Raw genomic sequence first — 42,848 nt, 5'->3', positions numbered from 1 at the left:
GCCGCTGCCCGACGGGCCAAGCAGCGCCACCACTTCGCCTTTTTGCAGGTGCATGGACACGCCCTTCAGGATCTGGTTGGCGTGCGCGCCGGTGCCGTAGTCCAGGTGCAGGTCGTTGACGGTCAGTTCATTCATGATGATGTCTCGTTTCATAATTTTTTAGTTATGCAGCTTCACGCCAAAGCGCAATGCGACGCCCAGGCCGATGGCCACCAGCGATATGTTGATGAACGATAGCGCCGCCACCAGGTCGGTGGAGCCGGTCCCCCACAACGATACCAGCATCGCGCCGATCACCTCGGTGCCCGGCGACAGCAGATACACGCCGGTCGAATATTCGCGCTCGAAGATCAGGAACACCATCAGCCACGCGCCCAGCAGGCCGTACTTCACCAGCGGCACCGTGACGTCGCGGGTCACCTGGCCGCGCGATGCGCCGACCGCGCGCGCCGCCTCTTCCAGTTCCGGTCCGACCTGCAGCAGCGCGGTCGAGATCAGGCGCATGCCGTAGGCCAGCCACACCACCGAATACGCCAGCCACAGGGCGAAGATGGTCGAGCGCAGCGAACGCAGCACCGGTATCGCATGCTCGCTCAGCCACAGGGCGGCGCCGTTGTCCATGCCCTTCAGCATGCCATCGAGCCAGCTCGGCACGAACAGGAACACCCACAGGAAGGACAGGCCGGCCAGCAGGCCAGGCACGGCGCGCGGCACCAGCACGCTGTAGTCGAGGAAGCGGGTGATGCCGTCCGGCTTGCGGTGCATGGCCAGCGCGATGGCGCAGTAGCAGCACACCGCCAGCGCGCCGCCGATCACGCCGATCAGGATCGTGTTCAGGATGCCGCGCATCAGCGCCGGCTGCTCCATGATTTCGCGGAAGTGCGACAGGGTCAGCACGTCGCGCAGGTTCACGCCCTCGCCCCAGTACTGGACGAAGGAGCGCAGCACGATGCCCGACATCGGCATGATGATGGTGAACATCAGCCAGGCGAAGATCAGCGCGAAGGCCAGCCATTTCCATTTACCCAGCGGCATGGACTTCGAACGCGCGCCCTTGCCCTTGATCGAGACGAACTTGTTGGCGGACTTCAGCAGCCAGCGCTGTATCATCACCAGCGGCATCGTCACCATCACCAGGCAGACGGCGACGGCGGCCATCAGATGGTAGGACGGCGTCCCCAGCTTGTTGGTCAGCTTGTACAGGTAGGTGGCCAGCACCAGGTGGCCTTCCGGATCGCCCAGCACCAGCACCAGGCCGAACACCTCGAAGCCGAGGAAGAACACCAGCACGGCGGCATAGGCCAGCGCCGGCGTGATCATCGGCAGCGAGACGTTGAACATCACCTGCAGCGGCGAGGCGCCGGCCACGCGGGCCGCCTCCTCCACGTCGGAGCCGAGGCTCTTCAGCGCGGACGAGGCGTACAGGTAGACGTGCGGCACGTGCGTCAGGCCGGCGATCACCACGATGCTGGTGAAGGAGTAGATATTCCAGGGGATGAAGCCGAGGATGTCCTTGGCCCACAGCGAATAGAAACCTACTGGTCCCATCGAGACGACGTAGCCGAAGCCCATCACCATCGGCGACACGAAGATAGGCACCAGCAGCATCGGCGCGATGAAGCCGCGGCCCGGCAGGTCGGTGCGTATCATCAGGAAGGCCAGCATGCCGCCCAGCGGCACGGCGATCGCGGTCAGGCCGGCGGCCAGCAGGAAGGCGTTCTTGAACGCCACGGAGAAATCGGGATCGTCGAAGATGAAGCGGTAGGCGTCCAGGCCCAGGTTTTTGACGGGCATGAAGAACGGCGCGTCCAGGAAGCTTTGGTAAAAGATCAGCAGCAGCGGCAGGAAGATGGCGATGGCGGCCAGCGTCACCACCACGCCGCGCGGCCAGTTGATGCTGCGCCGGCCGGAGCCAGGGATAGAGAGAGTTTGCATAGTGATTCCGTAGAAGCGGATGGATGTTGCGGCCGGCGCGCGGCGAACGTCGCGCGCCGGCGATACGGATTACTTCTTGCCTGCGGTTTCTTTCCACTGCTTGAGGAAAGCCATGCGCTTTTGCGGGCCCAGGAACTGCAGCACGATAGGATGGACCGGCACCGGCTTGACGTTGTCCTTGCCGATCTGCTTGATCAGGTCCGCCGAGGTGGTCTCGCCGGTGACGTCGGCGCGGATCGCGAACAACTTCGAGTCGTTGGCGATGATGGTCTGGCCGCGGTGCGACAGCATGTAGTCCAGCCACAGCTTGGCGGCGTTGACGTTCTTGGCGGCCTTGTTGATGAAGAACACGCGCGACAGGATCAGCGTGTAGTCCTTCGGCAGTACCACGCCGATCGACGGATCGGTCTTGGCGCGCACCAGCGCGTAGGAGCCCAGCACGTTGTAGCCGATCAGGTTCTCGCCCGACGAGATACGCTCCATCATCGTGCCGGTGGACGACTGCACGCGCACCTTGGCTTCGCCGAAGGCGTTTTCCAACTCCAGGAACTTCGGATTCTCACGCGCGTCCTGCGTCATGAACATGAAGCCGACGCCGGATTTCTCGATGTCGTAGGTGGTGACCTTGTCCTTGAATTTCGGCTGCAGAATCAGCTTGGCGAAATCGGCGTGCGTCTGCGGCACTTCCTTGGCGTCCACCAGGCGCTTGTTGTAGACGATGGCGGCCGGCTCGAACGTGGTGCCGTAGGCCTGGTCGTCCCATACCGCCCAGCCGGGGATCTTGGCCGCTTCCACCGACTTGTACTTGAGCGCATAGCCGTCCGACGCCAGGCGCATCTGCAGGTCCATCGCGGACGACCACATGCCGTCTGCCGTGTTGCCGCCGGCGGCAACCTCGGAGATGAAGCGGTTGTACACCTCGGTCGAGTTCATGTCGTTGTACTCGACGGTGATGCCCGGGTACAGCGCGTTGAAGTCCTTGATCAGCGGCGCGGTCGCCTTGCTGTCGGTGGCGCCGTAGAGCACCAGCTTGCCCTCTTTCTTGGCGCCGTCGATGATCTTCTGATAGTCGGCCGGATAGCCGGCGGGCACCTGCGCAAAAGCCGGGGCGGCAAGCGTCGCAGCAAACAGGGTGGCGCATGCAGCGGCCAAAGTGGTCTTCATCATCTTCGTCTCCAGTTCTTATATGTTTGTTTGATCAGCGCACCAGACCGAGTTCGGCGGCGCGCCTGCCGTAATCGTCCACGGCCTTTTTTACGTACGCTCCCAGCGCGTCGCCGGTCAGCCCAAACGGGAACAGCCCCGACGCCGCGCGCATTTGCGCGAACTGCGGACTGGCCAGCACCCGGTCGAAGTTCGATACCCAGTGCTGATAATCCGCATCCGACACTTGAGGCCCCATCCACACGCCGCGGATGATGGGCCACACCACATCGATGCCCTGCTCGCGCGCCGTCGGCACATTCGCCAACACGCCCGGCAGCCGGTGTTCGGCCAGTATCGCCAGCACCCGCGTATTGCCGCTGGCCGCATACAAGGTCGCCTCGCTGGCGTCGCCGGACACCACCTGCACCAGATTCGCGTGCATCGCGGCGAAGGCTTCGCCGCCGCCTTCCAGCGCCACGAAACGCAGCACCTTGGGATCGACGCCGGCGGTCTTGACCACCATCGCCATCTTCAGCCAGTCCTGGCTGCCGATGGTGCCGGAGACGCCGATCAGCACCTTCTGCGGATGATCCTTCAGCGCCGCCACCAGCTCACCCAGCGTCTTGTAGGGCGAATCGGCGCGCACCGCGATCATGCCGTAGTCGGCGCCCAGCGCCGCCACCCAGCGCACATCGGCCGCCTTGGCCTTGCCGAACTTGCCCTGCGCCAGATTGAGCAGCGAGCCGCCCGAAAAAGCCACCAGCGTGTTCGGTTCCGCGCGCCGCTGCGACACCAGCGAATGCCAGGCCACCGCTCCAATGCCGCCCGGCAGATAGCTGATGTGCATATCCGACGGCGGCGGGTTCGGCGACCCGCGCAAGCCCTGCAAACCCTTTTGCGCCAGCTTGCAGGTGAGGTCCATCGCCCCGCCCGGCTTGGACGGCACGATGCACTCCAGGCTTGCGGCCTGCGCTGCCGCGCCCAGAAAAAGCGCGGCAATCAAAGCCAGCAAAACTTTAGTCATCTTGTAGGTATCTTAGAACGGTGAAGCTTTCAAAGCGCTTTCAGGACGCGGCGTTTTGAAGAAAAACGCCGCGTCCTTTTCCTTGGCTTAGAAGCGGTGCTGCATGCCGACGGTCACACCGTGCTGGGTGGTGCCGTAGCCGGCGTCGTCGCGCGACAGGCCGGTCAGCTGGCCATTCTTGGCCTTGACGTAGGCGGCCGACACATGCAGGTCGGTGCGCTTGGACAGTGCGTAGCGATAGCGCGCCACGTACATGGTCGGGTCGGCGTCCTTGCCGGCGGCGACGTTCTTGACGTTCATATGATAGATCGCGCCGGTCAGCGTGGTCACGTCGTTGGTCTTGTAGGCGACGCCGGCCCAGGTGGTGGTGGCATCGACATCGGCCGTCAGGGCCTTGCCGGCGACGAGTTTGTAGTCGCGCACCACGCCCCACAGCTTCAACGGGCCGTTCTCGTAGTTGGCGCCCAGGTGCCAGACGGTGTTCTTGTCGCGGTTGCCGGTGGCGGCCACGGTGTTGCCGTTGTTGCGCTCCCAGGTCGCCATCAGGTTGGCGCCGCCGATTTTGTAGACGCCTGCGAAGCCGACCTTGGCGCTGTCCTGCGTGCCGGTGGTCTGCTCACCCGCCGCGTAGTTGGCGGCAAACTTGAAGTCGCCGAAGGTGTTGCTGTACTTGATGATGTTGTCGTAAGCGGTGGTGAAGCCGTACTTGCTAGGGCCGGTGGCCGGACCGGAAGTGGCCCACGAGTAGTACGGTGCGAAGCCCATCGGATCGAAGGAAATCACGGTGTCGTACACGCTGGTGAACGAGCGGCCGAGAACGACGCGGCCGAACGAACCTTCGAGGCCCACGGTGGCCTGACGCTTGAACAGCGGGCCGTCGGCGGCGCCGGTGTCCATCAGGATGCCGCCTTCCAGGTTGAATACTGCTTTCAAACCGCCACCCAGATCTTCGGTGCCACGCAAGCCCCAGCGCGAGGTGTTCATACCGCCGGAAATCACGCTGGTCTGGCTGCCGCCTGTTGGTGTTTTGTTATTGGCGACTTCAACGCCCATGTCCAGCAGGCCGTAGACCTGCACGTTGGTTTGCGCCTGGACGGCGCCACTTGCTGCGGCCAAAGCCATGACTGCGAGGGTCAATGCGGATTTCTTCATGTTGTCTCCAGAGGATATAGTTATTTGTGATGCCTGATTTTTGTGATCAGGCTGTCACTATAGGAGTCGCTTCCTTTCAATTGCCTTTCACTGGCATTTCATTACCACATCGGCGCGGATACCTGTCGTCCATGCACCACAAACCAGGCGAGGGCTTCCCTTTTGCGGCGCCTGAGACCATGATTCTGGCCTTACACTGAACTTATTTCATATTGTTGGCAAGAACTTATGCGCATACTGTTAGTTGAAGACCACACTGAGCTCTCACATTGGCTGTCGAAGGCGCTGCGCGACGCCAACCTGACGGTTGAATGCGCGGACAACGGCGCCGACGCCGACGCCCTGCTGCACACGCAGGATTACGCGCTGGTGATCCTGGACCTGACCCTGCCGCGCATGGACGGACTGGAAGTGCTGAAGCGCCTGCGCGCGCGCGGCGCCCCGCGCGGCCAGACCCCGGTGCTGATACTGACCGCCCGCGGCGGCCTGGAAGACCGGGTGCAGGGCCTGAACCTGGGCGCCGACGACTATCTGGCCAAGCCCTTCGAACTGGCCGAGCTGGAAGCGCGGGTCAAGGCTTTGCTGCGCCGCAGCGTCGGCAACGAGGCGCTGGTGCACAACTGCGGCGCGCTCAGCTTCGACACCGTCACCCGCATGTTCACCTACGCCGGCAACGCGCTGGCGCTGACGCCGCGCGAACACGCGGTGCTTGAAACGCTGATCACCCGCGCCGGCCGCGCCGTCTCCAAGGAGAAGCTGTTCGACGAAGTCTTCGCGCTGGCCGACGACGCCAACCTCGACGCCATCGAACTGTACATCCACCGCGTGCGCAAGAAACTCGACATCGCCGGGCCGGATGCCGCCGTCATCACCACGCTGCGCGGCATCGGCTACCTGCTGCAGCCCCGCCCCGCCTCGGCTACGCCTTCCACCCCAGCCGGTTAAATGGCGCTTTCCGGCACACTCCATCGCCTGATCGGTCCCGGCGCGCCGCTGGGCAGCCTGCGCGGCCAGCTGCTGCGCTGGCTGCTGGGCCCTTTGCTGGTGCTGGTGGCGCTGAACACCGTCTCGGTCTACCGCAACGCGCTCGACGCCGCCGATGTCGCCTACGACCGCTCGCTGCTGGCCTCCACCCGCGCGCTGGCGGAGCGCGTCTCCATCGTCGACGGCAAGGTGGTGGCGGACGTGCCCTACGTGGCGCTGGACAGCTTCGAGACCGACACGCTGGGCCGCATCTACTACAAGGTCACGGGGCTCAACGGCGAGACGGTATCCGGCTACGGCGACCTGCCGGCGGTGCCGGCCAACGTGCCGCGCTCGGAAGCCTATCCGGCGCTGGTGCGCTTCTATCACGCCAGCTACAACGGCCAGCCGGTGCGCATCGCCGCGCTGCTGCAGCCGGTGTACGACGACTCGATGCGCGGCATCGCGCTGATCCAGGTCGGCGAGACGCTGGAGGCGCGGCGCGGCCTGTCGAACCAGATCCTGTTCGACACGCTGGTGTGGCAAGCCTTGCTGCTGCTGGCGGTGGCGCTGCTGGTATGGTTCGCGGTGCGGCTGGTGCTGCAGCCGTTGATGCGGCTGAAAATCGCGGTGGAGACGCGTAGCCTGAACGACTCGTCCGACGTCGATCCGACGCTGGTGCACAAGGAGGTGCGGCCGCTGGTGGCGGCGATGAACAGTTCGCGCTCGCGGCTGCACATCCTGATCAGCAGCCAGCGCCGCTTCATCGCCGACGCCTCGCACCAGCTGCGCACCCCGCTGACGGTGCTGAAGACTCAGGCCGAACTGGCGCTGCGCGAATGCGACCGCGCCGGCGCCCATCCCGACGAGACCAGGGCCGCGCTGCGCGAGATCGTCCACAGCATCGCCGCCACCACCGACTCCACCGTCAACCTGGCCAACCGCCTGCTGACGCTGGCCCGCATCGAACATGGCGGCAACGCCGACGGCGCGGCGGCGCAATCGGAACCGGTGTCGCTGCGCGACATCGCGCGCCAGGTCGGGCTGGAGATGGCGATGGCGGCGGTGGCCAAGCAGATCGACCTGTCGCTGGAGGCCGAGACGGAATGCGTCGTCGACGGCCAGGGTCTGCTGCTGCACGAGATGATCGCCAACCTGGTCGACAACGCCTTGCGCTACACGCCGCAGGGTGGCACGGTGGTGCTGCGGGTGGCCCAACGTGGCGGCGGCGTGACGCTGGAAGTCGAAGACAGCGGCCACGGCATCCCGGCGTCGGAACGCGAGCGCGTGTTCGCGCCGTTCTACCGCGCCGCCGCCACGCTGGAGCGCAATCCCGGCGGCGCCGGCCTGGGCCTGGCCATCGTGCGCGACATCGCCAGCCTGCACGGCGCCGGCATCACGCTGTCCGACGCCGCCGGCGGCCAGGGGCTCAAGGTCGAGATCAGGCTTCCCGCGATGGCTTCAGCGTCGAAATGATGGCTGCGGCGATCAACCTGATTCCCGTCTCGCTGACGACGCTGCGCGCGCTGCTGGCGCCGGTGGTGGTGGTGCTCGCCCTCTACCATCCCAGCGGCGCCGCATTCGGCGCCTGCCTGGTCGCAGCCTTCCTGTCGGACGTATTCGACGGCATCATCGCGCGCCGCCTCGGCATCGCGACACCGAACCTGCGCCGGCTCGACAGCGTCGCCGACTCCATCTTCTACCTCGCCGCCGTATTCGCAGCCTGGCACCTGCACCCCGACGCGATCCTCGACCATGCGGCCGCGCTGGCCGTGCTGGCCACGCTGGAACTGGCCCGCTACGCCTACGACCTGCGCAAGTTCGGACGCGAAGCCAGCTACCACATGTGGTCCTCGAAACTGTGGGGCATCTTCCTGTTCGCCGGCTTCTTCGCGCTGCTGGTGCTGGGCCTGAACGGCACGGCCGTGGCGCTGGCCATCTACATGGGCATCGTCGCCGATGTAGATGGCCTGGCCATCTCCGTCATCCTGCCGCGATGGCAAACCGACGTGCCTTCCTTCGTCCACGCACTGCGCCTGCGGTAAAATAGCGACATCCATCCATCGCCGGAGCCAAACATGAGCGAGCAAGACTTTCAATATGATTTGATCGACGATGGCGAGATATGGATGGGGATGATCAAAAGCCGCAACCAGTCCGCGCATACGTACAACAAAGAAACTGCGGATGAAATCGTCAATTTGATATTGGATCGCTACTTTGCGCTGTTCACGCAGTTCGAGCGGAAGATGACGGAGCTGGCCGATGTCGTCTGAACTTGAACCGCTCGTGTTCGGTCTGAAGGCCAGCGTTGTGCGCAGCATGGGCGCGGTATTTTCCGAGTTTCCGGAAGTCGAGCAAGCGATCCTGTATGGTTCGCGCGCAGCGGGCAATTTCAAGCGGGGTTCCGACATCGACCTATGCCTGATCGGTACAGGCCTGACCACTCCACTGCTGCTCAAGCTGGAAAATCAGCTGGACGACCTGCTGCTGCCGTACAAGATCGATCTGTCGATCCGGGACCACGTCGACAACCCCGAGCTATTGAACCATATCGAACGAGTCGGTACCTCGTTCTACCACCGTAACAAGGAATAAGAAAATGATCACCAAAGAAGAAATGGTCGAGCTGTTTGCCGACATGAAGCAGAACGCGCCGTGGGATATCGCCAAGCCGCTGTTGTGGGGCTACTTTTTTGCCGACCCGACCAAGAGCAAGCTGGAAAGCGCCGCCGCGCTGCTGATGGCCAAGGGCTACAAGACCGTCGGCATCTACGACTCGAAGCCGGAAGCGGATACGCCGGCGCTGTGGTGGCTGCACGTGGAAAAAGTCGAGAAGCACACGGTCGACACGCTGCACGCGCGCAACCAGGAGTTCTACAAATTCGTCGAGGAACAGCAGATCGAAGCCTACGACGGCATGGACGTCGGCCCGCCCGCCTGATTACAACAACTCGGCAAGCGCCGGCAGGTGCTTGGTGGCTTCGAACTCCGTCACGCGATAGCTGGCGATGCCGTTCTTCGCAAACGGATCCTGCGCCAGCAATGCATCCAGCTCCGGCCGCGACACCCGGCCGCCAACCACGATCACGCCACCATCGCGCGGATTCTTGGGGCCGGATGCGATAAAGATCCCGCGCACATAATGCTCATCAAGAAACGCGCGATGCGCTGCCAGATGCGGCTCAATCTCCGCCAGCGGTTTCAAATAAGTCAGGTCAACGATGTACATGGGGCAGAATTCCAATCTAATTTGACGACAAGTCTCGAATGAACGTCCGCACCCGATAACGACCCAGTATAGCTAACTTGTTGAATCGCTCAAAGAGGTCGGCCGGAACCTGACGATCATGCCGCGCCTCCAGCCTGGCGCAGGGCCAGCCGCGCCGCCATGCCGCCGCGCGGTTCGTCTTCCAGCTTGAACACGCTGACCACCTGCGCCAGGTGGGCCGCCTGTTCCTGCAGCGAACCCGCCGCCGCGGCAGCTTGCTCCACCAGCGCGGCGTTCTGCTGCGTGGTGCTGTCGATTTCGGTCACCGCCAGGTTCACCTGCGCGATGCCTTCGCTCTGCTCGTGGCTGGCGGAGACGATCTCGCCCATGATGCTGGTCACCTGCTCCACTGACGATACGATCTTGCTCATCGTGGCACCGGCTTCGTCCACCAGCACGCTGCCGGCGTCGACCTTCACCACCGAATCGCCGATCAACTCCTTGATCTCCTTGGCCGCCGAGGCCGAGCGCTGCGCCAGGTTGCGCACCTCGGAAGCGACCACCGCGAAGCCGCGTCCCTGCTCGCCCGCGCGCGCCGCCTCGACCGCCGCGTTCAGCGCCAGGATATTGGTCTGGAAAGCGATGCCGTCGATGACCGCGATGATGTCGACGATCTTGCGCGACGAATCCTTGATCGACACCATGGTCTGCACCACGCGCCCCACCACCTCGCCGCCCTGGGTGGCGAAGCCGGACGCCGACTGCACCAGCTGATTGGCATGCTTGGCGCTCTCGGCGTTCTGCGTCACGGTCGCCGTCAGCTGCTCCATCGCCGATGCCGTCTCTTCCAGGCTGGAGGCCTGCGCCTCGGTGCGCGACGACAGATCCAGGTTGCCGCTGGCGATCTCGCTCGATGCCGTGGCGATGGTCTCGGTGCTGTCGCGCACCTGGCGTATCGTGCTGTTCAGCGAAGACACGAAACGGTTGAAGCCGTGGGCCAGCGCGCCCACCTCATCCTCGCTCTCGACCGTCATGCGGCGGCTCAAGTCGCCGTTGCCGTCGGCGATTTCGCCCAGCATGTGCGCGGCGCGCGCCACCGGTGCGGCAATCGCCCGGCTCACCAGCAGGATCACCAGCATGCCGACGCCGCCGCCGACCAGGCCGCCCACCAGCGCCGAAATCGTCACCGAGCGGGTGACGGCGCCCAGCACCTCGGCCTCCGGCACTTCGGCGATCACATACATATTCAGCTCCGGCACGAACGACGAGGCCACCAGCCGCTTGCCGTCCGGCGCCTTGTAGCTGGCGTTGGCGTAGCGTTCGCCGGCCAGCAGCTTGGTGCCGAGTTCGGCGTTAAAGCCCGGCAAGTCCTTCATGAAGTGCTGGCCGTCCGCCAGCGCGGCGTCGCGGTGCACGATCAGCATGCCGTTCGGCCGCACCAGGTACACGAAGCCGGAGGCGCCCACCTTGTATGTGCGGATGGTCTCGGCCAGCTTGTCGACCGCCAGCCCCAGGCTGGCCACGCCGATCTTGCCGTCGCCGGCGTCGAAGCGGGTGTTGATGAAGACGTTGTATGCGGTGGCGCCCGGTTCCTTGTCCAGGTTCAGCGAATACGGCTTGCCGCCGGCGAGGAAGCTGAAGAACCACTGGTCGGCCGCCGCGCCCTTGTCCAAGGTGCGGCTGTAGCCCTTCTCGTCGAAGTACTTGCCGGTGCTGCCGGACACCCACGACACGGCGGCCGCCTTCATGGTTTTCTTCATGCTGGCGGCGTAGGCGATCCAGGCCGGCAGGCCGGTGTCCGGCAAGCCGGCTTTTTCCCAATCCAGCAGGAAGGTATTGGCGCCGATCGCCAGCGTGGCCGACAGCGGCTCACCGATCTGGCGCAGGATGTCGTTGCGGATCTCGCCCACCTCCGCCGGCAATTCCGTATTGACCACACGGTCGCGGATACTATTGCCGGTCATCACCACACTCAGCGTCGCCGAGATCGCCAGGAACAGCAACAGGCAGGCGCCCATGCTGACCATCAGTTTTTGCTGTATCGACAGGCGGCGCAGAAGACTAGCCATAACATTCCCCAAAGGTTAAATCGGCGTTACTACATTTGAAATTCAGCGTAATCGAAGTCAGTTGCCATGCGCAACAGAAAATTCCGCTGCTGTGCGGAACTGCAACGCCACCAATCGAACAGGCTGTAGGGGCGCTTTCGCCATATCATTCAGCCAATATAGATACTATTCAACGACGATGCTCTCGAAACTCTCGTTTCGCCAATTGCTGCTGGGCGTCTTCCTGCTGATCGCGGTGCTGCTGAGCGCGGCTTCCCTGCATGCCCTGTGGACGCTGGACCGGCTTGCCGCGCACAGCCGCGACAGCGGCCGCCATGCGCTGGCGCTGACCGAAAACACGCAGCAGCTGGCCGAACGCAGCGTGGCGATGACGCGCAGCGCGCGCCAGTTCCTGGTGCTGGACGACCCGGCCTTCCGCAAGCGCTACGCCGACGCCTGGCGCGAGGCGCGCGCCGCGCTGGACGCGGTGGCGGCGTCCCTGCCCTACACGCCGGCCGCCACCTTCGACCTGTGGCGCCGTTCCGGCGAGCAGGCCTGGGACTTGTTGCAGGCGCCGGCGCGACCGCGCTCGTCCGCGCGCCAGCAGGCGCTGGAAAAAGTGCTGGCGCCGCTGCCCACGGTGAACGCCCGGCTAGCCGACGAGGTCAAGCAGGAAGTCGAGCGCCGCAACAGCGAACTGCTGGGCGAACTGGACCAGCGGCGCGCCGTGCTCAAGGCGCAGGTGCTGGGGTCCATCGTGCTGGCGGCGCTGCTGGCCGGCGGCTTCGGCCTGTGGCTGTCGCGCCCGCTGGCGCAAATCGAAACGGCGATCGACCTGCTCGGCGAAAACCGCTTCGACCACGCCATCGAGGTGCGCGGCCCCAGCGACCTGCAGCGCGTCGGTCAGCAACTGAACTGGCTGCGCCAGCGGCTGGCCGACCTGGAGGCGGACAAGGCGCGCTTCCTGCGCCACATCTCGCACGAGCTGAAGACGCCGCTGGCCGCGCTGCGCGAGGGGGTGGCCCTGCTGGAGGATGGCGTGGCCGGCGCGCTGTCGCCCAACCAGCGCGAGATCGCCGGCATCTTGAACCAGAACACGGCGGCGCTGCAGTCGCAGATCGAAGCGCTGCTGCGTTACAACGCGGCCACCTTCGACGCCCACCACCTGCAGCGCCATCCGGCCGACATGGCGGCCTTGCTGCAGCAGGCGATCGCCGCGCAGCGGCTGCAGTGGCAGGCCGGCGGCCTGACCGTCAGCACCGAAGGCAAGGCGCGCGCGATCGCCGTCGATGCCGACAAGCTCGGCGTGGCGATCGGCAACCTGCTGTCGAACGCGGTGCGCTTCAGCCCGCAAGGCGGACTGATCTCCTTCCGCCTCGGCGAGCGGCACGGCAGGCTGCTGCTCGATTGCGTCGACCAGGGGCCGGGCGTGGCGCCGGACGACGCGGCGCGCATCTTCGAACCGTTTTACCAGGGACAGCGCCAGCCGCCGGGCGCGCGCCGCGGCAACGGCATCGGCCTGTCCATCGTCCACGAATACGTCGCCGCCCACGGCGGCGCCTTGCAACTGTTGCCCGCCGAACGCGGCGCGCATTTCAGAATCGAATTGCCCTATGAAATATGATCATCCTCGCGCCGCCTTGCGGCCCCCGCTGCTGCTGATCCTGTTGCTGCTCAGCCTGTCGCTGGCCGGCTGCAGCCTGAATTCGCCGATGCCGGCGCCGCCTCCGCAGATGGAAGTCAACCTGCCGCCGCCACCACCGGTGCAGGAAGTGGCGCCGCTGGCGCCGCCGGACGAAGTCGGGCCGCTGCTCAGCTACCACCAGCAACTGCGCAAGATGAGCCAGGGCGACATGCTGAAGGAGCTGAGCGGACTGGGCTTGCAGCAGCGCAGCCCGCGCGTGGCGGTGCAGATGGGCATGGTGCTGATGCTGACGCGCGGCAGCGGCGACCTGGCGCGCGCCCAGGCGCTGCTCGACAGCGTGGCCACCGCCACCGACACCGAATCGGCGCCGTTCAAGGCGCTGGCGCAACTGCTGTCCAGCAACTGCGCGGAAACGCGCCGGCTGGCCGACCATGCCGACAAGCTGCTGGTGCAGCAAAAGGACAGCCAGCGCCGCATCGAACAGCTGAACGACATGCTGGAAGGCCTGAAGACCATCGAACGCACGCTGCCGGCGCGGCCTGCGCCCGGCCCGCAGGCGGTGATCAAATGAGCGCCGCGCAAGCTCCTGCCGCCAGCCAGGGCGCCCACCTGCTGCTGGTCGACGACGACGCCGACCTGCTGCGCCTGCTGTCGATGCGGCTGGGCGCCAACGGCTACCGCGTCACGGCGGTCGGCAGCGCCGAGGCGGCGCTGGCGCGCATGGCCATCGAGCTGCCTCGCCTGGTCATCAGCGACATCCGCCTGCCGGACCGCGACGGCATGTCGCTGTTCCAGGAAATCCGCAGCACCTGGCCGGCGCTGCCGGTGATCCTGCTGACCGCCCACGGCACCATCCCCGACGCGGTGGAGGCGACCACGCTGGGCGCCTACGCCTACCTGACCAAGCCGTTCGACGCCAAGCTGCTGCTGGAGCGCGTGGCGCAGGCGCTGAGCCTGTCCGCCCCCGATCCCGGCGCGGCCAGCGGCGACCACGCCTGGCGCGCCGGCCTCATCAGCCGCAGCCAGGTGATGGACGAATTGCTGGCCGAGGCGCGGCTGGTGGCCGCCTCCGACGCCAGCATCCTGATCCGCGGCGAAAGCGGCACCGGCAAGGAGCTGCTGGCCAACGCCATCCACCGCGCCAGCCGCCGCAGCAAGGCGCCGTTCATCGCCGTCAATTGCGGCGCGATACCGGAGCCGCTGCTGGAGTCCGAGCTGTTCGGCCACGTCAAGGGCGCCTACACCGGCGCCGTCGCCGCCCGCGAAGGCCTGCTGCAGGCGGCCGACGGCGGCACGCTGTTCCTCGACGAGATCGGCGACATGCCGCTGCTGCTGCAGGTCAAGCTGCTGCGGGTGCTGCAGGAGCGCGTGGTGCGCCAGCTGGGCTCGGACGTCGCGCGGCCGGTCGACGTGCGCATCCTGTCGGCCACCCACCGCGACCTGGACGCCGCCATGCTCGAAGGCCAGTTCCGCGAGGACTTGTACTACCGCCTCAACGTCATCACGCTGACCCTGCCGCCGCTGTCGCAGCGGCGCGAGGACATCGCGCCGATGGCGACCCAGTTCCTGCTGACGCTGGCCGCCAAGTACGGCAAGACGGTGCGCGGCTACGCTCCCGGCGCGCTGGAGGCGCTGACCACGGCCGCCTGGCCCGGCAACGTGCGCCAGCTGTACAACGTGATCGAACACGTGTGCGCGCTGGCCACGGCGCCGCTGGTGCCGCTGTCGCTGGTGCAGCGGGCCTTGCGGGTGCCGTCGCTGGAGGTGCTCAGCTATACCGAGGCCAAGCAGCGCTTCGAGCGCAACTACCTGGTCCAGCTACTGAAACTGACCGACGGCAACGTCGCCGACGCCGCCCGCCTGGCCGAGCGCAACCGCACGGAGTTCTACCGCCTGCTGCAGAAATACGACCTGGATGCCAGTCTCTTCCGTAGCGATTCCAGCCTTGTCGCCGCCGAGCGACAGGAAGAACCCCTTAAGAATCAATAACTTGGCGATTGGCGACCGGAGCTTGTCGCCAAAACCCGACAAAATCGCGGCAATATGGCCTGAAATGCCATGCCAACCCGCTTTCCAGCAGGAAAATCGCACTTAAGCCATTGAATTAAAAGGGAATATCAGAGCTGGCACGGGGTTTGCTGAGGATAGGGTAACGTCACTGACGTTTCACCCTAACTTGAAAAAGGAAGCAAATCATGATGACTACCAAACTGATCGCCCGCCTGATGGTTGCCGCCACCCTGACCGCCGCTGCCGCCACCGGCACCGCCTTCGCCCAGACCGACGCCGCCATGGCCGGCGCAGCCAAGACCGGCGCCGCCACCAACGACGACGCCATCACCAGCAAAATCAAGGCTTCCCTGGCTGATCAAAAACAAATCGGCGTGACCACCACCGACGGCGTGGTCGTTCTGAGCGGCTCGGTAGCCAGCACCGATGTCGGCACCAAGGCGATCCAGGTCGCCTCGGCAGTGCCAGGCGTGAAAGAAGTGAAAAGCGAACTGACGGTCGCTTCGAAATAATCGCAGGACAGCCGCAGCAGCGATGCCGCGGCGGCAGCACCGAGTTAATAGGAGTAGGACCCTTTGCCGGACAGCGTGCGTAGACGCTGCCCGGCCTTTTTTCGTCCGGCTTGGCTCGGGGGCCTAGCTCAGGTTTTCCAGGCGGATCTTGGTCACGCTGCCGCACACGGTCGGCAAGCCTTCCATCTTGGCGATGGCGGCGGTGACGTTCTTTTCCTGCGTCTGGTGGGTCAGGAAGATGATGTCGGTACGGGTCTCGCCCTCGGCCGGCTCCTTCTGCAGCATGGCATCGATCGAGATCGTGGCGTCGGCCAGGATGCGGGTCAGGTCGGCCAGCACGCCCGGCTGGTCGCTGACGTTCATGCGCAGGTAGTAGCTGGTGGTGATCTCCGACATCGGCAGGATCTCGATATCGGTCATCTCGTTGGGCTGGAACGCCAGGTGCGGCACGCGGTGTTCCGGGTCGGCCGTGGCCAGGCGGGTGATGTCGACCAGGTCGGCGATCACCGCCGAGGCGGTCGGCTCGGCGCCGGCGCCCTTGCCGTAGTAAAGCGTGGCGCCGACGGCGTCGCCATGCACCAGCACCGCGTTCATCGCGCCCTCGACGTTGGCGATCAGGCGCTTGGCCGGGATCAGCGTCGGATGCACGCGCAGCTCCACGCCCTCTGTGCCGTTGACCTTGGCGCGCTTGGCGATGCCCAGCAGCTTGATGCGGTAGCCCAGTTGCTCGGCGTAGCGGATGTCGATCGCGTTGAGCTTGGAGATGCCCTCGACGTGCGCCTTGTCGAACTGCACCGGAATGCCGAAGGCGATGGCCGACATGATGGTGGCCTTGTGCGCCGCGTCCACGCCTTCGATGTCGAAGGTCGGGTCGGCTTCGGCGTAGCCCAGTTCCTGCGCCTGCTTGAGCACGGTGGCGAAGTCCAGGCCCTTGTCGCGCATCTCGGACAGGATGAAGTTGGTGGTGCCGTTGATGATGCCGGCCAGCCATTCGATGCGGTTGGCGGTCAGGCCTTCGCGCAGCGCCTTGATGATGGGGATGCCGCCGGCCACGGCCGCCTCGAACGCCACCATCACGCCCTTGGCCTGGGCCGCGGCGAATATCTCGTTGCCGTGCACGGCCAGCAGCGCCTTGTTGGCGGTGACCACGTGCTTGCCGTTGGCGATGGCCTGCAGCACCAGCGCCTTGGCTTCGTCGTAGCCGCCGATCAGCTCGACGACGATGTCGATCTCGGGATCGTTGACGATGTCGAACGGGCTGGCGACCACTTTGACCTTGCCGCCGGTGCGCGCCTTGGCGCGTTCCAGGTTGCGGGCCGAGACGGCCACCACTTCGATGCCGCGGCCGGCGCGGCGGCGGATTTCTTCCTGGTTGCGCGCGAGCACATCGAACGTACCGCCGCCGACATTGCCGACGCCTAACAAGCCTACTTTGATGGATTTCATATAAACCGTTTCTATAGTTTGAGCCTCGTCATTCCCGCGCAGGCGGGAATCCATGCTGAGCCGGGCTGGACGCGGCCTATGGATTCCCGCTTCCGCGGGAATGACGCGGTTGTTAAAAGCTGGCGCCGTGGCGGTTGCGGTAGCCTTCCATGAACCTGGCGATGCGGCCAAAGGCTTCCGTCATGTCGTCCGAGTTCGGCAGGAACACCACGCGGAAGTGGTCCGGGGCGATCCAGTTGAAGCCGCTGCCCTGGACGATCAGCACTTTCGTTTCGGCCAGCAGCTCGTAGGCGAACTGCTGGTCGTCCGCGATCGGGTAGATCTTCGGATCGAGACGCGGGAACATGTACAGCGCCGCTTTCGGCTTGACGCAGGTGACGCCCGGGATATCGGTCAGCAGCTGGTAGGCGAGGTCGCGTTGCTTCAACAGGCGCCCGCCCGGCCCCACCAGGTCGTGGATCGACTGGTAGCCGCCGAGCGCAGTCTGGATCGCAAACTGGCCCGGTGCGTTGGCGCACAAGCGCATCGAGGCCAGCATGTTGAGGCCCTCGATATAGTCTTTCGCATGGGATTTCTCGCCCGACACCACCATCCAGCCGGAACGGTAGCCGCAGGCGCGGTAGTTCTTCGACAGGCCGTTGAAGGTGACGAACAGCACGTCGTCGGCTAGCGAGGCGATCGACACGTGCTCGGCGCCGTCGTACAGCACCTTGTCGTAGATCTCGTCGGCGTAGATGATCAGCTCGTGCTGGCGCGCCAGTTCGATGATCTGCAGCAGCAGCTCGACCGGATACAGCGCGCCGGTCGGATTGTTGGGGTTGATGACGACGATGGCGCGCGTGTTCGAGTTGATCTTGCGGCGCATGTCCTCGATGTCCGGGTACCACTCCTGCTGCTCGTCGCAGATGTAGTGCACCGGCGTGCCGCCCGACAGCGACACGGCGGCGGTCCACAGCGGATAGTCGGGCGCCGGCACCAGCACCTCGTCGCCGGTGTTGAGCAGCGCGTTCATCGACATGACGATCAGCTCGGAGGCGCCATTGCCCAGGTACACGTCTTCGATGCCGACGCCGGGGATATTCTTGCCCTGCGTGTAATGCACCACCGCCTTGCGCGGCGCGAACATGCCCTTGGAATCGGTGTAGCCGGCCGCGTTGGGCAGGTTGATCTTCATGTCCTGGACGATTTCATCCGGCGGATCGAAGCCGAACACGGCCAAGTTGCCAATATTCAACTTTGTGATCTTATGGCCTTCCTCCTCCATTTGCCGGGCTTTTTCCGGCACCGGACCGCGGATCTCGTAGCAGACTTCGGCCAGTTTGTTCGATTTTTGAATCGGTCGCAAAATAAAATCCTGTCTAGGTGAAGCAAATTGCTCTGACCTGCCAAAAACGCGGCGGCGGCCTTTGCTGCAATGCGAAAAGATCCATTCTGCCGAAAGCCTCCCATTTAATCAACCTTTCAGGCTGGATCACCCCGGAAAAACGCTACAATGACGCTTCTTTTGCCGACTAAAACCGCTATTCCGTCATGAAGCTCCACGCAAGCGATACTCAAAAATACCAGACCGTCACCGGCTACGATGAAACCGGCGTCGAAATCAACGCCGAGCGCTACAACTACAGCCTGATCGTGCTGCCGGAAAGCCCGCCGCGCGCCTGGGATGCCCCGACCTTCGAATCTATTACCGCAGAGCATTTCGACATCATCGGCGCCGACAGCCCGGACGTCGTCATCCTCGGCACCGGCGCCAGGCAGCGCTTCATCCATCCGCGCCTGACGGCCGCGCTGACGATGCGCCGCATCGGCGTCGAATGCATGGACAGCCAGGCCGCCTGCCGCACCTACAACATCCTGATGGGCGAGGGCCGCAAGGTCACGCTGGCCCTGATCATCAATCCCGACGAGGCCAAAACCGCCTGATGAACGATCTCTATAACAATAAAAAATTCGTCTGGTCGCTGCTGGCGGCCTTTGTCATCGTCTGGCTGTATGTGCTCGGCGTGCGCACGCTGGTGCCGCCCGACGAGGGCCGCTACGCCGAAATGGCGCGCGAGATGTTCAGCACCGGAGACTGGATCACCACCCGCCTGAACGGCATCAAGTACTTTGAAAAACCACCGCTGCAGACCTGGATGAACGCGGCCTCGTTTGCCGTGTTCGGCCTGGGCGAATGGCAGGCGCGCCTGTGGACCGGCCTGTGCGGCCTGGGCGGCGTGCTGCTGACCGGCTATGCCGCGCGGCGCGCGTTCGGCCCCCGCGCCGGCTTCTACGCCGCGCTGGCGCTCGGTTCCAGCCTGTTCTGGGTGGCCTCCGGCCAGATCGATTCGCTGGACATGAGCCTGTCGGGCATGATGACCATCGCCCTGTGCGCGCTGCTGGTGGCCCAGCGCGACCGCGCCACCGAGGCCGAGCGCCGCAACTGGATGCTGGTCTGCTGGGCCGGCATGGCGCTGGCGGTGCTGGCCAAGGGCCTGATCGGTCTGGTGCTGCCGGGCGCGGTGCTGGTGCTGTACTCGGCCTTGTCGCGCGACCTGGCGATCTGGACCCGGCTGCACCTGGGCAAGGGCCTGCTGCTGTTCTTCGCCATCGCCACGCCGTGGTTCGTGCTGGTGGCGCTGAAGAATCCCGAGCAGCCCTACTTCTTCTTCGTGCACGAGCACTGGGAACGCTTCTTCCTGAAGACCCACCACCGCGAAGGCGCCTGGTACTACTTCTTCGTGATGCTGATCCCGGGCATCGTGCCGTGGCTGGGCGTGCTGCCGCAGGCGCTGTGGGGCGCGCTGCAGCGCGAGCGCAGCGCCGTGTTCCAGCCCAAGCTGCTGCTGCTGATCTGGGCCGTGTTCATTTTCTTCTTCTTCAGCTATTCCAGCTCCAAGCTGCCCGGCTACATCCTGCCGATCTTCCCGGCGCTGGCGATATTGATCGGGGTCTACCTGGAAAGCGCCTCGCGCCGCAGCCGCATGGTCGCCGCCGGCCTGCTGGTGCTGATCGGCGTGGCCGGCCTGGCCGCCGTGCCGCAGATGGTGCACATGGCGGTGCGCCACCGCGACGAGACGGTCCTGCTGGAAGCCTACCAGCCGTGGGTGCTGACGGCCGGCATCATTGCCGCCGCCGGCGGCGCGCTGGCGCTGCTGCATGCGCGCCACCTGCGGCGCGACCTGACGGTGCTGACCATGGCCGTGGCCGGCTTCCTGTCCACCCAGCTGATCCTGACCGGCTTCGAGCCTTATGGCAAAATGCGCGCCGGCAAAGCCATCGCGCAAAAGATGCTGCCCGAGCTCAAGCCGGACACCCGGGTGTATTCGGTCGCCACCTACGAACAATCGATGACCTTCTACCTGCGCCGCACCGTGGTGCTGGTCGACTACTGGGATGAATTCACCTTCGGCCTGCGCCAGCAGCCGGAGCTGTCGATCCCGACGGTGGAGGAGTTCGTCGAGCGCTGGAGGGAGCATACGCAGCAAGGCGTGAAGGCGCTGGCCATCATCAGCAACGAGAAATACGCCGAGCTGAAGGAACAAGGCCTGGCCATGCGCGTGGTGGCGGAAGACACCCGCCGCGTGATCGTGGCCAACCTGTAATTGATAAAGAATGTCATGAATATTGCAACTTTCGGCTTCATCGTCTTCGGCGTGCTGCTCAACGCCGTGGCCCAACTGCTGCTCAAGGCCGGCGCCAGGAACGTCGGCGAGATCCACCTGACGCTGGACAACCTGTTTTCGGTCGGCCTCAAGGTCGCCACCCAGCTGCCCATCATCGGCGGCCTGACCTGCTACGTGCTGTCGGTGGTGTTGTGGATCATCGCGCTGTCGCGGGTCGACGTGTCGATCGCCTATCCGATGCTGTCGCTGGGCTATGTGGTCACCGCCATCGGCGCCTGGTACTTGTTCGGCGAGGCGCTGTCGCTGCAGCGCCTGCTGGCGATCGGCGTCATCCTGGTCGGGGTCGCCTGGCTGGCGCGGACCTGACGAACAATTTAGAATTGCGGCCATAAGCCAAAACCCTAATCAGTATGAGAGAGCGAAATACCCAATGACCTCCGCCCTGCCCTTTTTGCCCTTCTCGAAACCAACGATAGATGAGGCCACCATCGCCGCCGTCAGCGACGTGCTGCGTTCCGGCTGGATCACCAGCGGCCCGAAAGTCCAGGCCTTCGAAGCCCAGATGTCCGAGTATTTCGGCGGCCGTCCGGTGCGCACCTTCAATTCCGGCACCTGCACCATGGAGATCGCGCTGCGCATCGCCGGCATCGGCGCCGGCGACGAAGTGATCACCACGTCGATCTCGTGGGTCGCCACCGCCAACGTCATCATCGAAGTGGGCGCCACGCCGGTGTTCGCCGACATCGACCCGCTCACCCGCAACATCGACCTCGATAAGGTCGAAGCGGCGATCACGCCCCGCACCAAGGCCATCATCCCGGTCTACCTGTCCGGCCTGCCGGTCGACATGGACCGCCTGTACGCCATCGCCAAGAAACACAATCTGCGCGTCATCGAAGACGCGGCGCAAGCCTTCGGTTCCGAGTGGAACGGCAAGCGCATCGGCTCCTTCGGCGACTTCGTCTCGTTCAGCTTCCAGGCCAACAAGAACATCACCACCGGCGAAGGCGGCGCGCTGGTGCTCAACAATATGGAAGAAGCCAGGCTGGCGGAGAAATACCGCCTGCAGGGCGTGACCCGCAGCGGCGTCGACGGCATCGATGTCGATGTCCTTGGCGGCAAGTACAACATGAGCGACATCATGGCCGCCATCGGCCTGGGCCAGTTCGCCAACATCGACAACATCACCGCCCACCGCCGCAACCTGGCGCGCCGTTACTACGAGGCCTTCGGCCCCGAGTTCGAGGCGCAGTCCGGCGCCCAGCTGCCGCTGCAGGCCTTCGACACCAGCAACTACCACCTGTTCCAGATCGTGCTGCCCGATAACGGCCCGGCCACCCGCGCCGACTTCATGCGCGCGATGCAGGAGCGCTACAACATCGGCACTGGCTACCATTACGCGCCGATCCATTTGTTCACCATGTACCGCGAGCGCGGCTTCAAGGAGGGCATGTTCCCCGTGTCGGAAAAGATCGGCCGCCTGACCGTGACCTTGCCGATGTTCTACGCCATGACCACCGCCGACGTCGATCGCGCGGTCGCCGCCGTGAAAGCGATCCTGATCAAATGAGCGTGTCCCTGATGAAGCCTGAAATCTCCGTCGTCATTCCCATCTACAACGAGCAGGCCGGCCTGCAGGCCCTGTTCGACCGCCTGTACCCGGCGCTCGACAAGCTCGGCGCCAGCTATGAAATCGTGTTCGTCAACGACGGCAGCCGCGACAACTCGGTGTCCATCCTGGCCGAGCAGTTCCGCCAGCGGCCCGACGTCACCCGCGTGGTGCTGTTCAACGGCAACTACGGCCAGCACATGGCCATCCTGGCCGGCTTCGAAGCGTCGCGCGGCGACATCATGATCACGCTGGACGCCGACCTGCAGAACCCGCCGGAGGAAATCGGCAACCTGGTGGCCAAGATGCGCGAAGGCTACGACTACGTCGGTTCGATCCGCCGCAAGCGCCAGGATTCGGCGTGGCGCACCTACGCGTCCAAGGCCATGAACCGCGTGCGCGAAAAGATCACCAACATCAAGATCACCGACCAGGGCAATATGCTGCGCGCCTACGGCCGCAACGTGATCGACCTGGTCAACCAGTGCGGCGAGGTCAACACCTTCGTGCCGGCGCTGGCCTACCGCTTCTCGCGCAAGCCGACCGAGATCATCGTCGAGCACGAGGAGCGCGCCGCCGGCGAATCGAAGTACTCCTTGTACAGCCTGATCCGCCTGAATTTCGACCTGGTCACCGGCTTCTCGCTGGTGCCGCTGCAGTTCTTCTCGATGTTCGGCATGCTGCTGTCGATCGCCTCCGGCCTGCTGGTGCTGGTGCTGCTGGTGCGCCGCCTGTTCCTGGGCGCGGAAGCGGAAGGCCTGTTCACGCTGTTCGCGATCGCCTTCTTCTTCATGGGCACTATCCTGTTCGGCATCGGTTTGCTGGGCGAATACATCGGCCGCATCTTCCAGCAGGTGCGCGCCCGTCCGCGCTACGTGGTGCAGACCATCCTCGAACAGAAACCCGGCCAGCAGCTCGACGTGCCGGCCGGCGTGGAGAAACGCACCGTGGGCCGCAACTATGAGTGATCTCGACCACCGACCGCGCGCCGTCGTCTTCGGCTATCACAATGTCGGCGTGCGCTGCCTGAAGGTATTGCTGGCCGGCGGCGTCGATGTCGCGCTCGTGGTCACCCACGAGGACAGCGCCAGCGAAAACATCTGGTTCGAATCGGTGATTTCGCTGTGCCAGGCCGAGGGCATCCCCTACATCACGCCGGCCGACGCCAAATCGCCGGAGCTGCTGGAGCAGGTCCAGGCCGCCAAGCCGGACCTGATGTTCAGCTTCTACTATCGCAACATGCTGCCTGCCGAGCTGCTGGCGGTGGCGCCGGCCTTCAATATGCACGGCTCGCTGCTGCCGGAATTCCGCGGCCGCGCGCCGGTCAACTGGGCGGTGCTGCACGGTGCCACCGTCACCGGCGCCACACTGCACGAAATGACCGTCAAGCCAGACGCCGGCGCCATCGTCTCGCAGATGGAAGTGCCCATCCTGCCCGACGACACCGCGTTCGAAGTGTTCGGCAAGGTCACCGTGGCGGCCGAGCAGGCGCTGTGGCGGGTGCTGCCGTCGCTGCTGGCCGGCACCGCGCCGCGCCTCAAGAACGACCTGAGCAAGGGCGGCTACTTCGGCGGCCGCAAGCCCGAGGACGGCCGCATCAACTGGCTGCTGCCGGCGCAGGACGTGTACAACCTGCACCGCGCCGTCGCCCCGCCCTACCCGGGCGCCTTCACCGATCTGGGGGGTGTACGCTACGTCGTCCAGCGCGCCCGATTGTCTGGCAATTTCGGCAATGTTGTATCGCTAAGTTTGCCACCGGGCTTGACAGTAGTGGATAATTGCATCTTTGGCGTGTGCGGCGATGGCCGTATGCTGACGATTTCCGCCTTGACGGCCGACGGGGAACCCGTAACGGCCGAGCAGTTGCAATCCCGCCTGGCCGCGCTGGCCGCCGGCGGATAACGAACATTACCTGGGTAAACTCACATGAAAAAAGTCCTCATCCTCGGCGTCAACGGCTTTATCGGCCACCACCTGTCCAAGCGCATCCTGGAAACGACCGACTGGCATGTCTACGGCATGGACATGAGCACCGACCGCATCACCGACGTGCTGGAAAACGAGGCCTACAAGTCGCGCATGCACTTCTTCGAAGGCGACATCACGATCAATAAGGAATGGGTCGAGTACCACGTCAAGAAGTGCGACGTGATCCTGCCGCTGGTCGCCATCGCCACGCCGTCGACCTATGTCAAGGCGCCGCTGCGCGTGTTCGAACTGGACTTCGAGGCCAACCTGCCCATCGTCCGCTCGGCCGCCAAGTACGGCAAGCACCTGGTGTTCCCGTCGACCTCGGAAGTGTACGGCATGTGCCACGACGAAGAGTTCGATCCGGAGAACTCGGAACTGATCTGCGGCCCGATCAACAAGCCGCGCTGGATCTACTCCAACGCCAAGCAGCTGATGGACCGCGTGATCTGGGGCTACGGCATGGAAGGCCTGAACTTCACGCTGTTCCGTCCGTTCAACTGGATCGGCGCCGGCCTCGATTCCATCCATACGCCGAAAGAAGGCTCGTCGCGCGTGGTGACGCAGTTCTTCGGCCACATCGTCCGCGGCGAGAACATCTCGCTGGTCGACGGCGGCGCGCAGAAACGCGCGTTCACCGACATCGACGACGGCATCGACGCGCTGATGAAGATCATCGACAACAAGGACGGCGCCGCCAGCGGCAAGATCTACAACATCGGCAACCCGGTCAACAACTACTCGATCCGCGAACTGGCCGGCATGATGCTGAAGCTGGCAGAGGAATATCCGGAGTACGCCACCGGCGCCAAGCAGGTCAAGATCGTTGAAACGACGTCCGGCGCCTACTACGGCTCGGGCTACCAGGACGTGCAGAACCGCGTGCCGAAGATCACCAACACCTGCGAAGAGCTGAACTGGAAGCCGACCACCACCATGGCCGACGCCCTGAAGAAAATCTTCGACGCCTACCGCAGCCAGGTAGCCGAAGCACAAAAACTGATGGACTGAGATTTGACCGAGACTTTGAACAGCAAACCGCTGATGGTGTTGAAGATCGACGTCGACACCTATCGCGGCACCCGTGAAGGCGTACCTAACCTGGTGCGCATGCTGAAGGCGCACAACGCCGGCGCCACTTTCCTGTTTTCGCTGGGGCCGGACCACACCGGCTGGGCGCTGCGCCGCGCGCTGCGTCCCGGGTTCTTCAGCAAGGTCTCGCGCACTTCCGTGGTCGAACACTACGGCTTCAAGACGCTGATGTACGGCACCCTGCTGCCGGGCCCGGACATCGGCAAGGATTGCGCCGCCGAGATGCGCGCGGTGCGCGACGCCGGCTTCGAATGCGGCATCCACACCTGGGACCACGTGCTGTGGCAGGACAATGTCGCCAAGCGCGACGGCAAATGGTCCACCAGCATGATGCGCAAGGCCGCAGCCCGTTTCACGCAGGTGTTCGGCACGGCGCCGCGCACCCACGGCGCGGCCGGCTGGCAGATGAACAACGCCGCCTTCGCCGAGCACGACACGGCCGGCTACGGCTACGCCTCCGACGGCCGCTGCGTGCTCAACGACAACGGCAGCCTGGCCAATCCGGCCGACGGCCCCCACCGCCTGTCCGACGGCGGCAAGGTGCTGGCCCACATCCAGCTGCCGACCACGCTGCCGACCCTGGACGAGTTGCTGGGCCGCGACATCGACGGCACCATGGTCTCGACCGGCAACATCGCCGCCTTCCTGCTGAAGCTGACCGAAGGCGCGGCGCGCGACCACGTTTATACTTTGCATGCTGAGCTTGAAGGCCAGAAACTCGCCCCCATATTCGAGCAGTTATTGGCTGGGTGGCAGGCGCAGGGTTACCAACTGGCGTCCATGGCCGACTACTATCAGAAGATCCAGCACTCGACCGTGCCGGTCATCCCGATCACCTGGGGCGAACTGCCCGGCCGCTCGGGACAGCTGATCGTACAAGGCGCCGCCCGTTCTTAAATACCGTTCAGGAGAAAGCCTGTGGCTGATAGCCAAAACGTAGTGAGCGACTTTTCCGCTGCAATGACCAGCGGCCAGACCTTCCAGCTGTCCGGCCGGCCGGCGCGCCACACCGTGCTGTTCTTCTACCCGAAGGACAATACGCCCGGCTGCACCACCGAAAACATGGCTTTCCGCGACCTGTACGAGCAATTCCAGGCCGCCGGCACGGAAATCTACGGCGTCAGCCGCGATTCGCTGCGCTCGCACGAAAGCTTCAAGGCCAAGCTGGGCCTGCCCTTCGAACTGATTTCCGATCCGGACGAAGCGCTGTGCCAGCAGTTCGGCGTGATGAAGATGAAGCAAATGTACGGCAAGACGGTGCGCGGCATCGAGCGTAGTACGTTTGTGATTGACGCTAATGGTCAATTAGTGAAAGAATGGAGAGGCGTGAAGGTAGCGGGTCACGTCGATGAAGTGCTGGAATTTGTAGCGCGTCAGGCTTAGTTGTTGTGCGCGTTGCAGCTTCCAGAGTTGCTTAACCGTAGCAGAACCATGCGTAACAGCCCTTGAGTCATCACTGTAATCCTTCCCACCCTACATGGTGGCCAACCGGCCACCACGCGGTACTTTCTCCGGGCGAGATGAGAGCCCGTCGGCAGTCTTATAACCTGTTTTACCCAGCATCCACCCCATCCGGTCAAGAGTTCGCTGTGTTCGCTCGCGCGCGCACTGCGCGCTCTCGCCCTATGGGCGGATTCCTCCAGATTTTTTTTGAATGAGATCCTGATGCCACTGCCAAAATTACCTAGTAAGCCAGCGACTTTACTTCTGGCCAAAGATTATCCAAAAGCGACAGGGCCGCGCCCGGTTCCCGCCATAGTAGCGGTGGCTGAGGTTGCGCCCGCGCCGAAGAAAGCGGCGCCTGTCAAAGCAGTGCCTGTAGCGAAGACCAAAGCGGTTCCCCCGAAAACCACAACCAAGTCGAAAACCGTCGCCGCCGTGCTGAAGGCTGCGCCGGAAGTATTGAAGAACGCCGCCGCCGGCATCGCTCCAGCCGCGGCTCCTGCCACCAAGGCAAAATCCGCACCGGCCGCGCGCAGCAAGGTCACGCCGATCAACGCCGAGGCGCCGCATCCGGCCAAGCACAAGCCGCATGAAGTGTCGATCAAGTCGTCGACCAGCCGCCACGCCGACCAGACCGGCACCACCAAGCTGTTCGTGCTGGACACCAACGTGCTGATGCACGATCCATCGTCGCTGTTCCGCTTCGAGGAGCACGACGTCTACCTGCCGATGATGACGCTGGAAGAGCTGGACAACCACAAGAAGGGCATGACCGAGGTGGCGCGCAATGCCCGCCAGGTGTCGCGCACTTTGGACGCGCTGGTTTCCAACACCGACGACGACGCCATCGAGAACGGCATCCCGCTGTCCAAGCTGGGCAACAAGGACGCCAAGGGCCGCCTGTACTTCCAGACGCGCCTGCAAACGGCCGACCTGCCGGTGGGCCTGCCGGTCGGCAAGGCCGACAACCAGATCCTGTCCGTGGTCCGCTCGCTGGAAGCGGAACAGGAAGGCCGTCCCGTGGTGCTGGTGTCGAAGGACATCAACATGCGCATCAAGGCACGCGCGCTGGGCCTGCCGGCCGAGGACTACTTCAACGACCACGTGCTGGAAGACACCGACCTGCTGTACTCGGGCATCGTCCAGCTGCCGGACGACTTCTGGACCAAGCACGGCAAGGACCTGGAAAGCTGGCAGGAAAACAAGAACGGCCAGAGCGCGACGTTCTACCGCGTCACCGGTCCGTTCGTGCCTTCGCTGCTGGTCAACCAGTTCATCTTCCTGGAGCCGAAGAATGGCGAAGCGCCCTTCTACGGCCAGGTCAAGCAGATCAACGGCAAGACCGCCGTGCTGCAGACCCTGCGCGACTTCAGCCACAACAAGAACAATGTGTGGGGTGTCACGGCCCGCAACCGCGAGCAGAACTTCGCCTTGAACTTGCTGATGAATCCGGAGTGCGACTTCGTCACCCTGCTGGGCCAGGCCGGTACCGGCAAGACCCTGCTGGCATTGGCCGCCGGCCTGGCGCAAGTGCTGGAGACCAAGCTCTACAACGAAATCATCGTCACCCGCGTGACGGTGCCGGTCGGTGAAGACATTGGCTTCCTGCCGGGTACCGAGGAAGAGAAGATGTCGCCATGGATGGGCGCCTTCGACGACAACCTCGAAGTGCTCAACAAGTCCGATTCGGACGGCGGCGAGTGGGGCCGCGCGGCGACGCAGGACCTGATCCGTTCGCGCATCAAGATCAAGTCGCTCAACTTCATGCGCGGCCGCACCTTCGTCAACAAGTTCCTGATCATCGACGAAGCGCAGAACTTGACGCCGAAACAGGTCAAGACCCTGGTCACCCGCGCCGGTCCGGGCACCAAGATCCTGTGCCTGGGTAACATCGCGCAGATCGACACGCCTTACCTGACCGAAGGGTCGAGTGGTCTGACCTATGTGGTGGACCGCTTCAAGGGCTGGTCGCACAGCGGCCACGTGACGCTGGCGCGCGGCGAACGCTCGCGTCTGGCGGACCACGCAAGCGACGTCCTGTAGTAGAATAAATCCGTACCTGTTAGCCCCGCCCGCAGCAATGCCGGCGGGGCTTCTTTTTTGTCTTCGAATACATTTAAGATGCAATAGAGCATTTATTTCGTGGCAATGCAGACAATTAGTGATGTCAACGATTTAATGCAGTGCACAATACAGACGAAGTCAGCCACGAAAGTGCTTGAAACCGGCAGCAAGCTGTATGACACTAGACATCCCAAGTCATTGATTTTCGCCCGTTTTTACGCCACAGCCGAGGTACGACCATGGACATCCCTATCCTGATCCAGAAGCACGGCGGCAGCAAGTACGGCGTCACGGTCCCGGACATTCCGGGCTGCGTGTGCAGCGGCGAAACCGTGGACAAGGCCATGAGCAACGCCACCAAGGCCATCTACGGCCATGTCGGCCAACTGGTCGAGCAAGGCAAGGCCTTCGAGATCAAGCCGTCGGAAGTGGAATACCTGTCGCGCGAGCCGGACTACGCCGGCGGCATCTGGGCGCTGGTCAGCCTCGACCTGGCCAAGCTGGACGATCCGCCGGAGAATTGAGCGGCTCTTGCAGATGGCGCCGAAGCGCCGACTCCGGTACGTTGATCATGCCGTAGCGGGCCACCATTTCGCCTTGCTGGCAGATTTTTTTACCTTGCAGGGAGACCGACTTCGATCTGCAGCCAAAACCCGCCTTGGTAACGTTCGCTGTCCTGCCAGCACTCGATGGCTGTTGGAGGGGGCAGCGGTTTGTCGGATCCCTCAAACATGAGCGCGACAGCCTCCTGCGCCATTGCGGGAAGATCATCCAGATCGTCGGCGGCTGTGAAGACGCCGGGCAGGTCAGGGAACGCAGCGCCGTAAGCGCTACGCTCGTCCTTCCAGACACAAATCGGATAGAGCATAGTGACCTTCATTTCAAGTTCGCCTGCTTCAAGATAGCCTTGCTTACGCCGATAGACAAATCTTTTTTTGGGTGAGGAACACAAATTTCTTTGCCGCTTGACCTTCCCATGGCTGGAAGGACTACAGTATGATCATCGAAACTGTTCAGGGAGTACGGCGATGTATCAGCTGCAAGTGGAAAACATGAGCTGCGGGCACTGCGTGGGGGCGGTGACCAAGGCGGTGCAGGCGGTCGATGCGGCGGCCAAGGTCGATATCGACCTGGCCAGCAAGACCGTCAAGATCGCCAGCGCCAGCGCGTTGGCTCCGCTCAAATCGGCCATCGCCGATGCCGGCTATCCGGTGACCAGCGCGGCCTGATTATTTATCCAGCTCGGGATAGTGGCGGAAGATGCCGTCTTCGTTGAACGGTATCCGCCGCTTCGACGCCACATAGGCGGCGATATTGGGCCGCAGCGCCACCTTGTCGCGCAACGCGATCAACGCCGGATACGAAGGCTCCAGCCTTGCCATCGCCTTCGGGAAGGCATAGCGCAGCCCCTCGATCAACTGGAACAGCGACAGGTCCACATAGGTCAGCCGCGAACCGATCGCATAACCGCCCCGTCCAGGATTGCGCACCACCACGCCCTCGAAATAATCGAGGAACTTCGGTATGCGCTCCTCGCGGAAGCACTTGGCGCGCGCCCTCGCTTCCTTCTTCTGCTCTTCGTAGTATTTGCTGGTGGAGATGGGATGATGCGTGTCGTGCACCTCGGCGACAATGTCGGCGATGGTCAGCTGCAGCTGGCTGGCCCACAAGCGTCCCTCTTCCGCGCGCGGCGCCAGGCCATGGCGGGAGCCGAGGAACATCAGGATGGTGGCGGTCTGCCCGATCAGCAGCTCGCCCGCGCGCAGCACCGGCGGCGCGAACGACGGATGATCGACCTGGCTGCCATCGAGGCTGGCCAGCAGCGCCGGCATGCCCTTCTTCTGCCGCGCCACATCGACATACGGAACCGCCGCTTCTTCCAGCGCCAGCCGCACGAACTCGCCGCGGCCCTGCAGGCCGTCCCAATAATAAAGTTGGTATGGTGTCGTCATGCCAAGATGGTAGCACCGACAACGACGGGGCAGCGCCCGGAACGATATGCGCTGCCCGGTTATAATCCATGGTTACCCCGTTTACGCCTGTCCAGTCATGTCACCAGTTCCCCCGCTTGAAATGCATATCGTCCTGATGGTCGCCGCCGCCGGCTTCCTCGCAGGCGTCCAGAACGCGCTGGCGGGAGGCGGTTCCTTCATCACCTTCCCCGCCCTGCTGCTGGCCGGCCTCAATCCGCTGGCCGCCAACATGACCTCGACCATCGCGCTGTTCCCCAGCCAGACCACCTCCGCCTACGCCGGCCGCAAGCTGGTCGACGACGTCGGGCCGCTGACCTTCCGCCAGATGCTGATCATCAGCGGCATCGGCGGCATCTTCGGCGCCATCCTGCTGCTCAATACGCCGCCCTCGTTCTTCGCACGGCTGGTGCCGTGGCTGGTGCTGTTCGCCACGTCGGTGTTCGCGTGGGGCAGCTTCCGCAAGAAGCCGCTGCACGCGGCCAGCAGCATGCCGCGCTGGACGCTGATCCTGGTGCAGACCTGCATCGCCATCTACGGCGGCTATTTCGGCGGCGGCATCGGCTTCCTGATGCTGGCCGCGCTGACCATCGCCGGCCAGCAGGTGCGCGCAGCCACCGCCACCAAGAACGTGCTGGCGATGGCGATGAACGCGGCGGCCACGCTGATCTTCGCGACCTCGCGCCTGATCAGCTGGCCCGCCGCGGTTGCGCTGTGCGCCGGCGGCATCGCAGGCGGCTTGTGCGGCGGCTGGCTGATCCACCGCCTGCCGGAAAAAATGATGCGCGGCTTCGTGGTGCTGGTCGGCGCCGTGCTGACGATCTGGATGTTCTCCAGGGCGTAAGCGGATTAGTCGCCCAGCGATTGGAGGATCGGGCAGTCGGGCCGGTTGTCGCCGTGGCAGCAGCTGGCCAGGGTGTGCAGCGTGTCGCGCATTTCGGTCAGCTCGGCGATACGCTGATTGAGCTCCGCCACGTGGCCCATGGCGATGCTCTTGACGTCGGCGCTGGCCCGCTCCTTGTTCTGCCACAGCGACAGCAACTCACGGATCTGTTCCAGCGAAAAGCCCAGCGTGCGGGCGCGCTTGACGAAGCGCAGCGCATGCAGGTCGTTGTCGCCGTAGATGCGGTAGCCGGAATCGCTGCGCCGGCCCGGCGGAATCAGGTTGATGCTCTCGTAGTAGCGGATCATCTTGGCCGTGATGCCGGTGGCCGTTGCCGCTTGTCCGATATTCATGGTTGTCCTTTCGCGTGTTCCGGTGTCCAGCGGCGCAGCAGCAGCGCATTGCTGATGACGCTGACGGAGCTGAGCGCCATCGCGGCGCCAGCCACCATCGGGTTGAGCAGGCCAAAGGCCGCCAGCGGTATGCCCACCAGGTTGTAGATGAAGGCCCAGAACAGGTTCTGGCGGATCTTGCTGTAGCTCCGGCGCGAGATCGAGATGGCGGCGGCCACCAGCGCCGGATCGCCGCGCATCAGCGTGATGCCGGCGGCGTGCATGGCGACGTCGGTGCCGCTGGACATGGCGATGCCGACATCGGCCGCCGCCAGCGCCGGCGCGTCGTTGATGCCGTCGCCGACCATGGCGATGCATGCATGCTCGTGCTTCAGCGCGTCGATGGCGGCGGCTTTGTCCGCCGGCAGCATGTTGGCGGTCACGCGCTCGATGCCGAGTTCCTTGCCAACGGCGTCGGCGCTGCCCTGGTTGTCGCCGGTGAACAGGACGGTGTGGATGTTCAGCGCGTGCAGCGCCTGCACGGCCGCGCGGGCCTGCGGCTTGACGCGGTCGCCAAAGGCGAGCAGGCCTGACAGCTGTTTGTCGTCCACGTCGGCCAGCCACGAGATGGTGTGGCCCCGCCTCTCCAGTTCCCCCGCGCGTGCCTCCAGCGCGGACATGTCGATGCCCCGCTCCTGCATCAGGCGCGTGCTGCCCAGCACCATGCGCCTGCCGTCAACGGAGGCCGCGATGCCTCGGCCGGGCAAGGCAGCGACATCGGATGCGGACAAGGGGATGGAGTCGGCATCCTTTGCGGCGGCGTCCACCACGGCGCGGGCCAGCGCGTGCTCGCTGCCGCGCTGTATGGCTGCTGCCAGTTGCAGCAGGCGCGCCGCGGCCACGCCCGGCGCCGGCTCCAGCGCCGCCAGCGACGGCTTGCCTTCGGTGAGCGTGCCGGTTTTATCGAAAGCCACCGTGGTGATGCGATGCGCCAGCTCCAGCGCCTCCGCATCCTTGATCAGGATGCCGTAGCGCGCCGCCACGCCGGTGCCGGCCATGATGGCGGCCGGCGTGGCCAGCCCCAGCGCGCATGGACAGGCGATCACCAGCACCGCCACCGCGTTGATGATGGCGAGCTCCATGTCGCCGCTGAACAGCCACCAGCCGGCCAGCGTCAACGCCGCCAGCACCAGCACCACCGGCACGAACACCGCGCTCACGCGGTCCACAAGATGCTGCACCGGGGCCTTGGCGGCCTGCGCGTCTTCCACCAGCCGGATGATGCGTGCCAGCGTGTTCTCTGCGCCGACCGCCGTCACGCGCACCAACAACAGCCCTTCGCCGTTGATGGCGCCGCCGGTGACGTGGTCGCCGCCGTGACGCGCCACCGGCAGGCTCTCGCCGGTGATCAATGCCTCGTCCACGTGGCTGGCGCCCTCCGTCACCACGCCGTCAACCGCCACCCGCTCGCCGGGACGCACCACCACCATGTCGCCGACGCGCACCGCGGCGATCGGCACATCGATATCCTGCGTGCCGCGCCGCACCCGGGCCGATTCCGGACGCAACACCTGCAAGGCGCGGATCGCCGATGCGGTCTGCCGCTTGGCCCGGGCCTCCAGCCATTTGCCCAGCAAGACCAGCGTGATGACCACGGCCGACGCCTCAAAGTACAGATGCGGCATGGCGCCGCGGCCGGCCAGCAGTTGATAGACGCTCAGACCATAGGCGGCGCTGGTGCCCAGAGCGACCAGCAAATCCATATTGCCGCTGCGGGCGCGCACGGCCAGCCAGCCGGCGCGATAGAAACGCGCTCCCAGCCAGAACTGCACCGGCGTCGCCAGCAGGAATTGGAGGCGGCCATCCAGCATCCAGTGCACGCCGGCCAGCTCCATCAGCATCGGCAGCACCAGCGGCAGAGACAGCAGCCCGGCAAGCAGGACGGCATGGCCGTCGCGCGGTCCGGGCAGGCCGCGCGACGGCGCATGCGCCGACGCCGGCGCGTTGGCCACGGCGTCGGGCACAACCGGAATACCCTGGTAGCCGGCCTTGTCGATCGCCTGCACCAGCACAGCCAGATCCACCGGCTGCGCCGATTCGACGCGCGCCATCTCGGTCGCCAGGTTGACGCTGGCCTTGTCCACGCCAGGCACCGCCGTCAGCGCCCGCTCCACCCTGCCGACGCAGGAGGCACAGCTCATGCCTTCAATTTTGATCGCTTGCTGATTCATGATGACGCCCGTTGCTATCCGTATGTTGCCAGCATCAAGTATCCCATGATTGGAAGGTCAAGCGTTTTTGCAAATAAAAAAGGCCAGGTATCAAACCTGGCCTTCCTGGTATGGCTACGACGGGATTAGCGTACTTCGCAATCGACGGCGTTGGACTTGGGCGCCGAGCTCGAGCCGGAGACCGGCGGCGGCGCGCTAAATGCCGGCGGCAGCGTGAATTGCAGGCCCGGATTCTTCGGCACGATGACAGGCGCCTGGATCGGGGTCGGAGTATAGCCGAACTGACCGGCGGCGAAGTTCTGGGCGCCGCCCTTGTTGCTCACGTTGATCAGTCCATCGATCACCTGCACATACAGGCCAGGCGGCAAGACGGGCCCGGTGGTCGGGGTCACCGTCCTCGGCAGCGGGATATTGACCTGCGCCAGCATCAGTGGCTGCACCGGGTAGGCGTCGCCCAGCGCGGCGGTACTGGCCATCAGGTAGGCTTCGCGCGCGGCGACAGCCTGCTCCGACGGCTCGACCCACTCGGCGATGAAGGTGGTGCCGCGAATACCGATGGTGGCGCTCGGCGTCTTCATCGCGAACTTTTCCTTGTTGCGCTTGCCCAGCAGGCCGGTCACCGAACGCAGGCCGCCCTTGACCAGATTGAACGACGCGTTGTCGCCGTCAGGCTTGCCGGCGTCGTAGCTGAAGTTTTCCACCTTGAAGGTGGTCGACGGCTTGAGCGTGATTTCGCTGTTGTCGATGAATTTCACCATGGCGTAGGTGTTCTTCTCCGTCACCAGCGTGTCGCCGCTCTCGACCTCCGAGCGCATCGACAGGATGCGCACGACGCCGTCGGCCTTCTTGGCCAGCAGCGGCCCGCTCAGTTGCACGATGGTGCCGGCAACCTGCGCGGCCCAGCTGGCGCTGACGACGCCACACAGCGCCAGCAGCATCAGCGCTTTAATTACAGTACATTTTTTTAGCAGGTTCATTTTTGGTTCCGCTCTTGTCAGTGGATGCAACTTCTTTGGTGTCGGTCTTGTCCGCAGCCTTGTCGGCTGTCTTGTCGGACTTGCTGTCGTCAGGCGTGGTCGAGGTGGTCGTGCCGCCCGTGGTGGCGCCACCGCTGGATGTGGTCGTGGTTTTCTTCGTATTATCCAGGAATGCCAGCTGATCGAGGTCGGTCTTAGGCGGCGACGTCGTCACCGTCTTGATGACTTCGTTCGACGCTTGCTGCACCGGCTTCACCGGCTCGCTGGCCGTCGGCGGCGACAACACCTGGCACAACGCCGAATTCGGCGCGATCGTGCAGATATCGGCCGATGGTGGCGGCGTTGGAGTTGGCGTCGGCGTAGGTACTGGCGTCGGGGCCGGCGTTGGCGTCGGCACTGGCGTCGGCACTGGAGTCGGCACTGGAGTCGGCGTCGGCACTGGCGTCGGCACTGGAGTCGGCGTCGGCACTGGCGTTGGCACCGGAGTCGGCACTGGCGTTGGTACCGGAGTCGGCAATGGCGTCGGTGTCGGCGTTGGGGTCGGTGTCGGAGTCGGAGTCGGTGTCGGCGTCGGAGTTGGTGTCGGCGCAGGAGTCGGTGTCGGCGGCTGCTGGACAGTCGTCGCCTGCGTTACCGGGCCATGGACGTCGGCAACGCTGCCGCCTGCGGTGACCGTGTAGCTGGCCGCCGTCACCGAGATGGTGCCGCTGGTCGACGCCACGGTCGCGCCGCTGCCGATGGTGATCTGGTTGGTAGGATCATAGCTGGTACCCGCAGCCAGCGAAATATTGCCGGACGCCGTACTGACGTTGCCATCGATGACCAGAGGACTGTGCGTCTGCAGCGTGATGCTGCCGCTGCCCGTCACTACGCCATAGGCTGGCGCCGGCGACGGGGCTGGCGATGGAGCCGCGGCGATCTTCAAGCCGCCCCAGTTTTCGATCCGGACATCGCCGTCATTGCCGCCGCCGCTGTCGACCTGCAGCGCCTTGTACACCGTCATGTAATTGGCGTCATGGGCAGTGTTGTTGGCGTTGGCGATATTGATGTCGGCGGTACTGTGGCCACCGGCGGTGTTGGTGGCGTACAGCGCTGACACATTGGTCTTCAGCGCGGTGGATTCGGTACCGATACCTTGGGTGGCGTCCATGGTCAGCGTATTGGCGATGATGGCCCCCACCGTGGCGGTACTGATATTGCCCGCCACAGTCAGCGTCACGTCGCCGTCGCTTTGCACACCGCTGATGTCATACAGCGTGGCGCCGCTGACGTCGCCGCCCGTCAAGCGGCTGATCGCCACGCTGCGGCTATCCGTGAATTGAATGGTCTTGCCGGCCCCGGTCTGCCACATGGCGATGTTATCCACCGCGTTGCCGGCATTGGTCAGGTTGATATTGCCGTTGGTGGCCACGCCCAGCTCGCTCACGCTGATCGAGCCGGTCTGCGTGATGTCGCCACCGTAGCTGAGCAAGCCTACGCGCGTGGTGAGCGCGTTGAGCGAATCGACACCGGTGCCGCCCGCGACCAGGCTTTGCACCGTGATATCGCCGACGTTATCCGTCGCGCCCTTGTCGCCGAGGCCCAACGTCGGCGTGACCATGTGATACAGCTTGGTGATTTCCAGGCAGCCGGCAAAGCTGCCCGCCGAGCAACCCGTGCCGCCGACCAGGATCTTGTAGTTGTGGTCAAACGGCGCAATGCTGGCGGTGTTGGACGTGACATCGCCCAGCAGACTCAGGCTGTCGGCGCCGATCGAGGCCACATCGGCCATCGCGGTGCCGGTGGCGCTGATGCTGACCGCCGGCCCGTTCAGATCCAGCTCGCCCGCCACTTTGATGGCGGCATTGACCGTCACCGAACTGGTCGAACGCTTGGACCACAATTCGACGTTTTGGGCGTAGCTGGCCGACGTGCTCAGGTCCACCGCGCCGGTCACCACCACCTGGCCGCTCATGCTGCCGATGCTGACATCGGCATTGTGAATTGCCTTGAGCGTGTTGTCGCTGACCGACATGGCGCTGGTGTCGATGATATCCGCGCCCGCGCCGACATTGACGCCCTGCCCCGATTCGAAACTCACCATCGGCGCGGTGCCCGTGCCATTAACGGTACCTGCGGCCAAATTGACCTTGCCACCGCGGAAGCGAATATCATTGCCGCTCAACGTGATCCCGCTGCCCAAGGTCGCACTGCTGTTGAACTGCAGGTAGCCGCTGCCTGACGACTGGCTGATGCCGGTGCCGCGCCAGCCCAGCGTCATGGGATTCACGCTTGTCACGCTCAGCGTGCCGATATTCGTGGCGGACAGCGCGCTGATCTGGTTGCTGGCGTTGTTCAGCGTTGCCGCGCCCGACGTGCTGACGCTGAGCCCAGGAGTGTTGAGCATGTCATAAGCTGTGTTCTGCGTGATGTTGCCGCCGGCTGACAAGACGATGCCGGTAGCGCCGCTGATGTTCCCGAGGGTCATGGCGCCGGCCGACGTGTAGCTGAAGTCGCCGATGGAACTATTGCCATGAATCAGGCTGGCCGCATTGGCGCCGGTCAGCGTGACCGTCCCCGCGCTCGCATACAGATCGTTGGCGGTAACCGCGCCGCTGCCGGACACGGTGCCGCCGGTGCTGACCAGGTTCAACCCGTTCAGCGCGGTCAGGCCGCTTTGCACCGTGACCGCCCCGCCGCCCAGCGTCAGGTCAGTGCTGCCGGTGGTGCTACCCGCCAGGTTGAGGGCGCCGGTGACAACGTCCGAGCCGGTGTAGCCGCTGGCCGTGCCGATGCTCAGATGCGCGCCGTGCAGCGTTTTCAATTCCGTATCGGTCAGACCCAGCACAGTGGACGAGTCGGCCGCGCCAACGCCGAGGTTGATGTTCTTGTCGCTGGTGTAGGTGTCGAGCTTGATGACCGACGACGCCACGCTGCCGCCCAGGCTCATCTTGTCCGCGGTCAATTGCACCGAGCCGCCGCCGGTGTCGGTGCTCAGCGCCGCGCCGGAACCCAGGGTCAACGTTCCGCTGCCGTCCACGCTGGCCTGCAGCACACCGGTGCGTCCGGTACCCAGGCTCAGCGCGTGATTCAGATTGATGTCCGCGCCGCTTTCAAGCAGCACGTTGTTCACCGTGTTGAAGCTCAACGCGCCGCCGCTGTTGATGTTGGCGGCTCCGCTGTGGCCGACGACCACGCTGCCGGCCGATACCGTGTCGAAATCAGCCTGGCTCAAGCCCAACGTGCCGGTGGTCTTGGCGCCGAGGGTGATGGCGCGGCTGACGGTGTACGGCGCAAACGACACCGATGCAAAACCGTCGCTGTTGGTCGTGCCGATGGTGCCGGCCGCGCTGTTGAGATTGATGTTGTCGGCCGTGAAGGAAATCAACGGCGCATTGCTGCCGTTGTACGTGGTATGGATCGAGCCGTATTGGCCCACGGTGATGTAGCCGTCCGCCGCTTCGGCGCGGGCGTCGAAATCGCCGATGCCCAGCTGGATGCCGCCATTGACGGTGACGTAGCTGCCGCTCAGCGTCAGCTTGTGGCCGCCGGTCTGCACCGCGCCGTCCGCACCGCCGACGTTGGCGATCGTAACGCCGCCCATCCCGCTGGCGTAGCCGCCGCTGTTGTCGTTGGCCTTCAGCGTAATGTCGCCGGTCATCCACAAGGAGTTGTTGACCTTGATGTCGTTGCCGGCCTGCGCCGTCAGGCTGACGCCGGAATTAAGGTTCTGGATAGCCGACGAGAACGTAATATCGTGCTGCGCCTGCAGCGTGACGTTGGCCGAGGCGATGGTAATATCATCGGCGGCGATCGTCGTCACGCCGGTCGTTGGCGTACCGAAGGTGGCCACCGTATTCAACGCGGCACCGGGAACTCCGGTGATCTCAATATCATACGGATCGAGCAGCCAGCTGCCGGTGTGGCCCTGCGCGGCGGAGGCATTGACGCGAGCGCCCGCCACATCGAGGTAGTGGCCCGAGGTTTCGATCGCACCGCCGTCGCCGCCCTGGGCGCCGCCGCGTGCCGACAGCATGCCGTACATGCGCGTCGCGTCCTGGCTCCACACCACCAGCTTGCCACCGTTGCCGCTGCCCGTGGCGTCGGCGCTGATGACGACATCCTTGCCGACGTAGCTTTGCTGCGCGTTCTGCACGGCCGCGTTCTTGCCCTGGTAGTCGCCGCCGACCAGCACCGTGCCGCCGCCGGCCGCGCCACTGGCATCGACCACCGCGTTGCCGGTCAAGCCGACCTTGTCACCGAGCAGCTGAATATCGCCGCCGGTGTTCAGGTTGCTGCCCACCGCCGTGGTCGTGCTGCCCGCTTCGACCATCGTGGTGCCGCTCGATTTCAACACGATCCGGCCATTCTCGCCGCGCACCGCGCTGTTGGCGTTGATGGCGCCGCGCTGGCTCACCAGCGCGCCGTACACGCCGACCCGGCCGCCCTGCGCCACGATCTGGCCCAGGTTGACCGCCTGGTCCGACGGCGACGACACCACCACCTGCACGTTCGGATCCTTCGAGTCGAACAGCTGCACGCTGTGGCCGGCCGCCAGCACCACGTCGCCGTTGACCGACGAAATGATGCCGCTGTTTTCCACCGCCGGCGCGACCAGGAAGATCTGGCCGCCGGCCGGCGTGGTGATGGTGCCGGCATTGCTGACCTTGCCCGCGCTGGCGACGTCGGTGAAGTTGTTCCTGCCGGCCAGGAAGTCGGCGTTCGAGATCGCCAGGCTGGACGCCACCAAGCCGTTGACGTCGACGCGCGAGCCGGCGCCGAACATCACGCCGTTCGGATTAATCAGGAACACCTTGCCGTTCGACTGCAGCGAGCCGAGGATCTGCGTCGGGTCCTGGCCGGTGATCCGGTTCAGCACCTTGCTGTCGGCGCTTTGCTGGATGAAGCGGGTGATTTCGCCGGCATTGATCGAGAAGCTGCGCCAGTCGATGATGGCATTCGGCGTATTGGTGATCGAGTACAGGCTGCCCTGCTGATTGAAGGTGGCCATGCCGTGCACAACCGTCGGCGACACGGGATTGGCTTGCGCGGCGCCGAACGCCGCAGCGACCATCACCGCCAGTATTTTGCGGCGCAAAGGGATGGAGGAGTAAGCCTGCGCTGCGCGGCCGCTTCGGATATTTTTTTTCATGATCTTCATCAGGCTCAGTAAGCCAGCCCCAATCTCAGGTGCAAGCGATTGGCGTCGGCGCGCGTGGTGGCGCCGGCACGGACCACATGGCCGTAATCGAGCTGCAGGTTGGCGTAAGTGGACAGCACGAAGCGCGCACCGACGCCGGTACTGGCGATGGTGGTGCTTTCCAGTTCGCTGGCCAGCGCGTGATTGCGCTTGACGTAAGCGGTATCGTAGAAGGCCAGCAGGCGGCAATTCCAGCCGGCGCGGCTGCACAGGTTGGGCGTGTAGCCTTCGAGGTTGATGCCGAGGCCGGAGTCGTTGGAAATTTCGCGCTCGGCGAAGCCGCGCACCGAGGTGGCGCCACCGGCACCGAACTGCTCGCCGGGGATCAGTGCGTCGCTGGTCAGCTGGCCGTTGGCGATTGCGCGCAATTGCCAGTCGCCGGCCAGCGCGCGGGTGATGCTGCCGCCGAAGCGCAGCACGGTGTAGTCGGCCTTGGAACCGGTGCGGGCCAGCGTAAACGACGCCTGATCGCCCTTGGAACCGCCGGAGATGTTGTGCGCCAGAGTAAGCTGCCCGCTGATCTCGCCCGCCTTGATCGGCAGGCTGGCCTGGTAGCTGACGCTGAGCGGATGCACCGTCACGTCGTTGCCCAGCTGCGAATTGCCGCTCTGCACATCCAGCAATTCAACATTGTTCTTGAACGCCTTGTAGTCGACGCCGTAGGTCAGGTGCTGTTCCAGTTCGCCACGCTTGGCCAGATTCTGGTTGTAGCGCGCGCCATACACGGCGCCCTTGCCGCTGACGGCCAGGTTGAAGGCGCCGGCCGACACGGTGCCGGAGTCGACGTTGGAATAGCTGGCGAAGAAGTCCAGCGAGTCGCCCAGCGCGTACAACGGAATATGGTAGCCGGCGCCATAGACCTTGACCCGGCCAGGCTCCTCGGCCGAGGTGGTGTACTGCAGCGACACCAGGTGGTCGCGGCCGAACAGGTTGGCGTTTTGCAGGACGAAGCCCAGGTGGGTCTTGCCGGTCTGCTCGGTGCCGGTGTTGTCGGCGTTGGCCATGACCTTCCACGGCGATTGATCCTTGACGTCCAGCACGGCGTCGACCTCATCGTCCTTTTCGCCACTTTGCAGCTTCATCGTGACTTCCTTGGACGGATTCTCGTTGCCCTGCTTCAGGTTGCGCGACACCGCCGCCAGATCCGGCGTGCGGCCTTCCTGCAGCGCCGGCAGGCTGCGGCGGATATTCGCTTCGTCGAAATACTGGTTGTTCTTGACGCTGACGCGGCCGATTTTGGTTTCCACCACCTTCAGCAGCACCACGCCGCGATTGAGCTCCTGCTCGGGCAGTTCGATGGAGACGATGTTGTAGCCGCGCGCATGGTAGACCGCTTCCAGCGCCTCCAGCGCCCGCTGCACGTCGCCGAAGTCGCGCCCGGTGCCGGTGTACTGGGCCAGCAAGGCATCGATCTGCTGCTGCGGCAGCAGGGTATTGCCCTTGACTTCGAAACGTGAAATTTCAAAACGGATGGGGGCGCTGTCGTCTGCCGGCTCGGCCGCCCAGGCTGAAGTGACGGCGGCGGCGAGGATGGAACCTGCTAGCAGGCGCGTTAAGCTATATCTCATGTGTCGGCTCTTAATTTTGCTAGCTGTTTTGCTAACTTTGATTTTGTATCATCATTAGGTGAGGCAATTTACATTCACCCCAGATGCTAGCATAGCCATATCAGGTAATGCCCAATTGAAAGGTTCGATTTTCACATCGCTGCCGGGACTGTTGCATTTCAGGTCACAAACAGGCCCGCCGGCGTGGCGGGCCCGAGACCAGCGCCAGCTAGTTGCAATACATTTTCTTGGTCGGCTCGTTCTTCGCGACCGCGGTGGTGCCGGTGTCATCCTTCTTGTCGGTTGCCTTGGAGTCCGGCACCTTGTCGTCCGGCTTGCTGTTGCCTCCACTACCACTGCCGGTGCTCGCCACCGTGGTGTCGGGCGCGGCGGGGACGGTGGCCGGCGTGTTCTTGTTGGCCTGGACCGTCGTGGTCACCGTGTTGATGATGTTGACCGTCGAGTTCAACGCCTGCCCCACCGGCGTCGGCGTGCCGCTGCCCGCTGCTGCTGCTGCGGCGGCCGCATCGGCTGCGGCTTTCGCTGCGGCGTCGGCGGCAGCTTTCGCGGCGGCATCGGAAGCGGCCTTGGCGGCGGCGTCGGCGGCGGCCTGGGCGGCCGCATCGGCGGCAGCTTTTGCTGCGGCGTCGGCGGCAGCTTTTGCGGCAGCGTCGGCGGCAGCTTTTGCCGCGGCGTCGGCGGCGGCTTTCGCGGCCGCATCGGCAGCGGCCTTGGCGGCGTCGGCGGCGGCCTGCGCGGCGGCCGCATCGGCGGCGGCCTTGGCTGCGGCATCGGCGGCAGCCTTCGCGGCTGCGTCAGCGGCAGCCTTGGCCGCTGCGTCTGCTGCGGCCTGGGC

The 42,848-nt window shown here is 64.5% G+C and carries 38 protein-coding genes and 2 pseudogenes; 23 read left to right on the top strand and 17 right to left on the bottom strand.

Annotated elements, in window-relative coordinates:
- The 5 genes and pseudogenes from ABWW33_RS31435 to ABWW33_RS31415 all read right to left on the bottom strand — a co-directional run.
- Positions 1–135 (bottom strand): annotated as a pseudogene (locus tag ABWW33_RS31435) (ABC transporter ATP-binding protein); the annotation flags it as partial.
- 24 nt (positions 136–159) lie between these two features.
- Positions 160–1,935, bottom strand: a complete 1,776-nt coding sequence (locus ABWW33_RS31430; RefSeq protein ID WP_353405357.1) for an ABC transporter permease — start codon at positions 1,933–1,935, stop codon at positions 160–162.
- A 69-nt stretch (positions 1,936–2,004) separates the two neighbouring features.
- Entirely contained in the window at positions 2,005–3,102 is a 1,098-nt protein-coding gene (locus tag ABWW33_RS31425; RefSeq protein WP_413446253.1) for an ABC transporter substrate-binding protein, read from the bottom strand.
- Positions 3,103–3,133: 31 nt separating this feature from the next.
- Entirely contained in the window at positions 3,134–4,105 is a 972-nt protein-coding gene (locus ABWW33_RS31420) for a Bug family tripartite tricarboxylate transporter substrate binding protein (RefSeq protein ID WP_176652061.1), read from the bottom strand.
- Between the two features lie 87 nt (positions 4,106–4,192).
- Positions 4,193–5,257 carry a porin gene (locus ABWW33_RS31415; protein WP_176652062.1) on the bottom strand — a complete coding sequence of 355 codons (1,065 nt, stop codon included), beginning with the start codon at positions 5,255–5,257 and terminating at the stop codon, positions 4,193–4,195.
- Positions 5,258–5,485: 228 nt separating this feature from the next.
- On the opposite strand from ABWW33_RS31415, the gene ABWW33_RS31410 reads away from it, so the two are divergent.
- The 6 genes from ABWW33_RS31410 to ABWW33_RS31385 are packed head-to-tail and all read left to right on the top strand — an operon-like array spanning position 5,486 to position 9,164.
- Positions 5,486–6,202: a response regulator gene (locus ABWW33_RS31410; RefSeq protein WP_176652063.1), complete on the top strand. Its 717-nt coding sequence runs from the start codon at positions 5,486–5,488 to the stop codon at positions 6,200–6,202.
- Positions 6,203–7,696 carry a sensor histidine kinase gene (locus ABWW33_RS31405; RefSeq protein WP_353405354.1) on the top strand — a complete coding sequence of 498 codons (1,494 nt, stop codon included), beginning with the start codon at positions 6,203–6,205 and terminating at the stop codon, positions 7,694–7,696.
- Positions 7,693–8,265, top strand: coding sequence for a CDP-alcohol phosphatidyltransferase family protein (locus ABWW33_RS31400; protein WP_353405352.1), 573 nt, complete (start codon positions 7,693–7,695; stop codon positions 8,263–8,265). Before ABWW33_RS31405 ends, ABWW33_RS31400 begins: the two co-directional genes overlap by 4 nt.
- Positions 8,266–8,298: 33 nt before the next feature.
- Positions 8,299–8,496, top strand: coding sequence for a nucleotidyltransferase substrate binding protein (locus ABWW33_RS31395; protein WP_353405350.1), 198 nt, complete (start codon positions 8,299–8,301; stop codon positions 8,494–8,496).
- Positions 8,486–8,818: a nucleotidyltransferase domain-containing protein gene (locus tag ABWW33_RS31390; RefSeq protein ID WP_353405348.1), complete on the top strand. Its 333-nt coding sequence runs from the start codon at positions 8,486–8,488 to the stop codon at positions 8,816–8,818. Before ABWW33_RS31395 ends, ABWW33_RS31390 begins: the two co-directional genes overlap by 11 nt.
- 4 nt (positions 8,819–8,822) lie before the next feature.
- On the top strand, positions 8,823–9,164 hold the full coding sequence (locus ABWW33_RS31385; RefSeq protein WP_176652068.1) for a ribonuclease E inhibitor RraB: 342 nt from the start codon (positions 8,823–8,825) through the stop codon (positions 9,162–9,164).
- Here the strand turns inward: ABWW33_RS31385 and ABWW33_RS31380 are convergent, their stop codons facing one another.
- Positions 9,165–9,452, bottom strand: coding sequence for a YciI family protein (locus ABWW33_RS31380; RefSeq protein WP_353405347.1), 288 nt, complete (start codon positions 9,450–9,452; stop codon positions 9,165–9,167). It lies immediately after the preceding gene.
- Between the two features lie 116 nt (positions 9,453–9,568).
- Positions 9,569–11,500 (bottom strand): methyl-accepting chemotaxis protein, encoded by a 1,932-nt coding sequence (locus ABWW33_RS31375; protein WP_353405345.1) that lies wholly within the window; start codon positions 11,498–11,500, stop codon positions 9,569–9,571.
- 178 nt (positions 11,501–11,678) lie between these two features.
- On the opposite strand from ABWW33_RS31375, the gene ABWW33_RS31370 reads away from it, so the two are divergent.
- From ABWW33_RS31370 to ABWW33_RS31355, 4 genes are all read left to right on the top strand, one after another.
- Complete coding sequence (locus ABWW33_RS31370; RefSeq protein ID WP_176652071.1) at positions 11,679–13,103, top strand: sensor histidine kinase; 1,425 nt, start codon at positions 11,679–11,681, stop codon at positions 13,101–13,103.
- Positions 13,093–13,695 (top strand): hypothetical protein, encoded by a 603-nt coding sequence (locus tag ABWW33_RS31365; RefSeq protein ID WP_353405344.1) that lies wholly within the window; start codon positions 13,093–13,095, stop codon positions 13,693–13,695. Before ABWW33_RS31370 ends, ABWW33_RS31365 begins: the two co-directional genes overlap by 11 nt.
- The gene (locus ABWW33_RS31360) at positions 13,692–15,113 is read left to right on the top strand and encodes a sigma 54-interacting transcriptional regulator (protein WP_353405342.1); all 1,422 of its coding nucleotides are present in this window, start codon (positions 13,692–13,694) and stop codon (positions 15,111–15,113) included. The genes ABWW33_RS31365 and ABWW33_RS31360 overlap by 4 nt, the downstream gene beginning before the upstream one ends.
- Before the next feature lie 206 nt (positions 15,114–15,319).
- Entirely contained in the window at positions 15,320–15,646 is a 327-nt protein-coding gene (locus ABWW33_RS31355; protein ID WP_176652074.1) for a BON domain-containing protein, read from the top strand.
- Positions 15,647–15,769: 123 nt separating this feature from the next.
- Here ABWW33_RS31355 and ABWW33_RS31350 read toward each other — a convergent pair whose 3' ends face one another.
- Both ABWW33_RS31350 and ABWW33_RS31345 read right to left on the bottom strand, forming a co-directional pair.
- Entirely contained in the window at positions 15,770–17,092 is a 1,323-nt protein-coding gene (locus tag ABWW33_RS31350) for a homoserine dehydrogenase (protein ID WP_353405340.1), read from the bottom strand.
- Between the two features lie 112 nt (positions 17,093–17,204).
- A complete protein-coding gene (locus ABWW33_RS31345) occupies positions 17,205–18,437 on the bottom strand; it encodes a pyridoxal phosphate-dependent aminotransferase (RefSeq protein WP_353405338.1) in 1,233 nt (410 codons plus the stop codon).
- A 185-nt stretch (positions 18,438–18,622) separates the two neighbouring features.
- Here ABWW33_RS31345 and ABWW33_RS31340 point away from each other — a divergent pair, with 185 nt between their 5' ends.
- From ABWW33_RS31340 to ABWW33_RS31290, 11 genes are all read left to right on the top strand, one after another.
- Positions 18,623–19,015: an Mth938-like domain-containing protein gene (locus ABWW33_RS31340; RefSeq protein ID WP_353405337.1), complete on the top strand. Its 393-nt coding sequence runs from the start codon at positions 18,623–18,625 to the stop codon at positions 19,013–19,015.
- Positions 19,015–20,676, top strand: coding sequence for a glycosyltransferase family 39 protein (locus ABWW33_RS31335; protein ID WP_353405336.1), 1,662 nt, complete (start codon positions 19,015–19,017; stop codon positions 20,674–20,676). Before ABWW33_RS31340 ends, ABWW33_RS31335 begins: the two co-directional genes overlap by 1 nt.
- A gap of 15 nt (positions 20,677–20,691) precedes the next feature.
- Positions 20,692–21,063 (top strand): SMR family transporter, encoded by a 372-nt coding sequence (locus ABWW33_RS31330; protein WP_176652079.1) that lies wholly within the window; start codon positions 20,692–20,694, stop codon positions 21,061–21,063.
- 64 nt (positions 21,064–21,127) lie between these two features.
- The gene (locus tag ABWW33_RS31325) at positions 21,128–22,267 is read left to right on the top strand and encodes a DegT/DnrJ/EryC1/StrS family aminotransferase (RefSeq protein WP_176652080.1); all 1,140 of its coding nucleotides are present in this window, start codon (positions 21,128–21,130) and stop codon (positions 22,265–22,267) included.
- 11 nt (positions 22,268–22,278) lie between these two features.
- Positions 22,279–23,274: a glycosyltransferase gene (locus ABWW33_RS31320; protein ID WP_353405361.1), complete on the top strand. Its 996-nt coding sequence runs from the start codon at positions 22,279–22,281 to the stop codon at positions 23,272–23,274.
- Entirely contained in the window at positions 23,267–24,208 is a 942-nt protein-coding gene (locus ABWW33_RS31315; protein ID WP_353405334.1) for a formyltransferase, read from the top strand. Before ABWW33_RS31320 ends, ABWW33_RS31315 begins: the two co-directional genes overlap by 8 nt.
- Positions 24,209–24,232: 24 nt before the next feature.
- Positions 24,233–25,285, top strand: a complete 1,053-nt coding sequence (locus ABWW33_RS31310) for a bifunctional UDP-4-keto-pentose/UDP-xylose synthase (RefSeq protein WP_176652082.1) — start codon at positions 24,233–24,235, stop codon at positions 25,283–25,285.
- Between the two features lie 33 nt (positions 25,286–25,318).
- Positions 25,319–26,263 carry a polysaccharide deacetylase family protein gene (locus ABWW33_RS31305; protein WP_353405359.1) on the top strand — a complete coding sequence of 315 codons (945 nt, stop codon included), beginning with the start codon at positions 25,319–25,321 and terminating at the stop codon, positions 26,261–26,263.
- A gap of 21 nt (positions 26,264–26,284) precedes the next feature.
- The gene (locus ABWW33_RS31300; RefSeq protein ID WP_353405333.1) at positions 26,285–26,749 is read left to right on the top strand and encodes a peroxiredoxin; all 465 of its coding nucleotides are present in this window, start codon (positions 26,285–26,287) and stop codon (positions 26,747–26,749) included.
- Positions 26,750–27,031: 282 nt separating this feature from the next.
- The gene (locus tag ABWW33_RS31295) at positions 27,032–28,852 is read left to right on the top strand and encodes a PhoH family protein (RefSeq protein ID WP_353405332.1); all 1,821 of its coding nucleotides are present in this window, start codon (positions 27,032–27,034) and stop codon (positions 28,850–28,852) included.
- Positions 28,853–29,112: 260 nt separating this feature from the next.
- Entirely contained in the window at positions 29,113–29,397 is a 285-nt protein-coding gene (locus tag ABWW33_RS31290; RefSeq protein WP_176652084.1) for a type II toxin-antitoxin system HicB family antitoxin, read from the top strand.
- Positions 29,398–29,486: 89 nt separating this feature from the next.
- On the opposite strand, the gene ABWW33_RS31285 is transcribed toward ABWW33_RS31290, so the two are convergent.
- A complete protein-coding gene (locus ABWW33_RS31285; RefSeq protein ID WP_353405331.1) occupies positions 29,487–29,753 on the bottom strand; it encodes a type II toxin-antitoxin system HicB family antitoxin in 267 nt (88 codons plus the stop codon).
- Between the two features lie 148 nt (positions 29,754–29,901).
- Between ABWW33_RS31285 and ABWW33_RS31280 the strand changes: the two genes are divergently transcribed.
- Positions 29,902–30,102, top strand: coding sequence for a heavy-metal-associated domain-containing protein (locus ABWW33_RS31280; protein ID WP_353405330.1), 201 nt, complete (start codon positions 29,902–29,904; stop codon positions 30,100–30,102).
- Here the strand turns inward: ABWW33_RS31280 and ABWW33_RS31275 are convergent, their stop codons facing one another.
- Positions 30,103–30,825 (bottom strand): glutathione S-transferase, encoded by a 723-nt coding sequence (locus tag ABWW33_RS31275; protein WP_353405329.1) that lies wholly within the window; start codon positions 30,823–30,825, stop codon positions 30,103–30,105. It lies immediately after the preceding gene.
- Between the two features lie 97 nt (positions 30,826–30,922).
- Between ABWW33_RS31275 and ABWW33_RS31270 the strand changes: the two genes are divergently transcribed.
- Positions 30,923–31,687, top strand: coding sequence for a sulfite exporter TauE/SafE family protein (locus ABWW33_RS31270; protein ID WP_444551024.1), 765 nt, complete (start codon positions 30,923–30,925; stop codon positions 31,685–31,687).
- A 5-nt stretch (positions 31,688–31,692) separates the two neighbouring features.
- Here the strand turns inward: ABWW33_RS31270 and cueR are convergent, their stop codons facing one another.
- The 6 genes and pseudogenes from cueR to ABWW33_RS31240 form a co-directional block, all read right to left on the bottom strand.
- Entirely contained in the window at positions 31,693–32,079 is a 387-nt protein-coding gene (gene cueR, locus ABWW33_RS31265; protein WP_353405327.1) for a Cu(I)-responsive transcriptional regulator, read from the bottom strand.
- A complete protein-coding gene (locus ABWW33_RS31260) occupies positions 32,076–34,289 on the bottom strand; it encodes a heavy metal translocating P-type ATPase (protein ID WP_353405326.1) in 2,214 nt (737 codons plus the stop codon). Before ABWW33_RS31260 ends, cueR begins: the two co-directional genes overlap by 4 nt.
- A gap of 125 nt (positions 34,290–34,414) precedes the next feature.
- On the bottom strand, positions 34,415–35,266 hold the full coding sequence (locus ABWW33_RS31255) for a FecR family protein (protein WP_353405325.1): 852 nt from the start codon (positions 35,264–35,266) through the stop codon (positions 34,415–34,417).
- The gene (locus tag ABWW33_RS31250; RefSeq protein WP_353405323.1) at positions 35,235–40,397 is read right to left on the bottom strand and encodes a two-partner secretion domain-containing protein; all 5,163 of its coding nucleotides are present in this window, start codon (positions 40,395–40,397) and stop codon (positions 35,235–35,237) included. The genes ABWW33_RS31255 and ABWW33_RS31250 overlap by 32 nt, the downstream gene beginning before the upstream one ends.
- 14 nt (positions 40,398–40,411) lie before the next feature.
- Positions 40,412–42,013 (bottom strand): ShlB/FhaC/HecB family hemolysin secretion/activation protein, encoded by a 1,602-nt coding sequence (locus ABWW33_RS31245; RefSeq protein ID WP_353405322.1) that lies wholly within the window; start codon positions 42,011–42,013, stop codon positions 40,412–40,414.
- A 208-nt stretch (positions 42,014–42,221) separates the two neighbouring features.
- Positions 42,222–42,848: pseudogene (locus ABWW33_RS31240) on the bottom strand (hypothetical protein); the annotation flags it as partial.

The sequence above is a fragment of the Duganella hordei genome (assembly GCF_040369125.1).
Lineage (GTDB): Bacteria > Pseudomonadota > Gammaproteobacteria > Burkholderiales > Burkholderiaceae_D > Rugamonas > Rugamonas hordei.
The sequence above is the reverse complement of the archived record's forward strand: the minus strand, read 5'-3'. Positions and strand labels throughout refer to the sequence as shown.

Excerpts from the sequence above, each read along its gene's own strand:
- ABWW33_RS31430 (WP_353405357.1), bottom strand. The coding sequence starts at position 1,935 with ATGCAAACTCTCTCTATCCCTGGCTCCGGCCGGCGCAGCATCAACTGG.
- ABWW33_RS31425 (WP_413446253.1), bottom strand. The coding sequence starts at position 3,102 with ATGATGAAGACCACTTTGGCCGCTGCATGCGCCACCCTGTTTGCTGCG.
- ABWW33_RS31420 (WP_176652061.1), bottom strand. The coding sequence starts at position 4,105 with ATGACTAAAGTTTTGCTGGCTTTGATTGCCGCGCTTTTTCTGGGCGCG.
- ABWW33_RS31415 (WP_176652062.1), bottom strand. The coding sequence starts at position 5,257 with ATGAAGAAATCCGCATTGACCCTCGCAGTCATGGCTTTGGCCGCAGCA.
- ABWW33_RS31410 (WP_176652063.1), top strand. The coding sequence starts at position 5,486 with ATGCGCATACTGTTAGTTGAAGACCACACTGAGCTCTCACATTGGCTG.
- ABWW33_RS31405 (WP_353405354.1), top strand. The coding sequence starts at position 6,203 with ATGGCGCTTTCCGGCACACTCCATCGCCTGATCGGTCCCGGCGCGCCG.
- ABWW33_RS31400 (WP_353405352.1), top strand. The coding sequence starts at position 7,693 with ATGATGGCTGCGGCGATCAACCTGATTCCCGTCTCGCTGACGACGCTG.
- ABWW33_RS31395 (WP_353405350.1), top strand. The coding sequence starts at position 8,299 with ATGAGCGAGCAAGACTTTCAATATGATTTGATCGACGATGGCGAGATA.
- ABWW33_RS31390 (WP_353405348.1), top strand. The coding sequence starts at position 8,486 with ATGTCGTCTGAACTTGAACCGCTCGTGTTCGGTCTGAAGGCCAGCGTT.
- ABWW33_RS31385 (WP_176652068.1), top strand. The coding sequence starts at position 8,823 with ATGATCACCAAAGAAGAAATGGTCGAGCTGTTTGCCGACATGAAGCAG.
- ABWW33_RS31380 (WP_353405347.1), bottom strand. The coding sequence starts at position 9,452 with ATGTACATCGTTGACCTGACTTATTTGAAACCGCTGGCGGAGATTGAG.
- ABWW33_RS31375 (WP_353405345.1), bottom strand. The coding sequence starts at position 11,500 with ATGGCTAGTCTTCTGCGCCGCCTGTCGATACAGCAAAAACTGATGGTC.
- ABWW33_RS31370 (WP_176652071.1), top strand. The coding sequence starts at position 11,679 with ATGCTCTCGAAACTCTCGTTTCGCCAATTGCTGCTGGGCGTCTTCCTG.
- ABWW33_RS31365 (WP_353405344.1), top strand. The coding sequence starts at position 13,093 with ATGAAATATGATCATCCTCGCGCCGCCTTGCGGCCCCCGCTGCTGCTG.
- ABWW33_RS31360 (WP_353405342.1), top strand. The coding sequence starts at position 13,692 with ATGAGCGCCGCGCAAGCTCCTGCCGCCAGCCAGGGCGCCCACCTGCTG.
- ABWW33_RS31355 (WP_176652074.1), top strand. The coding sequence starts at position 15,320 with ATGATGACTACCAAACTGATCGCCCGCCTGATGGTTGCCGCCACCCTG.
- ABWW33_RS31350 (WP_353405340.1), bottom strand. The coding sequence starts at position 17,092 with ATGAAATCCATCAAAGTAGGCTTGTTAGGCGTCGGCAATGTCGGCGGC.
- ABWW33_RS31340 (WP_353405337.1), top strand. The coding sequence starts at position 18,623 with ATGAAGCTCCACGCAAGCGATACTCAAAAATACCAGACCGTCACCGGC.
- ABWW33_RS31335 (WP_353405336.1), top strand. The coding sequence starts at position 19,015 with ATGAACGATCTCTATAACAATAAAAAATTCGTCTGGTCGCTGCTGGCG.
- ABWW33_RS31330 (WP_176652079.1), top strand. The coding sequence starts at position 20,692 with ATGAATATTGCAACTTTCGGCTTCATCGTCTTCGGCGTGCTGCTCAAC.
- ABWW33_RS31325 (WP_176652080.1), top strand. The coding sequence starts at position 21,128 with ATGACCTCCGCCCTGCCCTTTTTGCCCTTCTCGAAACCAACGATAGAT.
- ABWW33_RS31320 (WP_353405361.1), top strand. The coding sequence starts at position 22,279 with ATGAAGCCTGAAATCTCCGTCGTCATTCCCATCTACAACGAGCAGGCC.
- ABWW33_RS31315 (WP_353405334.1), top strand. The coding sequence starts at position 23,267 with ATGAGTGATCTCGACCACCGACCGCGCGCCGTCGTCTTCGGCTATCAC.
- ABWW33_RS31310 (WP_176652082.1), top strand. The coding sequence starts at position 24,233 with ATGAAAAAAGTCCTCATCCTCGGCGTCAACGGCTTTATCGGCCACCAC.
- ABWW33_RS31305 (WP_353405359.1), top strand. The coding sequence starts at position 25,319 with ATGGTGTTGAAGATCGACGTCGACACCTATCGCGGCACCCGTGAAGGC.
- ABWW33_RS31295 (WP_353405332.1), top strand. The coding sequence starts at position 27,032 with ATGCCACTGCCAAAATTACCTAGTAAGCCAGCGACTTTACTTCTGGCC.
- ABWW33_RS31290 (WP_176652084.1), top strand. The coding sequence starts at position 29,113 with ATGGACATCCCTATCCTGATCCAGAAGCACGGCGGCAGCAAGTACGGC.
- ABWW33_RS31285 (WP_353405331.1), bottom strand. The coding sequence starts at position 29,753 with ATGAAGGTCACTATGCTCTATCCGATTTGTGTCTGGAAGGACGAGCGT.
- ABWW33_RS31280 (WP_353405330.1), top strand. The coding sequence starts at position 29,902 with ATGTATCAGCTGCAAGTGGAAAACATGAGCTGCGGGCACTGCGTGGGG.
- ABWW33_RS31275 (WP_353405329.1), bottom strand. The coding sequence starts at position 30,825 with ATGACGACACCATACCAACTTTATTATTGGGACGGCCTGCAGGGCCGC.
- ABWW33_RS31270 (WP_444551024.1), top strand. The coding sequence starts at position 30,923 with ATGTCACCAGTTCCCCCGCTTGAAATGCATATCGTCCTGATGGTCGCC.
- cueR (WP_353405327.1), bottom strand. The coding sequence starts at position 32,079 with ATGAATATCGGACAAGCGGCAACGGCCACCGGCATCACGGCCAAGATG.
- ABWW33_RS31260 (WP_353405326.1), bottom strand. The coding sequence starts at position 34,289 with ATGAATCAGCAAGCGATCAAAATTGAAGGCATGAGCTGTGCCTCCTGC.
- ABWW33_RS31255 (WP_353405325.1), bottom strand. The coding sequence starts at position 35,266 with ATGAACCTGCTAAAAAAATGTACTGTAATTAAAGCGCTGATGCTGCTG.
- ABWW33_RS31250 (WP_353405323.1), bottom strand. The coding sequence starts at position 40,397 with ATGAAAAAAAATATCCGAAGCGGCCGCGCAGCGCAGGCTTACTCCTCC.
- ABWW33_RS31245 (WP_353405322.1), bottom strand. The coding sequence starts at position 42,013 with ATGAGATATAGCTTAACGCGCCTGCTAGCAGGTTCCATCCTCGCCGCC.